We start from the raw sequence: 56,027 nt of genomic DNA on the forward strand, positions 1-56,027 counted from the left end.
ACCGTCTCCACGACCACTGCCTCCACCCGCCGCTGCACCTCGCCCGCCACCCACAGAAGCTCCATCTTCTCCACATCGTTCAGCCCCGCCACCACGTCAGTACGCAGCACCGCATCCAGGTCGGCGACGACCTGACCAAGCAGTTCCACGGGGCTGTTCATACCCGCAAGTCAACACGGGGCCACCGACATTCAGGCCCTCAAGAACCCCAGATCAGAGCAATATTCCAGAACACTCTCAAAACCCATATATCCTCCACGATGACGGCGAATCACGACCTGTCCACACCACTCGCGAATCAGGGTACGACCCTCACGTGAGCAATCGAGAAGCGTGCACACTCGCCTCCAGGCAACGACTCCGCACACACAGACCGCAATGAAGGAACGCTCACGGCCCCTCGGTAGCCCCGCTCCCAGCCGCTGGCCGGGAACGTCATTCACTGAATGTCCATGCCCCGGACACTCGAGTTCTCTACGGTCTCGACGGACCACGCATTCGAAAGGACATCTCCGCCATGACCTCCCCTTCCCGACCGAGGCGAGGGCTGCTCGCCCTGCTCGGAGCCGGTGTCGCCTTCGCCGGGCTCCTCGTCGCCCCCACAGCTCATGCCGCTGACGGTGATGGGTCGCTCACGAGCGACGCCGCGAGCATCGCCATCGACGAGACGATCACGTTCAGCTTCGACGTCGGTGCGTCGGTGCACGACCGCAACTGGATCGGCATCTACCGCGACGGCGTGGTGCCAGGGGGTCCTGCGTCCCTCGACTGGCGATATGTTCCCGACAAGACCGGCGAAGTCACGTGGAACCCTTCGACGCGCGACGGCTGGACCCGTAACACCGCGGTGATGGGGGCGGGGGAGTACGACGTCTACCTACTCGAAGACGACGGCTACAACGTGCTGGCCGGTCCGATCGACATCACGGTCACCGATGCGGAACCCGAACCGCCGCTTCCGCCCGCCGAGCCGAAGCCCGAGGTCGACGGGAAAAGTGGACTGAATGTGCTGACGTTCAATGTGTGGCACGGCGGAACCCAGGTGGAGAACGGAGCGCAGCAGATCGCCGACATCATCAGGGAGACAGACGCCGATGTGACGTTCCTGCCGGAGGTCGGTCAGGCGCCCGCCCAGGTCGCTTCGCTGCTCGGCTACCAGCACCTCACCGCGACCGACACCGGCATCGTCTCGCGCTATCCGATCGTCTCCACCGACACGATCGGCCGCTGGTGGTCGAAAGCCGTGCTCGATGTGAACGGCTCGGAGGTGGTGGTCTACGGCGGTCACCTGGAGTACCGCTGGTACACGACCTATCTCCCCCGAGGCTATGGCGGTGAGATCCGTGGCGACTGGCCGGCGGGATGGAACACCTGGAACAAGCTCGACGCACCGGTGACCGACGTCGAGGCGATCCTCCAGGCGAACGAGCAGTCCGGTCGTCCGGCGACTGCAGCGGAGCTGGTCGCCGACATCGACGCCGAGCGTGCGGCCGGACGCCTCGCCATCGTGGGCGGCGACTTCAACGAGCCGCCCTCGCAGGACTGGACGGCCGCGACCGCCGACCTCTTCGACCACAACGGTGTCGTCGCGCCGTGGCAGACGACGCAGACGCTCCTCGACGGCGGCTTGGTAGACGCCTTCCGCACCGTGTATCCCGACCCGGTGGCGAACCCCGGCTTCACCTGGCCGGCGGACAACGTGCTGTTCCCGACGTCATCGCTCACCTGGGCTCCGGAAGCGGACGAGCGCGACCGCATCGACTACATCTTCGCTGCGCCGGATGAGCGACTCTCGATCGACGGCGCGACCGTGGTCGGTCCGCAGTCGACGATTGTGCGAAACCAACGAGTCGTGGACGACAGTGCCGATGAAATCCTCACGCCGGATGCCGTCTGGCCTTCCGATCACAAGGCCGTCCTGGCGAGCTTCACGGTCTGCGGCGGCGGATGTGTGACGCCGGAGCCCGGACAGCCGAGCCTGGAGATCGGATCTGTCGCGGTCGCCGCGGGGGCAAGCGTGGCGGTCGAGGGTACGAACTTCCCTGCAGCGGCTGTGCTGCGCATCGAGCTGCGTTCGACTCCAGTGCTGCTCGGGACCGCGACGACGGATGCTGTCGGCGCCTTCCGCACCACGGTGAGCGTTCCGGCAGGGACCACGCCGGGCGCCCACAGCCTCGTCGTGATCGATCCGGACGGCGTGGAGACGACAGCTGCGATCACGGTGACGGCACCCACCGACGGCACCACTCCGGGTGGAATCCCCGGAGGCACACCGGGGAGCGGGGGAGCAGCGGCGCCCGGATCCGGTAATGCGCGCGACGGCAGCCTCGCCACGACCGGTGCCGACAGCACCCCGTTCGTCCTCGGGGCGGTGCTGCTGCTCGGCGTCGGGCTCGGTCTGGTCGTGATGCATCGGCGACGTCGCCTCGGCTGAATGACGCGATGGTGTCGGTGCGGTCCTGTGCTCGCGCCGACACCAGCGCGTCACGCATGCCGCGTCACGAGTTCACGCGGATGATCTCCTGCTGATACGGAGCGATCACGTCGCCCGAGATGCGCAAGTCGAGCAGCAGGAAGCGTCGGGATGCCGCGTCCTCCTCGGCCCAGGTCGCCAGGCGATCGAGGTCTGCGAGCGTGCGCACCACCACGCCCTCCGCGCCTACAGCTGCGCCGAACGCGGCGAAGTCCACCTCGGGGATGCGCATCGGTCCCTCGGCCAGGCCCTTGAGGCCGTAGAGGTTGACCTCGGCTCCGTATGCGGCGTCATTCCAGACCACGGCCATGCCCCGGCCGCCGGCTGCACGGACCGCAGACTCCAGGTCAGCGATCGCCATCAGGCCGCCGCCGTCGCCGGAGGTGAGCACCACGGTCGATTCGCGCCGGGCCAGAGCCGCACCCACGACGCTCGGCCACCCCTGTCCGATCGACTGGAACGCGGTGCCGATCATCATCATGCGGTCGGGGGCGGCGACCGGCCAGTACATGTTCGCCCAGCCGATGAAGTGTCCGCCGTCCGACACCACGACGCGGTCCTCCGGCAGCAGCTCGGCGATGCGGCGGGCGGCAGAGCGCGGGTCGAGGCGCCCGTCTGGGGCGAGATCGTCACCGGCATCGTAGGCCCGTGCGGAGGCGACATCGACGCTCTCACGCCATGGGGTCGTCGGGCTGGCGTCGGATGCGGGCTGTGCTGCATCGGTCCCGATCCGTGCCACGAGTGCCTCCGCGGCCAGACGGGCGTCAGCGCGCACGAACCCGCCGACGTGGGCATGGCTTGCAGCGGGCGCGATGTCGATCTGGAAGACCCGGGTTCCCGGAGCGAAGAGCTCGCCGAACCGCATCGTGAACTGGTTCAGGGCGGCACCGAAGACAACGGCGACGTCGGCGGTGCGAATGAGCTCCATCGCTCCGTCCGCCCCGAAACCTCCGGTCACGCCGAGGTCGTACCGCGAATCGGGGAAGACACCTCGACCGAGCGCCGACGAGGCCGTGAGGGCGCCGGTCGCGGCCGCGAGCTCGCCCAGAGCGGCACTCGCGCCCGACAGCCAGGCCCCTCGACCGGCGAGCAGGAACGGACGCTCGGCTCCGGCCAGCGCCGCGGCGATCTCGTCGAGCATCCCCTCGGCGAATTCGCCGCGCGGGGCGAGCGGGGCCGGGATGCGCGGCGACGGAGCCTCCGGCACCTCGCCGGCTTCGAGTGCCGCGACGTCGTAGGGGATGGCGAGGACGACGGGAACCCGGTAGGTGAGGGCGTGCTCGATCGCGATGACCGTGGTGGCAGCGGCATCGGCGCGTCCGACCGTATAGGTGCGGGCGCCGACGGCCGAGGCGAGTGCGATCTGGTCGACGTCCCACGGGCGCGGGCCGGACGTGGGCTCGTCGCCGACGACGAGCACGAGAGGCACGCGCGCCTGCACGGCCTCGGCCAGTGCGGTCAGGGTGTTCGTGAAGCCCGCGCCGTACGTCGACGTGCCGGCGGCGATGCGACCGGAAGCGCGGAAGTGGGCGTCGGCGGCGACCACGGCACCCTGCTCGTGACGGACGGCGGTGAACACGGCATCCGTCTGGGTTTCGATCGCATCGAGGAAGTAGGCGTTGCCGTTGCCCATCACTCCGAAGACCGCATCGATGTGCTGGGCGAGTGTGAGTGCGACGTGCGCGGAGACGGTGGGCATGCGAAAGCCTTTCGAGACAGGGACGGAGGAACTGCGATTTCCGTATGTGTCTCGCCTCCGCGTCTTCGCGAAGTGCTTCGTGCCTCTTTTTCAGGCACCGGCCGGGCCGGACCCGCTCAGTCTATCGGGGGAGGAGCGCCGGCGGATGCGAGAGAATGAGCGAATGACTGATGCAGAGATCGAGCGCGAGACACTCACCTGGGACGGCTTCGGAGGGGCGACGCGCGATCTGGCACGGAACATCCTCGACAGCGGCTTCATGCCGGAGGTCGTCGTGGCCATCGCCCGCGGCGGGCTGCTTCCGGCCGGAGCGATCGCCTACGCTCTCGGCGCCAAGAACTGCGGCGCGATCAACGTCGAGTTCTACACCGGCATCGGCACCGTGCTCGATGCTCCGGAGGTTCTTCCGCCCGAGCTCGACATGGCGTACCTCGACGGACGCCGCGTGCTGCTCGTCGACGACGTCGCCGACTCCGGCCGCACTCTTGCCCTCGCCGTGCAGCTGCTGAAAGACAAGGGTGCCGATGTGCGCTCGGTCACCATCTACACCAAGCCGTCCACGATCATCCAGCCCGACTACGCCTGGAAGGACACCGACCTCTGGATCAACTTCCCGTGGTCGTTCCAGGGCACCGTCCGTGAAGAGGATCTGGGGCTCGCGCCCTCCGCCTGATCGGGCGGTTCAGCCTCTCAGCAGCGCACGCAACGCCGAGATCGTGTCGGCCTCGGCGGGCGATTTGTCCTGTCGGTAACCCTTCACTCGGGCGAATCTCAGCGCGATGCCGCCCGGATACCGGGGTGAGCGCTGCACGCCGTCTATCGCGATCTCCACGACGATCTCGGGCCGTAGGAACACGGTGGATGCCGTGCGGTGCGACTCGTGCTCGGGGAACTCCGCGGTCTGCCAGCGCAGCAGCTCGTCGGTGAGTCCCTTGAAGGTCTTTCCGACCATGACGTAGCCGTCGGAGTCGCCGAACTCGCCAGCGGGATCACGTGCGCCCAGGTGCAGGTTCGAGAGCCAGCCGCGACGACGGCCGGAGCCCCACTCCGCGCCGAGGACCACCAGGTCGAACGTGAGGACGGGCTTGACCTTGATCCAGGACTTGCCGCGGCGACCGGCGGCGTAGGGCGCGTCGATCGCCTTGACGACCACGCCCTCGTGCCCGGCGGCGAGGGCATCGCGCGACAACTGCTCGGTGGCATCGGCATCGTCGGTCACGATCCCGGGGATGCGCCAGGCCCCGGCCACCCGTTCGAGCTCAGCCAGGCGTACGGAGAGCGGCTCGTCGATCAGGTCGCGCCCGTCCACGTGCAGCACGTCGAAGAACCAGGGCCGCAGCACGAGCTCGCGCGACACATCGGCGCCGAACCGCGACATCGTCTCCTGGAACGGGCGCGGGCCGCCGTCTTCGTCGAGCGAGAGCGTCTCGCCGTCGAGGATGACATCGTTCACGGGAAGCGTGCGCACGATCTCGACGAGTTCCGGCACGCGGTGCGTGATGTCGGCCAGGCTCCGCGTGTAGACGCCCACCTCGTCTCCATGCCGGTGCACCTGGATGCGAGCGCCGTCGAGCTTGTACTCGACCGACGCCATGCCTGTGAGCTCGAGCGCGGCGGTTGGGGTCGCCGCCGTGGCCGCCAGCATCGGCAGCACCGGGCGCCCGACTTGCAGTCCGATGGCCTCGAGATCGCCTTCTGACCCGGTCAGCGCCACCCGAGCCGTCTCGCCCAGGTCGCCGGACAGCATCGCCGCGCGTCGGACGGTTGCGGGCGGCCGATCAGCTGCGCGGGCGATGGCGTCGAGGAGCACGCCTGAGAGTGCGCCGGTGCGCAACTCGCCGAGCATGGCTCTGACGAGGAAATCCCATTCGGCCGCCGTGGCGCGAGAGGCGAGTCCGCCGAGGATGCTGCTGCGGGCGGCCGCGGAGCCGGAACCGGAGGTCGTGGCGAGCGTGTCGAGCGCGGCATCCACATCGCCCACGGTCAGCGTCGGATCGTCGGCGTGCGCGATCTCGATGGCCGTGAGGCCGCGCCACCCGACGCCCAACCTGCCTTGGCGAGGGGACGCGAGCAGGAGTCCCACGAGCGACGCGAGCTCATCCGGCTCCGATCGCGCCAGCAGTCGCGCCAGAGCGTCGACTTTCGCGAGCCGAGACGACGTGGCGGAGACCTCTTCTGTCGTGGTGACGACCTCGGAGAGCATCATCTCGACATTGTGGCATCGGCCACCGACGCCGGACAGGGCTCGTCAACAGGCTGGGGCCCGGGATCAGGCCCTTGCTGTCCGAGTCGCCTGATGCGGCGCGAATGCCTGATGCGGTAAGCGGCCTGCGCGCACGAGCGGTCTCAGCGCCCGCGGAACTCCGGCTTGCGCTTCTCCTGGAACGCGGCGAACCCTTCGCGGTAGTCGTCGGTGTCGCAGAGCGCGGCCTGTGCCGCGTTCTCGATGCCGACGGCATCCCACAGCGTGAGCCGCTCGTCGCGGATGCGGGCGATGAGTTCCTTGCTCGCGAGGAACGCCGCCGTGGCTCCGCGAGCGGCCGTGGCAGCGGCATCCGCCGTCGCCTGCGCGACCTCGTCATCGGGGAACACGCGCGAGAAGAGGCCCGAGGTCACGGCCTCCGCGCCGCTCATGAGCCGTCCCGTGTAGATCAGGTCGAGCGTCTTGTGCGCGCCGAGTCGATCGAGGAAAAGGGCATGTCCGCCGGAGTCGAGCGTCGCGCCGAGCGCCGCGAACGGGGAGCCGACCTTCGCAGACTCGGCGACGTACACGACATCGGTCGCGATCAGGAGTCCGAGGCCCACACCGAGACAGGCGCCGTGCGCGACCGCGAACGTCGGCGCGGGGAAGAGCGACATCCGCTGCAGCAGCGGAGTGACCAGGCCGCCCAGGTAGCCCATCACGTCGTCGTCCCGCGGGTCGACGCCGGAGATGTCGCGCCCGGCGCAGAAAGCGCGCCCCTCTCCGCGGAGCACGAGCGCCCGCACGCCCGCAGCCTCCGCCTTGACATATGCCGCATCCAGTTCCGCCAGCGCCTGCTCGTCGAGGGCGTTCAACTTCGCGGGCGCGTTCAGCACGATCGTGGCGACGTCGTCGGCGAGGGTGAGGTCGATCATGAAGGCTCCTGGTCAGACGTCGTAGTCCACGACCACACGGTCGCTGGTCGGATGGGACTGGCAGGTGAGCACGAACCCGCGCTCGAGCTCGTCGGGTTCCAAGGCGTAGTTCTCGGTCATGGTGACGCTGCCCTCGATCACCCGGGCCCTGCACGTTCCGCAGACGCCGCCCGCGCACGCGAACGGGGCATCCGGCCGCACGCGCAATGCCGCGTTGAGTACCGACTCGTGCGCATCGACCGGGCTCTCCACGGTCGAGGAGACACCGTCGAGGGTGACCTCGATGCGTACGGTCTTCTCGCCGGCGCGCACCTGCACCGGCCGCGCGGCACGCACCGGCTCGTCACCCGTCGTGAACAGCTCGAAGCGGATGTGGGAACGGTCGACGCCCACGTCTGCCAGCACCTCGCGACAGAGGTCGACGAGCGAGAGAGGTCCGCACAGGAACCACTCGTCCACTGTCGATGGCGGGATCAGCGTGCCGAGGATCGTGCGCAGCTTCTCTTCGTCGATCCGTCCGGAGAGCACCGGAGCCGCCCGCTGCTCACGCGACAGCACGTGGTGCAGCACGAGTCGCGTCGGATACCGGTCCTTGAGGTCGGCGAGATCCTCCAGGAACATCACGTCGAGCGTCGCCCGGTTCGTGTAGAGCAGAGTGAATCGTGACGTGCCCGAACGGGTCAGGATGGTGTGGGCGAGCGCCATCAGCGGCGTGATGCCGGAGCCCGCGGCGATTCCGACCACGTGGCGGTGGTCGAGGTCGTCGAGCGCCGACGTGAACGTGCCCTGCGGACTCATCACGTCGATCTCGAAACCCGCGTGGAGTCCTGTCTGCGCCCAGGTGGAGAAGAGTCCGCCCTCGTCGCGCTTCACGGCGACGCTCAGACGAGTGTCCTGCCCGTCGTCTCGATGCTCCGGCGCGCGGCACAGCGAATACGAGCGTCGCACCTCGACCCCATCGAGGGTCGTACGCAGGGCGACGTACTGGCCGGGGAGGTGGTCGTACTCATCGGTGAGTGCGGCCGGCACCGTGAAGGTGACTTCGACCGAGTCGTCGGTCAGCGGCCGCACGTCTTCGACCACGAGTGTGTGGAAGCGGGCGCGCTTGCGTGGTGCGACAGTGCGCGGTTCCATCGCACGAGGCCTGGGCGCGGGCGCAGAGGTGAACAGCGACATATCAATGCACCTTGAAGTGGTCGAAGGGTTCGAGACAGGCGCGGCACTCGAACAGTGCTTTGCACGAGGTCGAACCGAAGTGGGAGACCTCGCGGGTGTCGAGGGAGCCGCAGCGGGGGCAGCGCACACTCAGCATCAGCCGGATCGGACCGGTCGACAGAGCCGCGCGGCCGGAGGGCGGTGCGATGCCGTACTTCGTGAGCTTGGTCTTTCCGGCCTCCGACATCCAGTCCGTCGTCCACGCGGGGGAGAGGACCAGGCGCACCTCGACCTCGTCGTATCCGGCGGCGGTGAGGGCGAGGATAACGTCGTCGCGGATGGTGTCCATAGCGGGGCAGCCGCTGTACGTCGGGGTGATGTCGACATGGACACGCGCGCCGTCGACCTCGACCGCACGGAGCACGCCGAGGTCTTCGATCGTGAGCACGGGCACCTCGGGGTCGGGTACGGACGCGGCGATGCGCCAGGCTGCCTGCGTCGGAGTGAGCGTCACCATGATGCCCCCGGATGCCTGCGAGCGAGCACCTGCATCTCCGCGAGGATGTGGCCGAGGGGCGACGCGTGGGCGCCACGTCGACCGCCGGCCGAAGAGGCGGCGACCGCCGGAACCGTCAACTCGGCTTCGAGGAAGACCATGGTCACCACGCCGTCGAAACCTTCGCGCAGACTCGACGGCCGCACTGCCGCGTCGCCGAGCCGCTCGATCAGGTCGTCGTCGCGGAACAGCTCGTCGACGTAGGGCCAGACGTCGCCGATGGCGCGGATGATCCGACCGCGAGACTCCTCGGTGCCACCTGCCAGACGCAGGATCCACTGCACCGCATGATCGCGGTGGTAGTCGACCTCTTTGAGAGACTTCTCGGCGATCGCGGCGAAGGTCTCATCGCTGCTGCCGCGCAGGGCGGCGTACAGCTCGAACATGTACGTGGCGACCACGAACTGTCGCGCGATGGTCTGAGCGAAGTCGCCGTTGGGCTGCTGCACGATCCAGGCGCAGCGGAACTCGGGTTCGTCGCGGAAGAAGGCGAGGTCGTCTTCGCTGCGGCCGTCGAAAGAGCCTGCGTAGTGAAGGAACGAGCGCGCATGGCCGAGGAGATCGAGGGCGATGTTGCCCAGCGCCACGTCCTCCTCAAGCTCCGGGGCGTTGGAGATCCAGGCACCCAGCTGCTGCGAGAGGATGAGCGCGTCGTCGCCGAGGCGCAGCGAGTATTCGGCGATGTCGGCGGATGCGGCGACCGCGCCCGTGCCCGAGAGCTCCTGCGAGAGGCGGAGCTGGTCGACCGAGACGTCACCGTGGATGTCGACGTCGTCATGTCCTGCGCTCACAGGTGCGGCACCCCCTCGGAGGCCGTGTAGTACACGGCGTGGCGGTAGTTCTTGCCGGCCGGGCTCTCGAAGTACGCGCCTTTTGCGTCGGGGTCGCTCGTGGTGATGGCATCGGCCGGAGCGACCCAGATCGAGACACCCTCGCCCCGGCGCGTGTAGAGATCGCGGGCGTTGCGGATCGCCATCTCGGCATCCGGTGCGTGCAGTGAGCCGACGTGCACGTGGCTGAGCCCGCGATTCGCGCGGACGAAGACCTCCCACAGCGGCCAGGGTTCGCGCTCATCTGCGCCCGGCGTCGCCATCAGGCCACCGCCTTCGTCTTGAGGGACTGCTTGCGGGCGTACTCGGCCGCAGCCTCGCGCACCCAGGCGCCTTCTTCGTGTGCGGTGCGTCGACGCTCGAGCCGCTCGGCGTTGCAGGGGCCGTTGCCGCGCAGCACCTCGAAGAACTCGTCCCAGTCGATCTCGCCGATCACGTACTGCCCGGTCTTCTCGTCGAGGCGCAGCTCGGGGTCTGGGAGCGTGATGCCGAGGATCTCGGCCTGGGGCACGAGCATGCCGACGAAGCGCTGACGCAGGTCGTCGTTCGAGAAGCGCTTGATCTTCCACTTCATCGACTGCGCGGAGTTGGGCGACTGGTCGTCGGGCGGCCCGAACATCGCCAGGCTCGGCCAGTACCAGCGGTTCACGGCATCCTGCGCCATCTGACGCTGCTCCTCGGTGCCCTGCGTCAGGGCGAGCAGGATCTCGAACCCCTGCCGCTGGTGGAAGGATTCCTCCTTGCACACGCGCACCATCGCGCGCCCGTATGGTCCGTATGACGCGCGGCACAGCGGCACCTGGTTGACGATCGCCGCGCCGTCGACGAGCCAGCCGATCGCGCCCATGTCGGCCCAGGTGGGGGTGGGGTAGTTGAAGATCGAGGAGTACTTGGCCTTGCCGCTGATGAGCTGATCCATCATCTCGTCGCGGGTGGTGCCGAGCGTCTGCGCGGCGGAGTAGAGGTAGAGGCCGTGCCCGGCTTCGTCCTGCACCTTCGCCATCAGGATCGACTTGCGCTTGAGGCTCGGTGCGCGCGTGATCCAGTTGCCTTCCGGCTGCATGCCGATGATCTCGGAGTGCGCGTGCTGGGAGATCTGCCGGACGAGGGTCTTGCGGTACGCGTCGGGCATCCAGTCGCGCGGTTCGATGCGCTGCTCGTTGGCGATGAGCTCGTCGAAGAGGCGTTCCTCATCGGAGAGCTCGCCCACGAGGGACAGATCTGCAGGACTGGTCATCATCGACTCCTCGATATCAGGTCATGTTTACTGACCGATCGTTAGGTAATTCTGACACAGAAGAGGAGCGTCTTCAAGACGACGCTCAGTGCGAGCGGGAGATCAGCTCCAGGAGCGCGCGGCCATAGGCCTCAGAGGGGTTCGGATGCTCGAAGGCGAGAGGGACCCCCGCGATCTCGATCTCGACGCGGAAGGTGTCGTCCAGTCGCTTCAGGGCCCGGAAGGTCCCCCGCAGAAGGTCGCGCAACTGGTCCTCGCGCGGCAGCCACACCGCGTCAGCGAGGGTCACCGCGTCGAGCGCCCACTCGGTGGTCCCGTTGAACGCCAGGTCGGTTCCGCTCGGTGTCTGGCGGGCCTCGATCGTCATCTCGCTGACCGTGAAGGTCTCGGCCTCCGCCTCGAGCTCCACCTCCTCAGGCAGATCGAGCTGGAACCGGTCGCCCTCGGCCGGGTGCCACACCAATCCGGCGTCTCGCAGGGTGACGGCCAGCTCACGCGTGATCATCCCCTCACGCTAGACGACGGGACTCGCCGCGGGGCCGACGAACCTGGGGGAAGAGGGCATCGCGGTGTCGGCGGTGTGGGGCAGAGTGGGGGCATGACTTCCGCAGCCCCCGCCGATACCCGTGAGGCCGCGCGAGCGGCGTTGCGCGAGCTCGTCGGACGCCCAGACGCCGACTTCCACGACGGGCAGTACGAGGCGATCGCGGCGCTGGTCGAAGGGCGTCGCCGCGCGCTCGTCGTGCAGCGCACCGGCTGGGGCAAGTCGGCGGTGTACTTCGTCGCGACCCTGCTGCTGAGGAGACAGGGGGCGGGGCCGACCGTGCTCGTGTCACCGCTGTTGGCACTCATGCGCGACCAGATCGCCGCGGCCGAACGAGCAGGGGTACGCGCCGTCGCGATCAACTCCACCAATGCGCACGAGTGGTCCGACGTGCTCGGGCAGCTCGATCGCGACGAGGTCGATGTGCTGCTGGTCTCGCCGGAGCGCCTCAACAACCCCGCCTTCCGCGAGCAACAGCTGCCGGCCCTCGTGCGTCGGATCGGCATGCTCGTGGTCGACGAAGCGCACTGCATCAGCGACTGGGGGCATGACTTCCGTCCCGATTATCGGCGGCTGCGAGACCTGATCGCGCAGATGCCGGCCGACGTGCCGGTGCTCGCGACCACCGCGACCGCCAACAGCCGTGTCGTGGCGGATGTCGCCGAGCAGCTGGGTAGCCTCCAGGCGGGCGGCGAGGCGGCGGGTGACGCGGGGGCGGAGCCGGTGCTCACGATCCGCGGGCCGCTGGCGCGCACCTCGTTGCGGCTGGGCGTGCTGCGCCTACGCGACTCGGCGAGTCGCCTCGCGTGGCTCCTGAGCCACATCGACGACCTGCCGGGCTCCGGCATCATCTATACGCTGACGGTCGCTGCCGCCGTCGACACTGCCCGGCTGCTGCGCGACCACGGTCACGACGTGCGCGCGTACACCGGGCAGACCGATACCGAGGAGCGCACCGAGTCGGAGGGGATGCTCAAGCGCAACGAGGTGAAGGCCCTCGTCGCCACGAGCGCGCTGGGCATGGGGTTCGACAAGCCCGACCTGGGGTTCGTCCTGCACCTGGGCGCGCCCTCGTCGCCCGTGGCGTATTACCAGCAGGTCGGTCGTGCCGGTCGCGCCAGCGAGAGCGCCGACGTGCTGCTGCTCCCGGGCGTCGAAGATCGAGACATCTGGCACTACTTCGCGACGGCCTCGATGCCGGATCGTGAACGGGCGGAGCGGGTGATCGGCGCGCTCGGCGATGCACCCATCTCGACACCGGCGCTCGAGGCGATGGTCGACATCCGCCGCACGCCGCTCGAACTGCTGCTCAAAGTGCTCGACGTCGACGGTGCGGTGCGGCGGGTGCAGGGCGGATGGGTCGCGACCGGTGAGCCGTGGACCTACGACGCCGAGCGCTACGAGCGCATCGCCGCCGAACGTCTCGCCGAGCAGCAGCACATGATCGAGTACGAGCAGACCGACGGATGCCGGATGGAGTTCCTGCAGCGTTCTCTCGACGACGACACGGCTGCGCCCTGCGGGAGGTGCGACAACTGCGCGGGCGGATGGTTCCCGCGCGAGATCGGGGAGTCTGCGAGCACGCAGGCTGCCCAGTCGCTCGACCGCGTCGGCATTCCGATCGAGCCTCGGCGTGCCTGGCCGACCGGCGCGGATCGGCTCGACGTGCCGGTGAAGGGCCGTATCCCCGCCGACGAGCAGGCGGGCGAGGGGCGTGCGCTGGCGCGCCTCACCGACCTGGGCTGGGGTGGGGCGCTGCGCGAGCTGTTCGCCGCCGGTGCGTCGGACGTGGTCGTGACGCCGCAGCTGCTCCAGGCCTGCATCAGGGTGCTCGCCGGATGGGGATGGGATGAGAGGCCGGTGGCCGTGGTGGCCATGCCCTCGCGTTCGCACCCGCTGCTGGTCGACTCCCTCGCGCGCGGCCTCGCCGACGTCGGGCGCCTGCCGTACCTCGGCGCGCTCGAACCGATCGGAGGCGGCCCGACGGGTCAGCCTGGCGGCAACAGTGTTTTCCGGCTCGCCGGGCTCTGGGATCGCTTCAGCGCTCAGCACCTCGACGTGCCACCGGGGCCGGTGCTTCTCGTCGACGACCTGGTCGACAGTCGGTGGACGATGACGGTCGCGGCCCGCGTGCTCCGTCAGGCCGGGGCGACCCAGGTCTTGCCCTTCGCCCTCGCGTTGCGCGGCTGACCGCGGGTCGCACTCGGCCCGAGGGCCTCAGTCCTCTGCGGGCGCGACGCGCGGCGGCCACGTGGTGGAGCCGAGTTCTCGCGAGATGTTTCGGGCGGTCTCGCGCAGGGCATTGAAGATCGCATCGGAGGCCGGTGTCTGCGAGGTCGGCATCACGACGGCGACCGCGGCGACGATGTCGTTCGACGCGTCGGCGATGGGGGCGGCGATCGAGGATTCACCGAGCACCGCTTCGTCGAACTCGCCGGCGGTTCCGCGCTCGGCGATCGCCGGGAGCTCGAGGGTGAGCCGGGCGGTGTCGATCACCGTGTCGCCGGTGAGACTGCGCAGTGGCTGCTCGAAGACGCGTTGCTGGAAGCCGAGATCGTAGGCGAGCAGCACCTTGCCCATCGCCGAGGCATGCGCGGGGATCGCGACGCCGGTCTCCAGCATCTGCTGACTGTCGTCCGGCCGCAGGTTGTGGTGGATCACGAGCACGTCCGTGAAGTGCGGGGCGCCCAGACGCACGGAGAGGTTGGTGCGGCGGGCGAGCTCCTGCGTCCACCGCATCGCCCTCGCGCGTACGTCGAGCGTGTCGAGGTACACGTTGCTCAGGCGCAGCAGGGTCGGGCCGAGCATGTAGCGCTGCCCCCCGCGTTCCTTCGCGACGAGTCCGTGCGAGCGCAGCGACTTCACGATCCCGTGCACGGTCGACGGCGGCAGGCTGAGCGCTGCGGCGAGGTCGGTGATGCCGAGGTGGCGTGCTCCCTGGAGCAGTTCGAGGATCTTCGCCGCGCGGTCGATCGACTGGATCACGGTGGCCTCTCTCCTTCCGGTTCGTCGTCGAGCCGGATCGTCATGCCGGGCTTCAGGATTGATCTTGACAACCCGGCAGGCTCCGAGCATATTCGACATTAACGAATTGCTTTCCGATTTTTGCGAAAATCACGAAGGATCAAAGGAGATCGAACGATGAAGAAGCTCATCAACGCCCCTGAGGACGTTCTCGTCGAATCGCTGAGGGGCGTGGCGCTCGCTCATCCCGAGCTCTCCGTCGACCTCGAGAACCACGTCATCACGCGTGCCACACCCAAGGCGCAGGGCAAGGTCGCGATCCTCTCCGGTGGCGGCTCCGGCCATGAGCCTCTGCACGGCGGCTTCGTCGGAACCGGGATGCTCGACGCCGCGGTCGCCGGCGAGGTCTTCACCTCCCCGACACCCGACCGCGTGCAGGTCGCCACGAAGGCCGTGGACCGCGGGGCCGGCGTGCTCCACATCGTCAAGAACTACACCGGCGACGTCCTGAACTTCGAGATGGCTGCCGAACTCGCCGCCATGGAGGGAATCGAGGTCGGCAGCATCACCGTAGACGACGATGTCGCCGTGCAGGACTCGCTCTACACAGCGGGACGCCGCGGCGTGGGCCTCACCGTTCTGCTCGAGAAGATCGTCGGCGCGGCCGCGGAGGAGGGACGCGACCTCGCCGCCGTCGTCGAACTCGCCAAGAAGGTGAATGGGCAGGGCCGCTCGATGGGCATGGCTCTCACCAGTTGCACAGTGCCGGCGGCGGGCAAGCCCACGTTCGACCTTCCGGACGACCAGATGGAGATCGGCATCGGCATCCACGGCGAACCGGGGCGTCACCGTGAACCCCTCGCTCCCGCCTCAGAGATCGCCAGGCAACTGGTCGAGCCGATCCTCGCCGACATCGATGCCGCAGGACCCGCGATCGTGATGCTGAACGGCATGGGGGCGACGCCGCTCATCGAGCTGTACCTCATGTACGGCGAGGTCGCGGCGATCCTGGAGAAGTCCGGAGTGCAGATCGCACGGAACCTGGTCGGCAACTACATCACCTCGCTCGACATGGCCGGGTGCTCGGTCACCCTGCTCAAGGCCGATGACGAGCTGTTGCGGTTGTGGGACGCCCCGGTGAACACGCCAGGTCTGCGGTGGGGCGCCTGATGGCCGCGGTCGACACCGTTGTCCTCGCCGACTGGGTGACTCGCTTCGGCACGGCCGTGACCGAGAAACGCGACTGGCTCACCGAACTCGACTCGGCCATCGGCGACGCCGACCATGGTGCGAACATGGCCCGGGGCATGAGCGCCGTCGGCGAGAAGCTCGCGGCCGGGACACCCGCCACGGTCGACGAGCTCCTGAAGACGGTCGGCATGACCCTGGTGAGCTCTGTCGGTGGAGCGAGCGGTCCTCTCTACGGCACGTTCTTCCTGCGGATGGGGATGGCAGCGGGCCCGGTGGCAGAGCTCGACGGCCCCGGTCTCGCCGCCGCACTGCGCGCCGGACTCGAGGGCATTGTGGCACGCGGCAAGGCGGAGGCCGGAGACAAGACGATGTTCGATGCGATGGCTCCTGCCGTGGACGCGATGGACACTGCGCTCGCCGGTGGTTCATCGGTCGCGGAGGCCGCCAGGGCCGCAGCGGACGCGGCTGCGGCCGGCCGCGACGCCACGCTGCCCCTGGTCGCCCGCAAGGGCAGAGCGAGCTATCTCGGGGAGCGAAGCGCCGGCCATCTCGATCCGGGAGCCGCGTCGACGGCCATCCTCTTCGACACGCTCGCTGCGACGATCGCGGACAGCGCCTGATGATCGGCATCGTCGCCGTCTCCCACAGCGCACGGCTCGGGGAGGCGGCGCTGGAACTCGCCCTGCAGATGGTCCAGGGCGGGGGAGCGCACGTCCTGGTCGCGGCCGGTGCCGGCGTCGACAGCGATGGCGCACCGATCCTCGGTACGGACGCAGTGGCCGTGGCAGCCGCGATCGATGAGCTCGCCGCAGACTGCGACGGCGTGCTGGTCCTCATGGATCTCGGGTCGGCCGTACTCAGCGCCGAGCTCGCGCTCGAGCTGCGCGCGAGCGACGTGCCTGTGCGACTGGCTCCTGCGCCGTTCGTCGAGGGATTGCTCTCTGCGGTGGTGTCTGCCGCGGCCGGTGGCTCGCTCGACACGGTGGCCGCGGAGGCCGTGGCTGCACTCGGGGCGAAGACCGGGGCGCTCGGCGTCGAGGAGGAGCACGCAGCGGAGGCGACTGTCGCCCCGGGGACGGACGGCGACGTGCTGGTCCGTCGGGTGCGCGTGCGCAATCCACTCGGGATCCATGCGCGCCCAGCCGCCCTGATCGCCAAGGCCTCGGCAGGAGCAGACGTACGCCTGCGTCGCCTTCCCGACGGCCCCGATGCGGCAGCGGCGAGCCTGACGCGTCTCCTCGTCCTCGGCGCACGGCAGGGCGACGATCTGGAGCTGACTGCACGTGGTGACGACGCGGCGGAGGCGCTGGATCGTCTGGTCGCGCTGTTCGACGACGGATTCGGTGAGGGGACGGAACCGGCGGAACCCGCGCACGACACCGCACCGACCGCGATCGCTTCCTCGGCTGAGGTGCCGGCCTCCCCAGCGAAAACCGACCTGGCGCACGCGGTCACGCCCGGTTCCGTCCTTCGCGGGCGCGGAGTGAGTTCCGGTCGGGTCGCCGCACCCGTCGTCCACCTCGCGCCGCCGCTTCCCGAGCCCGACCCGGCCGTGGTCATCCCCGAAGCCGATCGGGATTCCGAGGTCTCCGCGATCGAGTGGGCATCCGTCGCCGTCGCCGATCAGCTCCGTTCGCGCACCGCGCAGGCGACGGGGGAGACCAGAGCCATCCTCGATGCCTCTCGCCTCCTGGCGTCCGATCCCGAGCTCGTATCCGAGGCCACGGCGCTCGTGCGGGCGAAGGGGCGCAGCGCCGCCCGCGCGGTCTGGGAGACGGCCGTCGTTCATGAGAAGGCCCTCGCCGCGTTGGGGGGCCGAATGGCCGAGCGCATCGCGGACATCCGCGATGTGCGCGACCGGATCATCGCCGAGATCCTCGAGGTCGACATGCCGGGAGTTCCCGAGCGCGACGAGTCCTTCGTGCTGGTCGCCACCGATCTCGCTCCGGCAGACACCGCGCTGCTCGCCGGCGGCGCATGTGTCGCGCTCGTCACGGTGCAGGGCGGACCGACCTCGCACACGGCCATCATCGCGCGCTCTCTCGGTCTGCCTGCGGTGGTCGGTCTCGCCGAAGCCGGAGCGATCCCTTCGGGAGCGATGGTGCTCGTCGACGGTGACCGCGGCACTGTCGAGGTCGAGCCTGCGCAGTCCCGTGTCGACGAAGCACACGCGTCGGCCGTCGTCGTCGACTTCGATGGCATCGGCGCCCTTGCCGACGGGCACAGCGTCCCCCTCCTCGCGAACGTCGGGGGAGCGGCAGACGCGACGAGCGCGGCCGCTGCCCACTCGGAGGGCGTCGGGCTCTTCCGCACAGAGTTCTGCTTCCTCGACCGCACCGACGCTCCGAGCATCGACGAGCAGATCGCCGCGTATCGCGGTGTGCTCGCCGCGTTCCCCGGGCGCAAGGTCGTCGTGCGCACGCTCGATGCGGGCAGTGACAAACCGCTGCCGTTCGCCAACTCCGACAGCGAGGACAACCCCGCCCTCGGCGTGCGCGGGCTGCGTATCGCCAGACGTCGGCCGCAGCTCCTCGATGATCAGCTGACCGCTCTCGCGCGGGCGGCTGCCGAAGAGCACGCGCAGGTCGAGGTGATGGCGCCGATGGTCGCGACCGTCGACGAGGCAAGAGGCTTCGCCGAACGGTGTCGGGCGGCGGGGCTGGACAGGGTCGGCATCATGATCGAGACGCCGTCGGCCGCTCTGCTCGCCGCCGAGCTGTTCGAGGTCGTCGACTTCGTGAGCCTCGGCACCAACGACCTCGCCCAGTACACGATGGCGGCTGACCGGCTGCTCAGCGAGCTGGGCGACCTCAACGATCCGTGGCAGCCCGCGGTGCTGCGACTCATCGCGGCCGTCGGCGATGCGGGTCGCGCTGCAGGCAAGCCGGTGGGGGTGTGCGGCGAGGCGGGTGGCGACCCCGAGCTCGCACCGGTTCTGGTCGGACTGGGGGTGACATCGCTGTCGATGGCTCCGCGCTCGCTCGGGCGAGTGGCCGCGAAGCTGAGTGAGCTGTCGTCGGACGATTGCCGAAGAGCTGCTGCTGCGGCGATCGGAGCGTCCTCCGCCGGGGCCGCCAGAACGGCGGCGTCGGCAGCGCTAGCCCGCGCCTGAAGGGCATCCGGCACTCCTATATGCGTGCAATGACATGTGTCTCATTCCATTCTGATATCGACATGTGGGCTCCCGAAGAGCCCCGCGTGCTTCGCACCTATGCTCGTCGCAAGGGGGCTTCGAGTACGGCGCCACGATGAATCGGAGGGCACATGTCCACACAGCGGTCATTTTCGCGAGGCGCGCTCGGGCTGTTCGCCGCCGGTGTCCTCGTCGCCCTGTCCGGGTGCACTCCTGCACCCCAGACCACACCGAAGCCGACCCCGTCGCCGGAGAGTTCGGCGCCGGCTCCCTACGACGGCCCGGCGGTATTCGTCGGAGACGAGCTCGACTGGTTCCTGCCGGATGCCGAAGAGATCTCGGGTCTGCTCCCCGACGTCGGGGAGGTCGCCGCGCCGACCCCGTCGCTCATTCAGGTCTCAGACGGAGGCGGGCCCGATCCCGTGCCGGCGATCTGCGGCGCATTCGCCTATGAGCCGTCCCTGAGATCGATCGGTGCCCGCTCGGTCACCTGGGCAAGCTCCCTCCCTGACGGACGGGACGGGTGGCTGCACGTCCTCCAGTTCGCCGATGAGGCTACGGCGCAGGCCCTGATGGATCAGTACGTCGGTGCCGCGCAGCAGTGCGCCGAGTTCACCTACGGCGGTCCTTCGACGTTCGAGTCGACGGTGCGGGAATCCGATGACGGAGTGAGGGCTGTCGCCGGCTCACTGGTCATCGACAACGGCTTCGGCGGCGGGAACAGCCTCTACCGGGGCTACGCCGCGGTCGGAAACGTCGTCGTGGACTTCTGGCAGCCGTTCTCGGGAGATGCCGCTTTCGACAGTGAGCAGGCCGCGGAGTTCCTCCGCGACCAAGCGTCCGACGCCAGGAAGAAGCTGGTCGAGGAGCTGACGGCGAATCCGCCGGAGCAGCCCGAGACCCCACCTGCGGCAGACCCGGCTGCGGCGTGGAGTACGTGGGAGGTGACCGACCGCGGTGTCGGTCCGATCCTTCTCGGCTCCGAGCTCGAAGACGCCATCGCGGTGGTGCCGGGAGCGAAGGTGATCAGGCCGGAGTGGGACGGCGGGCAGACGCGACTCGTCAGTCCGGACGGGGCTGCCTCTCTGCTGCTCTGGACGGGCGACGGGGGCACCGTCGTCGCCGCCGTCTCGGTCGGCTTCGCCAACGTTTCGGATGAGCCCCGCGAAGACCCTGCTGCGCTGCCAGCTGCGGGTGATGTACGGATCGGCGACACGGTTGCCGAGGCCATGAGCGCTTTTCCTGGGGGGACGTCGGTCAGGATCGTGTCGTCCGGCGAGTACTTCTACGACTGGACGACCCGGGAGGGCGCGGTGATCCGATTCCGTGTCGACCGTGACGCGATGGACCCTGCGGCCGTGATCACCGGAATCCTGACGGAAGACGCCACGCTGCGCCAGATTCCCGATTTCGGCTGAGTCCTCTTCGTCGGGCGGCATACCTCGGGGCCTCGACCCATCGACTCTTCCGACTAACTGAACGATCGGTCGGTTAGTATGGGCGGATCGGATGACGCGACTGCGGCATCCGACCCGCTCGACGAGGAGGTCGACGATGACAGAAGCGACGACGCAGACGACGGAGTCGGTGCGCCCGAATCGCGCCATGATGGAGCGCGACCGCGCATCGGCCGCACTGGGCCTCGTCGTCGAACGCGACGATCCAGGCCATGCGGTCGTGTCTATGCGAGTGCGCGACGACATGACGAACGGCTTCCACATCACCCACGGCGGATTCGTGTTCGCCCTGGCCGACACTGCTTTCGCGATCGCGTGCAACGAGGACGACCGGGTCACGGTGGCTGCCGGAGCGGACATCTCCTTCCTCAAGTCGACCGTCTCCGGCCAAACGCTCACGGCGACGGCCATCCGACGCTCGCGCACCGGCCGCTCCGGCATCTACGACGTGACGGTCATCGATGAGCTCGGCGACCCCGTCGCCGAGTTCCGCGGGCGCTCCCGCACCACCAACCAGACCTTCTGATCCCCACTCCCGGAGTATCCCGTGTCGACGACGACCGCAACAGCCTCCCGTGTCCGCCCTCCCGCAGCATCCGAGCTCGATGCCGAAGAACGCATGAGCCGCGATGAGATCGCCGCTCTCCAGCTCGAACGGCTTCAGCAGACCGTGCGCCATGCGTACGCGAACGTTCCCCTCTACACGCGCAAACTCGATGACGCCGGTGTGCGTCCGGAAGACATCCGCACCCTCGAGGATGTGCAGCTGCTGCCGTTCACGACCAAGGAGGACCTGCGCGAGACCTACCCGTTCGGGATGTTCGCGGTGCCCATGTCCGACGTCGCCCGTATCCACGCGTCGAGCGGCACCACCGGCCGCCCGACGGTCGTCGGCTATACCAGGGGCGACCTCGAACGTTGGGGGTCGCTGGTGGCGCGATCGCTGCGCGCGAGCGGGATCCGCCCCGGCATGAAGGTGCACAACGCCTACGGCTACGGGCTGTTCACGGGCGGGCTCGGCGCGCACGCGGGTATCGAAGCGCTCGGAGCGACCGTCATCCCGATGTCCGGCGGCCAGACCGCACGCCAGGTACAGCTCATCCTCGACTTCGAGCCTGATGCGATCCTCTGCACACCGAGCTATCTGCTCACGATCGCCGACGCGATGGCGGCGCAGGGGGTCGACCCGCGCTCCACCTCATTGAAGGTCGCGGTGCTGGGTGCCGAGCCGTGGTCGAACGAGATGCGGCACGAGCTCGAACAGCGCCTCGGAATCGACGCCCTCGACATCTACGGACTCAGCGAGGTCATGGGACCTGGCGTGGGCAACGAATGCCTCGAGACGAAGGATGGACCACATCTGTGGGAGGACCACTTCCTGCCGGAGGTCATCGACGGCGAGAGCGGGGCGGTGCTTCCCGACGGCGAACTCGGCGAACTCGTCTTCACCTCCCTCACCAAAGAGGCGTTCCCCGTGATCCGCTATCGCACCCGCGACCTCACCCGGCTGCTTCCGGGGACCGCGCGCCCGGGCATGCGGCGGATGGAGAAGATCACCGGCCGCAACGACGACATGATCATCCTGCGCGGGGTGAACCTGTTCCCCACGCAGATCGAGGAGCTGGTCCTGGGGATCGAGCAACTGACTCCGCACTTCATCCTCGAACTGTCGAAGGACGCACGGATGGACACGCTGAAAGTGCGGATCGAACGCCACCCCGACCTGTCTGTCGAGACCTGCCTGAGTGCCGCGGAGGTGCTCGCGCAGCGCATCAAGATCTTCGTGGGATCGACGGTCGCCGTGCAGCTGGAGGAGCCGGGGACGCTGCCCCGGAGCGAGGGGAAGTACAAGCGCGTGTACGACCTGCGATGACGATGAGCGACCCCCGGGGCCACACCGCATTCGCCTCGCGGTCTGCGCTCCGGGCCGCGCGCGTCATCGGATGCGAGACTGTGGGGTGATGTCCGAGATGCAGAGCACACGACGAGGCCGCCCCGGTTACGACCAGCAGGGGATCCTCGGGGTCGCCGTCGCCGCCTTCAACGAGTACGGGTACGACGCCACATCCATCGGCATGCTCGCCGAGCGGCTCGGGCTGTCGAAGTCGGCCATCTACCATCACTTCGGTTCGAAAGACGAGATCCTCGACCTCGCGCTCGACGCGGCACTGAGCGGTCTGGAGGCCGTGGTGGAGGATCCGCTTCCCGAGTCGGGCGACAGGGCGGAGGCATCGAGCGCGGTCGACCGGCTCGAGCTCGTGCTGCGCGGCGCCGTCCGGGTGCTCGTGGAACAGTTGCCGGCCGTGACGCTGCTTCTGCGTGTGCGAGGTAACACCGACGTGGAGCGCAAGGCACTGATCCGCCGTCGGGCGTTCGACCGTCGGATCACCGCGCTGGTGTCGGAGGCGCAGAGCGAGGGTGCGCTGCGAGCCGACATCGACGCGAGCGTGGTCGCCCGTCTCGTGTTCGGGATGATCAACTCGATCGTCGAGTGGTACCGGCCAGGCGGGCGTGAGGGCGCTGGCCGTCTCGCCGACGATGTGGTCGCGATCGCTCTCGACGGGCTGCGCACGAACGACGAGGCCGGAGCCGCGGCCGTCTGACCGGGGCTCCAGCGCCCGCCGCTATGCCGCCGCCTGTTCCTTCGCGACCAGCGTGAGCACGTCGTATGTGGCCACGATGTCGTCATGCTGGTTCTTCAGCACGGCATCCCATCGCACCTCTCCGTATTCGTCGGTCTCTCGCGGAGTGATCTGCTTCGCGGTGAGCTCGACGCGGATGTCGTCGCCCGGGGAGACCGGAGTCACGAACCGCAGGTTCTCCAGCCCCGAGTTCGCGAGCACGGGCCCGGGCGCCGGGTCGACGAAGAGCCCCGCAGCCCACGACACCAGCAGGTATCCGTGCGCGACGCGTCCGGGGAAGAACGGGTTCGCGGAGGCTGCCGTCTCATCCATGTGCGCGTAGAAGGTGTCGCCGGTGAACGCCGCGAACGTCTCGATGTCGTCGAGCGTGACGGTGCGGGAGCCGCTGGCCACCTGATCGCCCACGTGGAGCTCGGCCAGCGACTTGCGGAAGGGATGCACGCCGCCGTTCTGCTCGTACGGACGCGAGGCCGCACCCTGATGCCAGACACCGGTGAGGGCGGTCATCATCTCCGGGGAACCCTGCACGGCTGTGCGCTGCATGTGGTGCAGCACCGCGCGGATGCCGCCGAGCTCCTCGCCTCCGCCCGCACGGCCGGGACCACCGTGCACGAGGTTCGGAAGCGGGGAGCCGTGCCCGGTCGAGCTGCGGGCGTCGTCGCGGTCGAGGAAGAGCACGCGGCCGTTGTACGCGGCCATGCCGGTGGCGAGGGCGACGGCGACCTCGGGGTCGTGCGTGGCCACGCTCGTCACGAGCGACCCTCCGCCCCGGGCGACGAGCGCACTCGCCTCGTCGAGCGTGCGATAGCCGACGATGCTCGACACCGGGCCGAATGCCTCGATCTCGTTCACGGCCGCGCTCTCCGCGTCGTCGAAGCGCAGCAGCATCGGCGCCACGAACGCGCCATCGGGGGCGGGCCCTTCGCTGCCGTCGCTGTGACGCACGGTCGGGGCATCCGTCGTGCCGATCACGAGCTCTCCGCCGCCGGCCTGCAGGCGGTCGACCTGGCGCAGCACCTCTCCGCGCTGCGCGATCGAGGCGAGCGGGCCCATCGTGACGCCTTCGGCGCGTGGGTCGCCGAGGACCACGCGCGTCGACAGTCGCTCGCGGACCGCGGTGATGACGTCGTCGATGGCATCCGTCGGCACGATCGCCCGACGGATGGCCGTGCACTTCTGACCGGCCTTGGTCGTCATCTCGGCGACGAGCTGCTTGACGTACGCGTCGAACTCGGGTGTGCCGGCCACGGCATCCGTCCCGAGAACCGAGGCGTTGATGGAGTCGGTCTCGCTCGTGAAGCGCACGCCTCCCGTCTGCACCGAGTCATGAGAGCGCAGGTGCTCGGCGGTGGACGCCGAACCGGTGAAGGCGACGAGGTCTCCGAGCCGCAGCTCGTCGAAGAGCCCGGGCACACTGCCGGAGACGAGCTGCAGCGAGCCGTCGGGGAGGAGGCCTGATTCGACCATCACGCGCACCATGGCCTCGGCGAGATATCCGGTCGGGGTGGCGGGCTTGACCACGGTCGGCACGCCGGCGAGGAACGCGGGGGCGAACTTCTCGAGCGACCCCCACACCGGGAAGTTGAAGGCGTTGATCTGCACCGCGACGCCGCGGAGCCGGGTGTAGATGTGGCGGCCGAGGAAGGAGCCGTCCTTGGAGAGGTTCTCGACGCCTCCGTCGACGTACACCTTCGCGTTGGGCAGCTCGCGCCGGCCCTTGCTGGAGTATGCGAACAGCACGCCGATCCCGCCGTCGATGTCCACCCAGGAGTCCTGTGCGGTGGCGCCGGTGCGGCTGGAGAGCTCGTACAGCTCGGCCTTGCGCGCGGTGAGGGCGAGGGCGAGCTGCTTGAGCCGGACAGCGCGCTGATGGAAGGTGAGCTCTCCCAGCGATGCCTGACCGACGGTGCGGGCGTGATCCAGCGCGGCGCCCAGGTCGAGCCCGTCGGTCGAGACGCGGGCCACGACCTCGCCCGTCGATGCATCGCGGACGTCGGTGGCCGGCGCGTCGGACGACGGCGTCCACCACGCTCCCTCGACGTAGCTGGGGAGGATCTCGGTCATCTGCGTTCCTTTCACGAGTGTTCCTTTCATGAGGGTTCCCTTCATGAGGCGTCCCATTCGTAGAAACCGCGTCCGCTCTTGCGGCCGAGGTCGCCCTCGGCGACGAGGCGGCGCAGCAGGGCCGGAGGTTCGAAGCGTGCGCCCAGATGGGCAGCAAGGTACTCGGCGATGCCGAGCCGCACGTCGAGCCCGACGATGTCGGTGAGCCGGAGCGGGCCGACCGGGTGCTTGTATCCGAGCGTCATCGCGGCGTCGATGTCTTCGGCGGAGGCGACGCCCTCCTCGAGCATGCGGATCGCCTCGAGCCCGATCGCGACACCGAGGCGCGACGACGCGAATCCGGGGGCGTCTGCCACGACGATCGGTGTCTTGCCCAGCGCCGAGACCCATCCGCGCGCGGAGTCGACGAGCGAGGGAGCAGTGCTCGCACCCCGCACGATCTCGACGAGCGTGGAGGCGGGCACGGGGTTGAAGAAGTGCATGCCGACGAAGCGCGACGGATCGTCGAGCACCGCGGCCAGCTCATCGATCGAGATGGAGGAGGTGTTCGAGGCGATCGCTGCCTCAGGGGCGATGTGCTCTTCCACGCGTCGGAGCGCATCTACCTTGAGGGCGAGGTCCTCCGGCACGGCCTCGACCACGAGCGCGCACGGGGCGAACAGTGCGGCATCCGTGCCCGTGGTGAGGCGTTCCCGATACTCCTCGACGGATTCGAGCGCCGTGCCTCGGGCGATCGAGGCATCGACCGATTCGAGCACGCGGGCGGCCGCCGCATCTGCCGCGTCGGTGTCGCGTTCGACGACGGCGACCCGGGCTCCTGCGAGCAGGAAGGCGTGTGCGATGCCGGCGCCCATGCGTCCACCGCCGAGCACCCCGACCTGTCCGGGGGCGTGGAAACTGCTCTCGGTCATCGGTCTCTCCGCTCCAGGAAGTCGGTCATCCGCCGGAACTTCTCCGGGCTCTCGAACAGCTCGGCCTGAGCTTCCAGATCGACGGCGGGGTGGCGATCGCGAGGTGCGCGGAACACGCGCTTGGTGGCGATGGTGGCTGCTCGGTCGTTTCGGGCGATGCGATCGACGATGGCGTGCGCGGCCGGCAGCAGCTCGGCGACGTCGTGGATCGCCGATACGAGCCCGATGCGCAGCGCTTCATCGGCCTTCACGGTGCGACCGGTGAGCAGCAGCTCGATCGCCCTGGCGTCGCCGATGATCTCCTTCAGGCGCCATCCGGCCCCGGCCGCGGCGAGGATGCCCAGCCCGGTCTCGGGGTTGCCGATGGCGAGCGTCGGCGTGGCGATGCGGATGTCCGCGGAGTAGGCGAGTTCGGCTCCTCCGCCGAGGGCATAGCCGTCGATCGCGGCGATGACCGGCATCGGCAACTCGGCCAGTCGGATGAACGCATGGGCGTTGATCCCACGCAGCGCGTCGGCGGCACGTCGCTCGCGCAGCTCGGCGATGTCGGCGCCCGCCGCGAAGACGCCGTCGGCGCCGGTGAGGATCAGTGGGCGCGGTATGGCCTCGAGCTCGGCGCACAGCACGTGCAGCGCATCGATCGTGGCCTGGTCGATCGCGTTGCGCTTGTGCGGACGATTGAGCGTCGCGACCACGCGGTCGTCGTGTCTTTCGATGAGGAGGGGCTCGTCGCCGAGGAGTCTTTCGGACATCACACCTTCTCCACGATCAGGGCCGCGCCCTGTCCGACGCCGACGCACATGGTGGCGAGGCCGTATCGAGAACCCTCGCGCTCCATGCGTCCGAGGAGAGTGACCAGCAGACGGGAACCGGAGGAGCCGAGCGGGTGGCCGAGGGCGATGGCTCCGCCGTCGGCGTTCACGCGCGACTCGTCGAGGTCGAGTCTTCTGATGCAGGCGATGGACTGCGTGGCGAACGCCTCGTTGAGCTCGATCGAGCCGATGTCATCGATGGAGAGCCCGGCCCGACGCAGCGCTTTCTGCGTCGCTGGAACCGGGCCGAGGCCCATGACCTCGGGAGCCAGGCCCGCACTGGTACCAGCCACGATGCGTGCCCGCGGCACCAGCCCGTAGCGCTCGACCGCTTCCGCGCTCGCCACGATGATCGCGGAGGCGCCGTCGTTGAGTGCACTGGAGTTGCCTGCCGTGACGACCTGACCGCCGGCCACGACGGGCCGCAGTCGTGCGAGGCCTTCGAGAGTCGTCTCCGGCCGCGGGCCCTCATCGATGAGGACCTCGCCGCCTGGGTTGACGGTTGTATTGACGGGGACGCCGACGATCTCCGCATCGAAGCGCCCACCGGCGATCGCCGACGCGGCGCGCTGCTGTGATCTCACGGCGAACGCATCCGCCTCGTCACGGCTGATGCCGTCGATGCGGGCGACCTCCTCCGCCGTCTCCGGCATCGTGAACGTCGCCTTCTCGCGCGCCGAAAGGCGCGGGTTCGGGAATCGCCAGCCGATCGAGGTGTCGAACGCGGCGCCGGGCTTCGCCCAGGCCTTCTCAGGTTTGGCCTGCACCCAGGGGGCGCGCGTCATCGACTCCACCCCTCCGGCGATGATGATGTCGGCGTCACCGGCGCGGATCGCCTGCGCCGCCATCGTGACGGCAGACATCCCCGATGCGCACAGCCGATTGACCGTGATGCCCGGGACGCTGTCGGGCAGGCCCGCGAGCAGTACGGCCATCCTGGCGACGTTGCGATTGTCCTCGCCGGCCTGGTTGGCCGCGCCCAGGATGACCTCGTCGATCTCCGCCTGCAGCGGATCGATTCCCGCACGCCGCACGGCTTCGCGAACGACGATCGATGCGAGGTCATCCGGGCGCACGGAGGCGAGGGCGCCGCCATAGCGTCCGACCGGGGTGCGTACGCCTCCGACGAGGTAAGCCTCGGTCATGCGGAACTCCTGACTGCATCGTCTCGACGGTTTCCCGTTGTCCGGACGATCGATCCCGAATTACTGACCGATCGTCCGGTAATTATGTCACAGACGTGGGTGTGGCTGCGATCCCGGGGCGCTGATCTATTCCTCACGTGAGCAGGTCGACGCCCTTCGTCTCCTTGACGAGGGAGACCCCGATGAGTGAGATCACGGCGGCCACGGCGATGTAGACGCCGATCGTCCAGGCCGCGTGGAACTGATTCATCAGGGCCTCGGCGATCATCGGCGCGAACGCTCCGCCGAGGATCGCGCCGAGGGCGTATCCGATCGAGACACCCGAATAACGCACGTTCGCGGGGAACATCTCCGCGTAGAGGGCAGCCTGGGGGCCGTAGGAGAGCCCGAGCGCGAACGTCATCACGAACAGTGCCACGAAGTACCAGAGGATGTTCGCGGTGTCGATCAGGAACCACATCGGCACCGCCCAGAGCGCGAGCGCGACGTAGCCGATCTGGAACGTGCGGATGCGGCCGAGTCGATCGGAGAGATGTCCGCCCCAGAGGGTGAAGATGAGCCAGCCGAACGAGGCGAGTGTCGTCGCCAGCAGCACCGGCGGACGCTCCATGCCCAGCGTCGTGACGGCGTAGGTCGCGAAGAACGCGATGAGCAGGTATCCCGCCGCGTTGTTCGCGATGAAGATGATGGCGGTCAGGACGACCTGCTTGGTGTTCTGGCGGAACAGGCGGGTCAGTGGCGCGGAGGCCTCTTTGCGACGGCGGCGCAGATCCTCGAAGACCGGGCTCTCGTCGACGGCACGGCGGATCACGTAGCCGACTGCGATGAGCACGATCGAGAACAGGAACGGGATGCGCCAGCCCCACTCGAGGAAGGCCTCAGGCGACATCGAGCTGGTGAGCACCCACAGTGTCGATGTGGCGAGGATCATGCCGACGGGGACGCCGATCTGCGGGAACGCCCCGAAGAGTCCTCGTCGGTTGCTCGGTGCATGCTCGACCGCCATCAGCGCGGCTCCGCCCCACTCTCCGCCGGCGGAGAACCCCTGCACGATGCGGAGCAGGATGAGGAGGATGGGCGCCGCGACGCCGATCGCCGCATACGTCGGCAGGAGGCCGATCAGCGACGTGGACAGCCCCATCATGATGAGCGTGAGAACGAGCATCTTCTTGCGCCCGAGCTTGTCGCCGAGATGCCCGGCGACGATCGCGCCGAGTGGGCGGAAGAGGAAGGAGATGCCGATCGTCGCGAACGACAGCACCTGGGCGAAGCCCGGACTCTCTTCGGCGATCGGGGCCAGGAACAGCGGTGCGAGCACCAATCCTGCAGCCTGGGCGTAGATGAAGAAGTCGTACCACTCGATCGAGGTGCCGACGAGGGTGCCGGCGAGCACGCGCCGTTCTTCGGCGGGCATCCGTGCGGTCGGGGTGCGGTCAGAGACTGCTGACGTCATTGCGAACTCCGTTGTTCTGCGATACCGAGGGGGAGAGGGCGGTGAAGCGCTCCGGGTCATTCATGACCGAATGGTCGGTCAGTAATTGCCGAGCGTAGCGCATAGGCATCCTCGGAATCGAGAACTCCGGACTTCCGGTCAGACCCTCCCGAACGCACGCAGCGGATGCTCGATGAGCTCGGTCACCCGCCTCAGGAAGCCCGCGGCGTAGCCGCCGTCGCACACCCGGTGGTCGAACGCGAGCGAGAGCTGGACTATCCGGCGCGCCACGATCGCGCCCTCCGCGACCCATGGGCGCTCGATGATCCGGCCGATGCCGAGGATCGCCACATCGGGGTGGTTGATGATCGCGGCTGAGCCGTCGACGCCGAGGCCCCCGTAGTTGTTGAGCGTGAACGTCGATCCCCGCAGGCGCTCCGGCGGCATCGTCCCGGAGCGGGCCGTGGTGGTGAGCTCGCGCAGCGCCGTGTCGAGCTGCGCGACGGTGAGCGCGTGTGCGCGGGGGACCACCGGAACCAGGAGCCCGCGTTCGGTGTCTGCCGCGACCCCGAGGTTCACGCCCTCGAAGGAGATGATCTCGTCTCCGCTCTCGCTCAGGCGCGAGGCCAGAATGGGGTAGTCCTCGAGGGCCAGGAGCACGAAGCGGGCGAGGAGCGCGGTCACCGACGGTGCCTTCTCTCCCTCCGGAGCCATCTGCGAACGCAGATCCCACAGCGCGGTGGCGTCGACGTCGACCCAGACGGTCGCTTCGGGGATCTCGGATCGGCTGCGGGTGAGCTTGGCGCTGACGGCTCTGCGCAGCGGCGACATCCGTTCGCGCGCGAGCACGGCGAGGCCGTCGACCGTCTCGCCGGATCGGGCTTCCTGTGCATCGTGGTGGGCGCTGACGCCGTCGACGGCGTTCTCGACGGCGGCTTGGAGAACGTCGGCGCGGGTGATGGCACCGTCGGCGCCGGTCGCGGTGATCGCGTGCACGTCGAGGCCGAGATCCCGAGCGAGTCGACGAACGAGCGGGGAGCGGACAGCCACGGGGCGGCGGTCGGACGATCCCGGCGACGGAGGAGTCGCGGAGGTGCTCGGGGTGGAACGGATCGCTGTCGGCGCGGGCACCGGCGGCGTCGCGGACACCCGAGGCGCGGTCACCGAGGCTGCGGCCGGGCGGCGTCGCCCCTTCGACGTGCGTGCGGCGGTGCCGTAGCCGATGAGGACGTTCCCCGAGCCGGCGCGCTCCTCTTCGCGGTACGCCTCGTGCTCAGGCTGAACCGGTGCGGTGCTGGGCGGCGCCGTCGAGGTCAGGGAGTCCGCCACTTCCAGCACCGGAGCGCCGACGTCGATCGTGTCGCCGGCGGTGCCGTGCAATGCGGTGACGATGCCGGCGAACGGCGACGGTAGCTCGACGATGCTCTTCGCGGTCTCGACTTCGGCGATCGGCTGATCGGTGGTGATGGTGTCGCCCACGGCCACGAGCCACTGCACGAGTCCTGCCTCGGTCAGTCCCTCGCCGAGGTCGGGCAGGAGGAACACCTGTGCGCCGGCATGCGGCTTCAGGGGAGTGCTCATACGTCGTCCTCCCAGTGCAGCGTGTCGATCGCGTCGAGCACGCGGTCGACGTCGGGCAGATACCAGTGCTCGAGTTTCGGGGGCGCGTACGGGGTGTCGAAGCCGGTCACCCGTCGCACAGGGGCGGCGAGGTACTCGAAGCAGCGCTCGAACACCCGTGCCTGGATCTCGGACGCGACGCTCACATATCCCGGGGCTTCGGCGATGACGACGGCGCGGCCGGTCGACTTCACGGCGGCCGTCACGGTCGCGTCGTCGAATGGCGAGAGCGAACGTACGTCGACGACCTGCACGCTGCGTCCCTCCGCGGCGGCCACCTCTGCGACCTCCAACGCGAGCGGCACCGAGGCGCCATAGGCGAGGAGTGTCACGTCCGTGCCCTCGCGGGCGATGCGGGCCGTTCCGAGCTCGGCGGTGATCGAGGTGTCGACCTCGCCCTTGGCCCAGTACAGCTTCTTCGGTTCGAGGAAGATCACCGGATCGGGGGAGGCGATCGCCGCACGCAGCAGCGAGTAAGCATCCTGCGGGGTGGACGGGCTGACGACCGTGAGGCCGGGCGTGTGCGCGTAGTAGGCCTCGGATGAGTCGCAGTGGTGCTCGACGCCGCCGATGCCGCCACCGAACGGGATGCGGATCACCAGCGGCATCCGCATACCTCCGCGGGTGCGGTTGCCGAGCTTCGCGACATGGCTGACGACCTGCTCGAAGGCGGGGAGCGCGAATGCGTCGAACTGCATCTCGACCACGGGGCGCAGACCGTTCATGGCCATGCCGACGGCCGTGCCGACGATGCCGGACTCCGCAAGCGGGGTGTCGAAGCAGCGCTCTTCGCCGAAGCGTGCGGTGAGACCGTCGGTGATGCGGAAGACGCCGCCCAGCGCGCCCACGTCCTCGCCGAAGACCACCACGTCAGGATCGGACTCGATGGCATCGGCCAGCGCTCTGTTCAACGCGGCGGCCATGGTCATGGTCGTCTTCGTGTCGACGGCACTCTCGGTTCGCATGTCGTCCTGTGCGATCGTCATCGCTGGCCTCCGTTCGGCGTGGTTCCGGCATCGGCGAGATGCGACCTGTCGATCTCGTCTCGCAGCAGGTGCCATTGCTCATCGAGCTGGGGGGATCGGGTCGCCGTCACGAAGCGGAACAGGTCTTCGGGATCGAGGTCTGCGTCGGTGTTCAGAGCGGCGCGCATCGCTGTCGCGATCTCCTCCGCTCCGGCGGCGAAGCGCTCTTCGGCGTCGGCATCGAGCGCGCCGGTGGAGGTGAGGTATGTGCGCAGGCGCTGCAGCGGGTCGCGCGCGATCCAGGACTGCACCTCCTCGCGCTCGCGGTAGCGGGTGTCGTCGTCGGCGTTGGTGTGCGCCTGCATCCGATAGGTGTGCGCCTCGATGAGGCTCGGTCCGCCGCCGGCGCGGGCACGGGATACGGCCTCGCCGAGCACTGTCAGGACGGCGGCGACGTCGTTGCCGTCGACGCGCTGTCCGGGCATTCCGTAGCCGATGGCCTTGTGGGCGAGCGAGGGCGCCGCCGTCTGGCGGCAGAGAGGGACGGAGATCGCGAACTCGTTGTTCTGCACGAAGAAGACGACCGGCACGTGGAAGACCGCGGCGAAGTTCATGGCTTCGTGGAAGTCGCCCTCGCTGGTGGCGCCATCACCGCAGAGTGCGAGCACCACGGTGTCCTCGCCGCGGTGCTTGGCCGCCTGGGCGAAGCCGACCGCATGCAGCAGTTGGGTGGCGAGTGGGGTCGCCTGCGGTGCGACGCGGTGCGCACGGACGTCGTAACCCGAATGCCAGTCGCCCTTGAGGAGCACCATCGCGTCAGCGGGCTCCACTCCTCGAGCTATCACGGCGACCGAGTCACGGTAGGTCGGGAACAGCCAGTCCGCGGCTTCGAGCACCATCGCGGCGCCGACCTGACATGCTTCCTGCCCGTGCGATGACGGGTAGACGGCGAGGCGGCCCTGGCGCACGAGGGCTCCGGCCTGATCGTTGATCCGCCGGCCTTCGACCAGACCGCGGTAGGCGGCCAGCAGCGTGTCGGGATCCGGGAGCACGTACTGCTCGTCCGTGACCGGGGCTCCGGTTTCGTCGATCAGTTGCACCGCGGTGTCTCGCGGGAGCAGGTCGGTGTGCAGCATGCGTTCGCCCTCCTTGCCGAACTCGATGAGGACAGCATGCCTCGGACGCGACATTCATCCAAGATCTTTCGTTGGATCCTGGATGAAAGTGCGGCTAGTGGTGCATTCTTGATCGAAGTGTCAGAAATTCTGCACCGATGGAGGGGGCTCATGGTCGCGCTGGATGAGACGGATCACGCGATCCTCGAAGAGCTGCGCCGCGATGCGCGGGCGTCTATGACGGCGATCGCCGATGCCGTGCATATCTCCCGTGCCGGCGCGCACGCGAGGATCAAACGACTCACCGATGCCGGCGTCATCACCGGCTACGGCGTGCGCACAGACCCGGTTCTCCTGGGGCACCACGCCAGCGCCTATGTGACCCTCGCCATCGAGCAGGCGACCTGGCAGTCAGTGAGCGAACGGCTTCGAGCGATTCCCGAGATCGAGCACATGGCCCTGGTCGGGGGAGACTTCGACGTGATCCTGCTGGTGCGGGCGAACGATGCCCGCGATCTGCGTCGCATCGTGTTGGAGGACATCCAGGCGATCCCGTCGATCCGCTCGACCAGAACGACCCTGATCTTCGAGGACTACCCGCGGAACTGAGCCGGTGCGTCGCCAGCTGCCTGAGCTCTCGGTCAACCCGCGTTGGCGAGCAGAGACGATACGAGGACGATCCCGATGCACAGGATTCCGAACGCCGTCGCGAGCACCGTCAGGGCGAGCAGCATCCCGCCGCCGGGTGGGTCCTGCGGCGTCGTCGGGCCGGCGGGCATCGCACCAGGCAACGTCGAATGCAGCCACGCGGTCATCCGCAGCTGACGTCGCCGTGCGGCCGACCAGAGCGCGCAGGCCGCGACGAGGCCTACTGCTCCAGGGACGAACCCCCAAGCCGCGAATGCCGAGGGCAGCATCAGAGGGAAGATCCGCAGCGACACGAGGGAGCCGATCGCGATCGCGAGAGCCGTGCGGCGCCACGCGAGCTCGGTGCGCTCGGGCTGCAGACCCGGATCGAACGGCCCCTGAACGCTCGGCCCCTGACCCGTCACCGCCAGAGCACCCCGGCCACGACGAGCAGACCGACGACGGTGACGACGACGGCGAGCACGACCGCAGAGAACGCGCCGGGCAGCGGACGCGACTGGCGCAATGCACGTTCGGCGCGCATCCATTCCCACCAGGCGAGCGGTGCGACGGCAGTGCCGGTGATGATCAGCAGCAGCGAGGCGGCGAGGCGGAATCCGGCGTGCAGGTCGAGTCCGAGCACCTCCAGGGCGACGCCACCGGCGATCAGCGCGAGCCCGGTGCGCGTCCAGGCGAGAAACGTCCGCTCGTTCGCGAGGGAGAAACGCGGATCGGGTTCCTCTCCGATGGCGTACACCGAGGCAGGGAAACGTCGCATCGCCTCATCGTAGCGGCGCCGTGTTCTCGGCGAGTCAACGGGCGAGATGGGTCATACGTCAGTCGATCGTGAGCTCGAACCCGTCGGGTGTGGCAGCGACCGAAACCTGCGACAGGTCGGTGACCAGAACGGTGGGGTGGTGCGCTGCCGCGTGCTTCCCGACGCCGATGACGCGCATGCCCGCGGCGAGACCCGCCTGGATGCCGGCACCGGAGTCTTCGAACACGACGCAGTCCGCCGGATCGATCCCCAGGATCTCTGCCGCACGGAGGAAGCCTTCGGGGTCGGGCTTGGACGCGGAGACGTCTTCCGCTGTGACCTTCCGTTCGGGGACGCTGAGCCCCGCCGCGCGCATTCGTGCGGTCATCAGGGCGACGTTTGCGGAGGTGACGATCGCGTGCGGGAACGGGTGCAGAGCATCGAGCAGCGCGCGTGCTCCGGGGATCTCGATCACGCCGTCGACGTCGCCCGCCTCATTCGCGAGCATGATGTCGTTCTCGTGGAGATTGATCGCGTGATCGCGCTCGGGAAGCATGATCGCCATGCTCTGATGCCCCTGTCGGCCGTGCACGGTGCGCAGCACGGTCTCGGGATCGATGCCATGCGGTTCGGCCCATGCGAGCCACAGCCTTTCCACGACGGCGGTCGAGTCGACGAGGGTGCCGTCCATGTCGAGGAGGGCGGCGCGGGCGGCGATGGTCTGGGTCACCCGTCCAGGCTACCGCCGACGAAGGGCGACATCGGGGGAGCCCCGCACGCGACCCGCGGGGCTGAGCCGCCACGGCGACCGGGCTGCTTGGCTTCTAGGATGTGGACCGGGAAGGACGAGGATGAACGCACTCGCGAGCAGGGTCATGCAGGTGCTGCGGCAGGTGCGGGGTCCGGAGACAGCAGAAGCCGTCTTCGAGGCGACCGCGCTGATCGTCGGCGCCGGCTTCTTCGTCGCGGGCTTCGTCATCGGTCTCCCGGTGTTCTGGGGACACGATCTGGCGATCAGCGGCAGCGGTTCGATCGGCGTCTTCGCCGCGTGGGGTGGTGCGGCTACCGCGATCATCGCCTTCACCCTCGGTCGTCTCGCCGTCCGCCCGGAGAAGCAGGATCCGGATGCCGCACGAGACGGGTTCAGCGTCCCCGGCGACCGGCTCCGGTGGTACGACCTCACCGCGATCGCGTTCGCCCATGCGGCGATCGCGTGCCTCGGCTGGCTCGGCATCGCGGCGCTCCTCGAGCGGAGCTTCACCGACGCCCCGGTGTTCCCGTTCCCCGGCGCGATTCTCGTGGCCGTCGCCTTCGCGCTGACCGGCTACGTCTCGTTCCTCAGCGCCGTGGCGCTGACGCCGATGGTGCTGTCGCTCGTGCTCGCGGTGTTCCTCGTGGTCGGGGCGTTCGCCAGCATGCTCGCCTCCAGCGACGTGCACTGGTGGCGCGACAACCTTTCCGCGTTGGGGATGAGCACCAACAGCTCCTCCGTCGCATTCAACGTGACGCTGGTCATCGCCGGCGTCATGATCACGACGATCTCCCGCTATGCGACTGCGGGCCTTCCCGCGGAGAGCCCCGAAGACCGTCGTGGGCGGTTCATGGTGCGCGGCGGACTGATCCTGATGGGGATCTTCCTCGCGTGCGTCGGACTCTTCCCCGTGGACGAGTTCTTCCTCCTGCACAACACCGTCGCGACCGGCATGACCGTGGTGTTCGGGATCGTCGTGGTCGGGCTGCCGTGGTTCCTGCCGACCATCCCTCGCGTGTTCGTCGCCTTCGGGTGGGTGTACGTGCTGGTCATCATCCTGCTCGCGGCGTTCTTCGCCGTCGGGTACTACAACCTCACCGCGGTCGAGCTGATCGCCGCCGTGCTGATCTTCAGCTGGATCATCGTGTTCCTGCGCACAGCGGGGTCGGTCACCGCGCCGGCGGTGACGGCCAGTGCTTCCGCGGAGGCGAACTAGTCCCAGATCGGGTCGTCGGGGTCGGGGGAGTCCGTGCCGTCGGCGTCGGTCATGATGCGCGCTTCGGCGATCCACGACGACAGAGAACCGTCGTGGAGCATGTGAGGTCGCGGTGAGCCGAGAAGGTCAGGGTTCGCCACGATGTCCAGCGGCTCATCGCTCGCGAAGATGACGACGTTGCCGAGCGGTCCTTCATCGTCTTCCGGTTCTGCGTCGAGGACGACGGCGACGTGGTCGAACACGGAGCTCAGGGTGGCCGCCTGTCGCCGTGAGTACTCGAACGGGTGCCCGTCGAGCAGGTTCACTGCCACGACTCCACCTGCTGCGGAGCGCGCGGCGACGCGGCGGTAGAACTCCTGGCTGGCCACACGATGCCGGATGACCGCGGCATCCCACAGGTCGACGACGGTGAAGCGCGCATCCACCCAATCGGTGTCGACCGCGGTGCTGCCGGACGCGGTGCCACCAGACGCTGCGGCGCCGAGCGCGGGGAAAGGGGGTGACGGCACCGACGATCGCTTCTCATCCGGAAGATCCGCGTCTGCGACCGCTCGCGCATCGCCGAAGATGACCCGCAGATCAGCGCCGGGGGGCAGGGGCAGGGCGGCGATCACTGCTGCATAGAGAGCGGGCTCGAACTCGACCGCGAGTTGAGGGGAGCCAGCACGCGTGGCCTCGACGTAGCGTGCCAGTGTGAGCGCTCCGGCCCCCAGATGCACGGTGAAAAGCGGTGTACCGGGCCTAGCTGCGGCATCCATTGCTCTGGCGATGTGCTGCGTGTAGGCGTATTCGAGTTCGGTGGGATCGGTCATCGAGACGACGGACTGCGCAATCCCGTCGACGCTGAGCTCGTAGCGCCCGGCTCGCCTTCTCGATTCCACCAGCTTCGCCTTGCGATTGTCGAGCATGAGCGAGAACACCCGGCGTTTCCTTGGCACCCGTCGATCTTAGGTCGGGTGAACTCGGTCGGAGACCGCCCTGCCCTGCAACGGAGGGGCATCCAGAAGGCCTCGCCTTCACGTGCGGCCATGGCGTCGCCCGCGCGCGGCTACCCTGGAAGCAACATGGCACATCTTCTCGGGGCCGAAAGCCTCCACCTCGAATATCCGACCAGGGTCGTCTTCGACTCCGTGACCCTCGGCATCGAGGAGGGCGATCGCATCGGCATCGTCGGCCGCAACGGCGACGGCAAGTCGAGTCTCCTCGGGATGCTGGCCGGCATCAAGGAACCGAACTCCGGACGCGTCACGGTGCGCGGCGGCACCCGCATCGGCGTGCTCGATCAGGCGGACAACCTGCCGGACGACCTCACGATCAGCGCCGCGGTCGTCGGCGACACCCCGGAGTACGAGTGGGCGGGCGATGCGCGCGTCCGCGACGTGATCGACGGGCTCCTCACCGACCTGCCGTGGGATGCGGAGATCGGTTCCCTCAGCGGTGGCCAGCGGCGCCGGGTCTCGCTCGCGAAGCTGCTCACCGGCGACTGGGACGTCATCGCTCTCGACGAGCCGACCAACCACCTCGACGTCGAGGCGATCACCTGGCTCGCCGGGCACCTCAAGAAGCGCTGGTCCGGGAACTCCGGAGCGCTCCTGGTCGTGACGCACGACCGGTGGTTCCTCGACGAGATCTGCACCGAGACGTGGGAGGTGCACGACCGCATCGTCGAGCCCTTCGAGGGCGGCTACGCCGCGTACATCCTGCAGCGCGTCGAGCGTGACCGGATGGCCTCGGCGACCGAGGCGAAGCGTCAGAACCTCGCCAAGAAGGAGCTCGCCTGGCTCCGGCGCGGCGCCCCTGCCCGCACGGCGAAGCCGAAGTTCCGCATCGACGCGGCCAACGAGCTCATCGCCGACGTGCCCGAGATCCGCGACAAGGTGTCGCTGCAGTCGCTCGCCGTCTCGCGCCTCGGCAAAGACGTCGTAGATCTGCTCGACGTCGGCGTGACCTACCCGACCGCGGACGGCGGCGAGAAGGTCGTGCTGCGCGACATCGAGTGGCGCATCGCACCGGGGGAGCGCACCGGCATCCTCGGTGTGAACGGTGCCGGCAAGTCGACGTTGCTCGGACTCATCTCCGGCACCGTCGAACCGACCGTCGGTCGCGTCAAGCGCGGGTCGACCGTGAAGGTGAAGACGCTGACCCAACGGCTCGACGAGCTCACGCAGCACTGGAAAGACCCGGTGCGCGTGATCATCTCGGGCCTTCGCACCTCCTACTCGATGGGTGCGGGTTCCAAGGCGCAGGACCTCACGCCGGGACAGCTTCTCGAACGGCTCGGGTTCGACTCCGCCCAGCTCTCCACTCCGGTCAAGGACCTCTCCGGTGGTCAGCAGCGCCGTCTCCAGCTGCTCCTCGTGCTTCTCGACCAGCCCAACGTGCTGATCCTCGACGAGCCGACCAACGACCTCGACACCGACATGCTCGCCGCGATCGAAGACCTGCTCGATTCCTGGTCGGGCACGCTTCTCGTGGTCAGTCACGACCGGTACTTCCTGGAGCGCGTCACCGACCAGCAGTACGCGGTCCTCGACGGGCATCTGCGTCATCTTCCCGGTGGCGTGGACGAGTACCTGCGCCTTCGCCACCTGCAGGCCGTCGCTGGTTCGAAGCAGACCGCGACGTCAGCAGCCACGGCGACGGCTACGGCAGCCGCCAAGGGACTGGACGGAGCGGCGCTGCGCACCGCTCAGAAGGAGATCTCCGCCCTCGAGCGGCGCATCCAGAAGCTCACCCAGCAGGTGAACACCGCCAAGACCGCGCTCGCCGACCACGACCAGGCCGACTACGACGGGCTCGGCGACCGGATGAAGAAGATCAGCGAGCAGCAGACCGAGATCGAGGAGTTGGAGCTGCGCTGGTTCGAACTCACCGAGGAGATCGGCTGACGGAGGAATATCCTTCTCTCAACGCTGTTGGGAGGTAGGGATGGAAGGCCTCGAAGTAACAGTCCTGCTCGGACTCACGATTCTTGTCGGAACCCTTATCGCCCCGCGCGTGCGTCTCGCGCTCCCACTCGTCCTGGTCATCTTCGGACTGCTGCTCGGCTTCGTGCCGCAGTTGCGAGAAGTGCAGCTGCCACCGGAGACCGTGCTGCTGCTTTTCCTCCCGGTGATGCTCTTCTGGGAGAGTCTCACCACATCGCTTCGGTCGATCCGTCGCGACTTCCGCTACATCCTCCCGATGAGCACGGTGCTGGTCGTCGCCTCGGCCTTCGCCGTCGCCGGCATCGGTGTGCTGTTCGGGATGCCGTGGGAGATCGCTCTCATCCTCGGAGCTGCGGTCGCTCCGCCAGACGCGACTGCCGTCGCAGCCCTCGGGCGCTTGCTGCCGCGCCGCATGTTCATGAAGCTCAAGGCCGAGAGCCTGACGAACGACGGTACGGCCCTCGTGCTCTATGCGATCGCGGTGTCGCTGGCGCTGGGTGGCCAGATCACCCCGCTGTCGGTCACGCTTGACGTACTGATCTCCTACATCGGCGGCATCGCAGCCGGTGTCGTGGTCGCCGCTCTCGGCTACCTGCTGCTGCGGCGCACGTCTTCGACGATCGTCATCAACGTGGCGCTGCTGCTGATCCCGTTCACGGCGTTCCTCGCAGCCGAGATGGTGCACGCCTCCGGAGTGCTCGCGGTCGTGGTGGCCGGGCTCATCGTCGCCTACGTGTCACCGCGGGTCACGACCGCCGCCTCGCGCCGGCAGGCCGATGCGGCGTGGCCGTTCGGCGTGTTCCTGCTCAACGGCGCCCTGTTCGTGCTGATCGGACTCGAGGTGCAGTACGTCGTGCACGAGATCTCGGCTCCGGCGATCGGACGCCTCGTGCTGATCACGCTCGCCGTGTGGGCGACGCTCCTGGCGGTGCGCTACCTGTTCCAGCTGCTCAACGTGCCCTTCCAACGACAGACCGGCCCGCGGCCCGCACCGGGAGCGCGGGCGCGCGCCAGAGCGGTGTCCACCGTGGCCGGTATGCGAGGTGCCGTCTCCCTCGCGATCGCGCTGTCGGTGCCGGCGACCATCACCGATGGGGGCACGGTTTCCGGGCGTGACGAGATCGTGTTCGTCACGGCGGGTGTGATCATGCTGAGCCTGCTCGTGCAGGGGCCGCTCCTGCCCGCCGTCGTGCGGTGGGCGAGGTTCCCGGTCGATCATGTCGAAGACGAGGAGTACGAGCTCGCCGAGCGTGCGATCTCCGGCGCGGCGCTCGCCGCTCTCGACGACCTCGCCTCAGAGCACGGCGTGGGGCAGGAGGTCCTGGATCGCGTGCGCTCCGAGGGCTACCAGATGCTCGAGTTCGCGAACGCCCGAACCCTGGCGCGTGAACAGGCGCTGGTCGATGCAGAGGCTGAGGCTCTGGACGAGATGCTCGGCGAGCCCGACCCGCTGAGCGCCGGAACGGCCGCAGAGACGCGCGACCCCGAGCGTGTGGCGGACCCGGCGCCGAGCGGGGGCACGCAGCAGATCGCTGAAGCGGATGCCACCGACGGTACGATCCTGCAGATAATCGCCACCTCGACCGACGTCGACCTCGCTCAGCGCTCCCCGCTGATCCGGCACGAGGAGCACACGCGTCTCAAGCTCGCGCTCATCGACCGCAAGCGCGAGGTGCTGCTGGGTCTACGCGGCGCCGGCACCGTTGACGACATCGTCGTTCGCCGCATCTCGGCCCGCCTCGATCTCGAGCAGGTGCGCCTGCAGGGGATCGAGGAGTTCGACTGAGGCCGCAGGCGACGCGTCCATTCAAGTGAAACCAGGAGTTCGATGTCCACGATGATGAAGGCGATCGTCCTCGATAGGTTCGGCGACGAGAGCGAACTGCACGAGCGGACTGTTGCCGTGCCGACGGTCGGCGAACGAGATGTGCTCATCCGGGTCGAGGTCGCCGGCATCGGGTCATGGGACCGCTTCGAACGCGAGGGCGAATTCGAAGGAGCCTTCCGCTTCCCCTCGGTGTTCCCTTACATCCTCGGGTGGGAGGGCGCGGGGATCGTCGAGGCGGTCGGCGCCGAGGTCACGCGCTTCACTCGCGGAGACCGTGTCTACGCGGCATCGAGGCCTGTGCCGCGAGGCGGGTTCTATGCCGAATATGCGGTGGTCGACGAGGAACACGTCGCTCCGGTGCCGGAGCGACTGACGAACGAGCAGGCGGGGGTCCTCGCCTGGGATGCGCTGACCGCTGCCAGCGGACTCGACGTGATCGATGCGAGTCCCGGTGACACCGTGATGATCTTCGGCGCGAGCGGGGGGATCGGGCATCTCGCCGTCCAGCTGGCGAAGCAGCGGGGTCTCCGGGTTCTCGCGGTGGCCTCAGGGGAGGACGGCGTCGAACTCGCGCGCAGCCTCGGGGCCGACGCGGCTGTCGACGGTCGGCGGGGCGACGTGACGGCGGCTATCGAGAGCTTCGCGCCGGGAGGACTCGACGCCGCACTCGTGACCGTCGGCGGTCCGGCCGCAGAGAGCGCACTGCGCGGCCTCAAGCCGTCAGGGCGGATCGCCTGGCCACACGGCGTGAATCCGGCGCCGACGAGCGATCTTGTCGAACGCGTGTCGTTCTACGACGGCGACCGGAGCCGAGCGGCCCTGGACCGTCTGAACGAGGTCATCGAGTCGAGTCCCATCGCCGCACATGTGGCGCGGGTGTTCGACGCCGACGAAGTCGTCCAGGCACATCACACCCTGCGAAGCCACTACGTGGGAAAGCTGGCGTTGCGCGCACCGCGCTCCACGAACCCGCTGTGACGCACGATTCCACTTTCGCGACGAGAGCGAAGGGTCCGAGCGCGGAACTCTACTCGGACCCTTCTCTCGACGGTGGGGATCAGATGCCAGAGAGGTCGACCCAGTGGGTCAGCTTCAACCACGCACTGCCCGTTCCCGAGAGCTGGTACTTCACTTCAGCCAGCACCCGCGGGGAGGTGAGAGAGTTCTGCGGCGGTTTCGTCTGGAAACCCCAGCCGGTGCTGTAGCTGTAGCTGTTCGTCGTGGGTGCCTTCTTGATAATCGAAGGCAGTCCGCCGCCGCTGTAGATCTCCACCTTCCGATCTTTGAGTCCGAACCCGGGATCGGGCGTCCAACTCCCCGTGACCTTCTCGGTCCGGATCTGATCGCCCTTCGTGTTCAAGCTGTACTGGATTGTGATCGATGACTTGACAGAACCGTTGTCGTGGTTCCCGCCCACAGAGGAGCGCGGGGCAACGACACCCGGCTTCGTGGAATCAGCCGGTAATTCAGGGGAAGGGATCCGCGTTTCGATCGTGGCCGATGTGCTCCTCGCATCCAGAGGTATTTCCTCCGACTGCTGATACACGATCGCCCCGGTCCTCACATCGGTGACGACGACTGTCGATGTTGCGTAGAGCTCCTCGTCTGTCGCTGCATGGGCGGCAGCAGGCAGTGAGAAGGACAGAAGCACGGCCGTTGCAGCGGCGAGTGCGGCTTTCTTGCTTGATTTCATGACGTCTCCGGTCGTTGTATCGGTGCTGGACCGCACCGATGCTCTTTCGAGCGTGTCGAGCAAAACACGCGGGCCGATTCGCTGTCACTGAATGTTTCGCTCTCTTACCGGGGCGTCCTCGACGAAAAGGCGCGAGTCGAGTGCTTCCGAGATGGGGAAGGCCGCACCCCGCTGTGACGGCGTGTGACACACGATTCCGTGTGCGAGGAGCGGCCTGCCTAACGTATTCGAGTCCCCCAAGAGAGGAACCTCTTCACATGTCACGCCGCACCACCTCCATCATCGCCACGCTCGCCGTGGTCCCACTTTTCGTCGCACTCGCAGGCTGCGCCACCGCGTCCTCCGACACCGGTTCCGGCAGCGGCGGCTCGAACGAAGACGAGGTCGTCAAGATCGGCGTCGTCGGTGAGAGCGACCCGCAGTGGCCGGCGTTCGTCGATGCTGCAGCCGAAGAGGGCATCACCGTCGAGCTCGTCGACTTCGGGTCGTACGAGCTTCCCAACCCGGCGCTGAGTGAGGGAGAGGTCGACCTCAACCAGTTCCAGCACATCGTCTATCTGGCTCAGTACAACGAGGCATCGGGCGACGATCTCGCTGCGATCGGCTCGACGCAGATCTACCCGCTGGGCCTCTACTCGACGAAGTACGACTCCGTGAAGGACATCCCGGAAGGAGAGACGGTCGCCGTGCCCGATGACGCCTCGAACCAGGCCCGCGCACTGCTGGTGCTGCGGGCCGCCGGACTCGTGGAGCTGAAGGACGGCGGCACGGCGTTCTCGGACCTCGCTGACGTTGATGAGGGCAAATCCAAGGTCAAAGTCACCGCGCTGGAGGCGGCGCTCACTCCCGAAGCCCTGCCCGACGTGGCAGCGGCCATCATCAACAACGACTTCGTGGAGGACGCAGGGCTTTCGTTCGATGACGCACTGTTCACTGACGACCCGAAGGACCCGAGTGCGCTCCAGTACGTGAACATCTTCGCGTCCCGTGCCGAAGACGTCGACAACGAGACCTACCTCAAGCTGGTCGAGATCTTCCAGACCGACAAGAACGTGCAGGAAGGCCTAGCGAAGTCGTCTGGCGGCACCGGTGTCACGCTGCAGACCCCGGCTGACGAGCTCGCCTCGCTGCTCAAGGACGTCCAGAAGGACGTCGCAGCGAACGGTTGATCAGCTCGACCTGAGAGAATCGGGCGACGCGCGAGCGTCGCCCGATTCGTCGTCTTCAGGTCGACCGAGCCCTTTCCGCCCTCAAGACCGGAGCACTCCATGCCCATCGTGTCCCTCGAGAACGTGTCGAAGAGATACCCGTCCCCGGCCGCGGCCGACGAGCAGATCACGGCGGTCGACGGCGTCACATTGCAGATCGATCAGGGAGATGTCTACGGCATCATCGGATACTCCGGTGCCGGCAAGTCGACGCTCGTGCGTCTCATCAATGCTCTGGAGCCTGCCTCCGAGGGCCGTATCACTGTCGATGGCGTGGAGATCACCGCCCTCGCCGAGCGCGAGCTGCGCCGGGTGCGCAGCGGAATCGGAATGATCTTCCAGCAGTTCAATCTCTTTTCCTCGAAGAGCGTGCGGGCGAACGTCGCGTATCCGCTCAAGCTCGCCGGGTGGTCGAAGCCCGACATCGAGGCGCGAGTCACCGAGCTGCTCAGCTTCGTTGGCCTGAGCGACAAGGCGCGCTCATACCCCGAGCAGCTCTCCGGCGGTCAGAAGCAGCGAGTGGGCATCGCCAGAGCGCTCGCCACGAGGCCGGCCATCCTTCTCGCCGACGAGGCGACCAGCGCGCTCGACCCGGAGACCACGCACGAGGTGCTGGCACTGCTGAAGAAGGTCAACGAGGAACAGGGCGTGACGATCGTCGTGATCACGCATGAGATGGATGTCATCCAGACCATTGCGACGAAGGTCGCCGTCATGGACCGCGGTCGCGTCATCGAGCAAGGTGACGTGTTCGAGGTCTTCTCCAATCCGCAGCATGCCGCTTCGCAGCGGTTCGTCGGCACGGTCGTGAAGGGCGTGCCCTCTCCGTCCGAACGGGCAGTCCTCCGAGAACGTCACGATGGTCGCCTCGTGACGTTCTCGTTCCGTGACGGCGGTCCGTCCCAGGCGCAGGTCTTCCTCCAGCTCGCCGACGCGGGACTGGAATTCGAGCTCGTGTTCGGGGGAATCAACGACATCCGCGGGCGCGCCTTCGGGCACCTCACTCTCGCGATCCGCGGCGAGGACGGAGTCATCGAGCGGACGCTCGCGAGCATCGCTCAACATGTCGAGGTGTCCGACATCGACAGCGAGGAGGTGCGCTGATGGATCGTCTCATCGAACTGGGGCCGGAGTTCTGGACGGCTGCCGTCGAGACCCTCTACATGGTGTCTCTCACACTCGTGCTGGGCGGCCTGCTGGGCGGTCTGATCGGCGTCGGTCTGTACCTGACGAGGCCCGGAGGGATGCTGCAGAATCGCGCTGTGTCCGCGGTGCTGAACCTCTTCATCAACTTCTTCCGTCCCATCCCTTTCGTGATCCTGATCACGGTGCTGATTCCGTTCTCACGTTTCATCGTGGGCAGCGGCATCGGCACGAACGCCGCGATCGTGGCGCTCGTCGTGGCATCGATGTTCGCGATCGGCCGTATCGTCGAACAGCATCTCGTCGGGGTCTCACCCGGAGTGATCGAAGCCGCGCGCGCCATGGGGGCCGGTCCCTGGCGGACGCTTTTCACCGTCGTGATCCCGGAGGCGTTGGGCCCGCTCATCCTCGGGTACACGTTCGTTATCGTGGCGCTCATCGACATGACCGCAATGGCCGGATACATCGGCGCCGGCGGACTCGGCAACTTCGCGTTGACTTACGGACGCCGTCAGTTTGAGCCCGTGGTCATGTGGGCGGCCGTGCTGCTCATCGTCGTCCTCGTTCACGTGGCGCAGACGTTCGGCACGCGCCTCGCGCGCAAGGTCATGCGCCGCTGACAGGGTCCTCGCTGACGGGTGCTTCCTGCAGGGTGCGCCGCGTGGTGAACATGCGCTCTTCGCCGCTCACTGGATCGACGAAGCGCAGTTCCCGCGCGAGCAACTGCAGCGGGCGGTAGAAGTCGTCGGGCAGGTCGTCGAGCAGCTCGGGGTAGAACCGGTCGTTCAGGATGCCGATGCCGAGGGCGGCGAGGTGCACGCGCAGCTGGTGCATCTTGCCGCTGTGGGGTCGGAGCAGCGTGTGCACGACGTGATCGTCGCCGCCGATCAGCTCGACGAGCGTCTCGGAGTTCGGCTCCTTGGCGTCGTCGACCTGCACGCGTACCTGACCGCGGGGCTTCTCGATGTTGTTGCGGTAGACCACGGGGAATGTGGGCAGCACCCCGCTCTCGGGGAGCGCGGACACCGCCTCGTACACCTTCTGAACCTGACGCTTCTCGAACATCAGCTGGTACGCACCCCTGGTCGCGGGACGGGTCGAGAACATCAGCAGCCCGGCCGTTGCGCGATCGAGGCGGTGGATCGGGGCGAGGTCGGCGTTGTCGAGGAGGCGGCGCAGCCGCACCAGTGCCGAGTTCTGGAGGAACTTGCCACCGGGGGTGGTGGGCAGGAAGTGGGGCTTGTCCACGACGACGAGATGCTCGTCCTGGTGCAGGATCTCGACCTCGAACGGGATCCGGGTCTCGACTGCGGGCTCGCGGTAGTACCAGACGAACTCGACGCTGCCGAGGGTGGCGTCGCGGGCGACGGGCGAGCCGTCGGCCCGCACGATGTCGCCGCGGTCGAACCGTTCGAGCAGCCGCTCCGGCTCGAGGTGGAAGAAGCGCTCGACCATGTATGCCGAGACGGTCGGCCACGCGCCGGTGAGTGGCACATGCAGACGCGTGGCTCCCACGCCGTCGCGCACCGGGAGAGGTGAGGGCATGCCCATCAGCGGGTGCCGCTCACTTGTCGAAGCTCAGGCTCAGCTTGCGCAGCAGCCCGGCGAGGCGATCGCGGTCCGAGCGCGAGAGTGCCTGCAGCAGGTCGGCCTCGACGTCGACGAGCCGTGTGATGGCGGCATCCACGCGGATGCGACCGTCATCGGTCAGGATCACCAGCACGCTGCGTCCGTCGCCGGGGTCTGCCTCGCGACGCACGAAGCGGCGGCTGACGAGCCGGTCGATCCGGTTGGTCATCGTCCCGCTCGAGACCAGGGTCTGCTGCAGAAGCTGCTTGGGGGAGAGCTGGAAGGGTGCACCGGCGCGGCGCAGAGCCGACAGCACATCCCACTCCCAGTGCTCCAGGTCGCTGCGGCGGAAGACATCGCGGCGGGCCCGGTCGAGGTGCCGTGACAGGCGGTCCATCCGCGACAGGACCTCAAGGGGTGAGAAGTCGAGGTCGGGGCGCTGGGTGTTCCACGCGCCGACGATCCGGTCGACCTCATCCACCTCGCTCATCCGCCCATTATCGCGTGTGCGCGCCCGGTGCGATGGATGTCGCGGACAGGTCGAGCGTCATGAACGTGCTGTAGGGGTCGGCGATGTAGCTGCCGAACGGGCCGCATTCACGAAAACCCGCTGCGGCGTACATCGTGCGGGCGGGGATGAAGAACTCCGCACTCCCGGTCTCGAGTGAGAGCCGACGGATGCCTCGCACCTCGGCATCGGCGAGGAGGAAGGTCAGCATCGACCGGCCGAGACCTCTTCCGCGCAGGGCAGGATCTGTCCGCATCGACTTGAGTTCTTCATGCCCGTCCTCGACCGTCACGAGGGCGCCGGTGGCGACCGGGCGTCCGTCGACGGAGCCGGCGAAGAGCCTGACACCGGGGGCGAGCAGGCGTTCGAACACCAGCGCGTGACGGCTCTCGGCCGGCGCGGTGTGCTCCAACTCGGCGTGGTGGGCGACCAGGAACTCGGCCAGGGCGGGGCTTGCGGCCTTCACCCGTTCGATCACGATGCTCATGTCGTCAGCATTGCAGATCGGTATTTCACGCGGATGACGGGCCGCGGTGTCAGCGGAACCGGGGCCGGAGCATGGCAGACTTGTCCCCGCGGCGTCCTCGTGGGCGCTGCGGTCCGCCGTGGTGTAATGGCAGCACGACAGCCTTTGGAGCTGTTAGGTCTAGGTTCGAGTCCTGGCGGCGGAGCATGACTGGGAACAATCTCGCGATCATCGTCCTCGCCGCAGGCCAGGGCACGCGCATGAAGTCGCGTCTGCCGAAGGTGCTGCACCCGATCAGCGGGCGTCCACTGGTCGGACACGTGCTCACGACAGCGGGGCGGCTGCAGGCCGCGCACGTCGAGGTGGTCGTCCGGCACGAGCGCGACCAGGTCGTCGCTGCCCTCTCCGAGGATTATCCCGATGCGGTGTTCGTCGACCAGGACGACATCCCGGGTACGGGCCGCGCGGTGCAGGTGGCCGTCGAGGCTCTGCCCGGCGACTTCGACGGTGACGTGCTCGTGCTCTCGGGGGACTGCCCGCTCGCCGATGTCGACACCCTCGCAGCCTTCGTCGCTGAGCACCGTGCCTCCGGCGCGCCGGCCACGCTGATGACGGCCCTGGTCGACGATCCGGCCGGCTACGGACGCGTCGTGCGCGATGCCGATGGCGGCGTGGACCGCATCGTCGAGCAGAAGGACGCGAGTGCCGAGGAGGCCGCCGTCCGCGAGATCAACGCCGGGATGTACGTGTTCAGCGCCGCGACGCTGCGCACCTACCTGCCGCAGCTGAGCCTGGACAACGCGCAGCGCGAGATGTATCTGACCGATGTTCCAGGGATGCTCCGTCGTGACGGCGACCGGGTGGCGGCCTCCGTCGTCTCCGATGTCACGGTGACCTACGGTGTCAACGACCGTGCTCAGCTGGTCGAGGTCGGCCGGCTGCTCAACCAGCGCATCGTGCGTCGTTGGCAGCTCGAGGGCGTCACGGTCATCGACCCGGCGACGACCTGGATCGACGACGACGCGAAGCTCTCAGCCGACGTCACAGTGCTCCCGAACACGCAGATCCTGCGCGCCACCGTCATCGCCTCCGGCGCCGTCATCGGCCCCGACACCACGCTCGTGGACTGCGAGGTCGGCGAAGACGCGATCGTCCGCCGCACCGATGCGAACCTGGCCGTGATCGGTGCAGAAGCCACCGTCGGCCCGTTCTCGTTCCTCCGCCCCGGCACGGTCCTCGGCGCCAGGGGCAAGATCGGCGCCTACGTCGAGACCAAGAACACCGAGATCGGCGAGGGCAGCAAGGTGCCGCACCTCTCGTACGTCGGCGATGCGACGATCGGCCGCGGCGTGAACCTCGGCGCGAGCACGATCACCGCCAACTATGACGATGTGCACAAGCACCGCACCGAGATCGGTGACGAGGTGCACACGGGTTCGCACACGGTGCTCGTCGCGCCCGTTAGGCTTGGGGCAGGTGCGAAGACCGGCGCCGGCGCGGTCGTCCGCAAAGACGTCCCGGCCGGAGCGCTGGCCATGACCGTCGCCCCTCAGCGCAACATCGAGGGGTGGGTCGAGAAGAACAGAGCAGGCACGGGCGCAGCGGATGCTGCGTCCCGCGAGAATTCGGCGGAATAGGCGGAGCATGGCGCGCAAGAAGAAGACGGTCGACCTGGATCGCGACAACGGCGTGGCTCCCGGGATCATCGCCAAGACCAAGAAGCGACTCGTCGTCGCAGGAGGTCGCTCGCATCCTGCGCTCACGGCGGCCGTCGCCGAGTCTCTCGGTACAGAGATCGCGCCCGTCGAGCACCGCACGTTCGCGTCCGGTGAGATCTACGCCCGCTTCGAGGTCTCGATCCGCGGTGTCGATCTCTTCCTGATCCAGACCTTCGGCGAGCCGGTGAACGAATGGCTCATGGAGACGCTGATCATGATCGACGCCGCCAAGCGCGCGTCGGCCAAGCGCATCACCGTCGTCGCGCCGTACTATCCGTATTCGCGTCAGGACAAGAAGGGCCGCGGTCGTGAGCCGATCAGCGCCCGTCTCGTCGCCGATCTGCTGAAGACCGCCGGCGCCGACCGCGTCATGAGCGTCGACCTGCACGCGGCGCAGATCCAGGGCTTCTTCGACGGCCCAGTCGATCACCTGTTCGCCAAGCCCGTCCTGCTGGAGTACTTCCAGCGCACGCTGTCACCTGCGGACCGCGAGATCCTCACGGTCGTCTCGCCGGACATGGGTCGCGTGCGCGTCGCGGACACCTGGTCGGACAGCCTCGGTGCCCCGCTCGCGATCATCCACAAGCGTCGTGACCCGAAGGTCGCCAACCAGGTCTCGGTGCACGAGATCGTGGGAACGGTCGAGGGGCGCACCTGCCTCCTCGTCGACGACATGATCGACACCGGTGGCACGATCGTCAAGGCCGCCCAGGCGCTCAAGGCGGCCGGCGCCCACCGCGTGATCGTGGCGGCGACGCACGCGATCTTCAGCGACCCGGCATCCGATCGGCTGCAGGACTCCTCGATCGACGAGGTCGTCATCACCGACACGATCCCGCTCACGGAATCGCGGCGCTGGGACAAGCTGACCATCCTCCCGATCGCCCCGTTGCTGGCCCGCGCCATCCACGAGGTGTTCGAGGACGGCTCCGTGACGAGCATGTTCGGCGGCGACGCGTAACGCATCGTCACGGCACAGCCCGCGCATAGCCGTGGTGCTTACGGTCGAATGGTCGACGAGCGAGTCGACCGACACCGAGCCGGGAGGGCCACCATGATCCGCACGACCGTACCGACCTCTGTCCGCAAGGGATCCGCACTCCTCGGGATCGCAGGACTCTTCGTCCTCGCCGGATGCTCCGGAAACGCCGACGCCGAGAGCTCGACCGACGGCGGAAACACGCCAGACGCCGGCTCGTCGTCCTCGTCCTCCGGTGGCGACTCCACAGCGACCTACGCCGATGGCACCTACACCGCCGATGGCTCGTACCAGACGCCCGAGACCGTCGAGAAGATCTCCGTCACCCTGACCCTCGAAGGTGGCCTCGTGACCGACGTCAAGGTCACGGGCGACCCGCAGGCCCCCGAGACCGAGCAGTACCAGGGGCAGTTCATCGACGGCATCGCCGAAGAGGTCGACGGAAAGTCGCTGGACGAGGTGAAGGTCAGTCGTGTCGCTGGGTCATCGCTCACCAGCGGCGGCTTCAACGAAGCCGTGGAGTCGATCAAGGAGCAGGCCGCCGCCTAGGCGCCTGAGCCGCATGCCGAGCTGGCGCTTCGAGGCGATCGGAACGCACTGGGAGATCGAATCGTCGGAGTCGTTGACCGATGGGATGCGTGCAGCGGTCGCCGCTGAGATCGAGCGTTTCGACCGCGAATGGTCGAGGTTCCGGGCTGACTCGGATGTCTCCCGCCTCGGACGTGAGCGTGGCACCTTCGTCTCGCGGGATGCCGGGCCGATGCTCGACGCCTACCGAGAGCTCTCTGCCGCCACCGGCGGTGCGGTCAACCCGCTCGTGGCCGACAGCCTCGCAGCGCTCGGATACGACGCCGAGTACTCGCTGGTGGCCGGTGAGCCGGTGCGCGCACCGGGTGCCTGGGAGGAGCGGTTGTCATGGACGGCGGCTGGAGTCGCCACGTCGGAGCCGGCGCTGCTCGACGTCGGAGCGCTCGGCAAGGGGCGCCTCGTCGACCTCGTGATGGTTGTCCTGGCGAGCGTGCCGGGCGATCTCGTGGTGGATGCGGGTGGTGACATCCGGGTGCGCGGAGCCGGAGTGCGCATCGGTCTCGAGCATCCGTACGATTCCCAGAAGGTCATCGGCGTCGTCGAGGTGCAGGACCAGGCTCTGTGCGCCTCGGCCGTCAACCGGAGGGCGTGGGGGAGCGGTCTGCACCATGTCCTGGATGCCCGCACCGGACTGCCGGTACGCACGTGGGCTGCGACCTGGGCCCTGGCCCCGGAGGCGATGGTGGCGGATGCCGTCGCGACGGCGCTCTTCTTCGACGGCGGGGGCGAGCTCGCGCAGACCTGGGGCGTGGAGTGGGTTCGGATGAGCACCGACGGGCGGGTGCAGCGTTCGCCCGGGTGGCCGGGTGAACTGTTCCTCGCCACGAGCAGCGAGCCCCCTGCGGCTCGGAATTAGGGAAGAGTGGAGACCGTGATCACCTCATTCGCCGCCGCGCGGCAGCGCGTTCTCGCAGTGCTGGGCTCGTTGTCGATGTACCGCCTGGTGCTGTTCGCGCTGATCGCCCTCGGGGTCATCGCATTCGTGCTGTCGCTGTTCGGCGTGATCGTGTCCCCGACCCCACTCGAGCTGGTGGCCTCGTTCCTCGTGCTCGCGGTCGTGATATCGGCCGTCGACGCGGCAGCGCAGCGCATCCTGCGGCTCCCGTGGCGCATTGAGTCGTCTCTGGTCACCGCGCTCATCCTGCTGTTCGTGCTTCGACCGGGCGTCGAGTTGGGCGCCCTTCTCGGACTCGCCCTCGCGGGGGCGGTGGCGAGTGTCTCGAAGTATCTGATCGCGTGGCGTGGACGCCATATCTTTAACCCGGCGGCGTTCGGTGCCGCCGTGGTCTCGATTCTCGGCGCCTTCGGGGCCTTCGAGTGGTTGGGCACCTCGTCGTCGTGGTGGGTCGGCACGCCGGTTCTCACCATCCCCGTGGCCGTGCTCGGCCTCGCGGTGCTGTGGCGTACCGAGAAGGTGCGCGTCGTACTGGTGTTCCTGCTCGTCGCGTTCGCCACCTCGGTGGTGCGACAGGCGGTGCAGGCTGCGCAGTTCGACATCGCCTTCGACGCGGCGACGGCTCTGCAGTTCGCGGTGCTGCAGTCGCCGTTCCTGTTCCTCGGCGCGTTCATGCTCTCCGAGCCCCTCACCCTTCCGCCGCGTCGACGGCAGCAGTTCGTGGTCGCCGTGGTGGTGGGGCTTCTGGCCGGATGGCCGATCTCGGTCGCCGGCCTCTTCACCCTCGGTCAGGAGCGCGCGCTGCTGATCGGAAACCTGGTCGCCTTCGCTTTCGCCTTGCGCGGATCGGTGCGGCTCGTGCTCGAGCGGCGCGAGTTCGTGACCCCGACCGCCCAGGAGCTGACCTTCCGGGCGAAGGGGCGCGTGCGCTTCCTCCCTGGGCAGTACCTCGAGCTCGACGTTCCGCATCACCGGCCCGACGCGCGCGGCACCCGCCGGGAGTTCAGCATCGTGTCGGCGCCGGCCGACCTGCCAACGCTCCGCATCGCGTACAAGAACGGCGACCAGAAGCATCCGTCGAGCTACAAGCGTGCGCTGGCGGCAGCAGAGCCGGGGGCGACCTTCGCCGTGACCGGCACCTGGGGTGACTTCATCCTGCCGCGGGGCGAACAGCCGGTGCTCATGGTCGCGGCGGGCATCGGCGTGACGCCTTTCGTGTCGCAGCTGCGGCAGCTGCAGGCGACGGGGCAGCAGCGCGACGTGGTGCTCGTGTACGTGGCATCCGACGCATCGGAGCTTGCCTTCCTCGACGAGCTCGCGGCGACGGGCGCGCGCACCGTCGTGTTCACACGCGACGAGCCGGTCGGGCTGCCGGCGCACTGGAGCTGGGCGCAGGGAGCACGCCTGGATGCGGAGACGCTCGAGCATGCCGTCGCCGACCTCGCCACGCGTCACGCCTACATCTCCGGTCCGCCGCGACTGATCGCCGACCTCGCCCCTGCGCTGCAGAAGGCTCGCAGTCTCACGACCGACGCGTTCGCCGGGTACTGATCCGGTCAGGCTTCCGGGGCGGTGTCGCTGGACGCCGCCGGGTTCTTCGGGATGCGGACGGTGAAGGTCGTGTCGCCGGGTTCACTGGACACGGTGATGAAGCCGTGGTGGCCCTCGACGATGGCTTTGGCGATCGCGAGCCCGAGTCCGGTACCGCCGGTCTGGCGCGCCCGTGAGGTGTCAGCCCTGGCGAAGCGGGCGAACAGTTCGTCCCGGATGGCGGGATCGATGCCCGGACCATCGTCGTGCACGCGCAGCACTGCTTCGTCGCCTTCCTGGGCGACGCTGAGGGTGATGGTCGTCCCGGCCGGCGTGTGCGTGCGCGCATTCGCCAGCAGGTTCGCGACGACCTGGTGCATTCGCCCGGCGTCGCCCACGATGGTGACGGGCTCGTCCGGCACCTCGATGTTCCAGTGGTGATCGACTGCGGTGGGGCGCGCATCCGAGAGGCCTTCGAGCGCCAGCTGTGCGAGGTCGACCGTGCTGTAGACCAGCTCGCGTCCCTCGTCGAGTCGGGCTAGCAGCAGCAGGTCCTCCACGAGTCGGGTCATCCGCAACGACTGGGCCTGGATGCGCTCCAGTGACGTCGTCGTGCTCTCGATGACCTCCGGACGCTGATCCTGGGTGCTCGTCTGATGGAGGGCACGCAGCGACAGCTCCGAGTAGCCCCGGATGGAGGCGAGTGGGGTGCGCAGTTCGTGACTGGCATCGGCGACGAAGCGGCGCATCCGCTCCTCGTTCTCCTGACGTGACGCGAGCGAGGCGTTCACATGGTCGAGCAGCTTGTTGAGTGAGGCCCCGACGATTCCGGTCTCGGTGCGCGGATCTGCTTCGGATGCCGGTACACGCTCGGTGATGGTCACCTCACCGCGGTCGAGTTGTTGGTTGGCCACCCTGGTCGCCGTCATGGCGACGGCGCGAAGCGGTCGCAGGCTCACCCGGATGGTGATCGCTGTGGTCAGAGCAAGCAGGATCAGACCGCCGATCGTCGCGAGCGCGATCACGGTGAGCAGCTGCGTGAGCTGGCTCTGGATCTCGTCGCGGGGGAGTCCGGTGACCACCACGACGCCTGTGTTCGTGGGCAGAGCCATGACCCGATATGAGCCGAGGTCCGTGAGCTCCACTGTCGCGACGGAGGTGTCTTTCAACGCAACGATGATCTCTGCCAATTGCGCTCTGCTGAGCGCCTGCAGGGTTCCGGTGAGTTCATCTCCGGGTGTGTTCGCTACGACAGCGCCGCTGTAGCCGGTCACCGGACTCGAGACGAAGAGCAGCATTCCGGCCGATGGCTCGATGGGGGTCTTCAGGATGTTCTGCGCGGTGGCGGATGACGGAGCGATGGCTGTGGTCATGTTCGCCACCTTGTGCGCGGCCGTGTTCAGCTTCTGATCGAGCTGGTCCTCCATGGTCTTGCCCAGCGTCGCACTGGTGATCACGGCGACGATGATGAGGATCAGCGATACGAACCCGATCACGGCGGTCATCAGCCGTGTCTGCAGGCTCATCGGTCGCCTCTTCATCGTCGCAGAGCTCACTGCGGGGCCTTGATCATGTAGCCGACGCCGCGGACGGTGTGCAGGAGCGGCGTGCGTCCGGCATCGATCTTCTTGCGCAGGTACGAGATGTACAGCTCGACGACGGAGGACTTGCCGCCGAAGTCGTAGCTCCACACGCGGTCGAGGATCTGCGCCTTCGACAGCACGCGACGCTCGTTGCGCATGAGGTAGCGCAGCAGTTCGAACTCGGTCGCGGTGAGCTCGATCTCGGTGCCGTCGCGCACGACCTCGTGGCTGTCCTCGTTGAGGGTCAGGTCGGCGACGCGCAGGATCGACTGGCCGTCGTCGGCGGTGGCGTGACCGGTGCGGCGGATGATCGCCCGCAGCCGGGCGATCACCTCTTCGAGGCTGAAGGGTTTGGTGACGTAGTCGTCGCCGCCCGCGGTGAGGCCGGCGACGCGATCGCCCACGGCATCCTTCGCGGTGAGGAACAGGACCGGAACCAGGTTGCCGGCCTCGCGGAGCCGCTTGAGCACCGACATCCCATCGAGGTCGGGCATCATGATGTCGAGCACGAGCGCATCGGGCTCGAACTCGCGTGCGACCTGGAGAGCCTCCATTCCGGAGGATGCGGTTCGCACCTCCCAGCCCTCCATGCGCAGTGCCATCGCGAGCAGGTCGGTCAGCATCTGCTCGTCATCGACGGCGAGGATGCGCAGGGGGGAGCCGTCGGGACGGCGCAGTTCGGGCAGGTCGCTGGTCATGCCTCTATTCTGCGGAATCTCCTATGCGATTTCTATGGAGATCGCTATGCGTTGTCTGAGAGTCGCTCAAGAGAGGCGTTCGTCGGGCAGCGCGAGGAAGTCGATGCCGTCCTGGAGCGCGAGCCGATCCGACTGCTCTCCGATCGGACCTGCCAGGTGCCCGTTGGCGCGCACGCCGAGACGTCGCGGGCCGGTCAGGGCGTGATAGACCGCGAACTGCCCGCGAGGATCGACGGCGGGGTCGAGCACGGCGGCGCTGACGTGCACAGGAAGACGCAGGC

At 68.1% G+C, this 56,027-nt stretch carries 52 protein-coding genes and 1 tRNA gene (1 of these 53 running past the window's edge); 24 read left to right on the forward strand and 29 right to left on the reverse strand.

Features of this window, described 5'->3' with window-relative positions; all coding sequences use genetic code 11:
- The first annotated feature begins 517 nt into the window (after nt 1–517).
- Nucleotides 518–2,434, forward strand: coding sequence for an endonuclease/exonuclease/phosphatase family protein (locus CQ040_RS12740; RefSeq protein ID WP_258131329.1), 1,917 nt, complete (start codon nt 518–520; stop codon nt 2,432–2,434).
- A 64-nt stretch (nt 2,435–2,498) separates the two neighbouring features.
- Here the strand turns inward: CQ040_RS12740 and CQ040_RS12745 are convergent, their stop codons facing one another.
- Nucleotides 2,499–4,172, reverse strand: a complete 1,674-nt coding sequence (locus CQ040_RS12745; protein WP_105526745.1) for a thiamine pyrophosphate-binding protein — start codon at nt 4,170–4,172, stop codon at nt 2,499–2,501.
- Nucleotides 4,173–4,335: 163 nt separating this feature from the next.
- Between CQ040_RS12745 and CQ040_RS12750 the strand changes: the two genes are divergently transcribed.
- Entirely contained in the window at nt 4,336–4,845 is a 510-nt protein-coding gene (locus CQ040_RS12750) for a phosphoribosyltransferase (protein WP_028503424.1), read from the forward strand.
- A gap of 9 nt (nt 4,846–4,854) precedes the next feature.
- Here CQ040_RS12750 and CQ040_RS12755 read toward each other — a convergent pair whose 3' ends face one another.
- The 8 genes from CQ040_RS12755 to CQ040_RS12790 all read right to left on the reverse strand — a co-directional run bounded on the left by CQ040_RS12755 (nt 4,855) and on the right by CQ040_RS12790 (nt 11,572).
- Nucleotides 4,855–6,378: an ATP-dependent DNA ligase gene (locus CQ040_RS12755; protein ID WP_105526746.1), complete on the reverse strand. Its 1,524-nt coding sequence runs from the start codon at nt 6,376–6,378 to the stop codon at nt 4,855–4,857.
- A 140-nt stretch (nt 6,379–6,518) separates the two neighbouring features.
- Nucleotides 6,519–7,289: an enoyl-CoA hydratase/isomerase family protein gene (locus CQ040_RS12760; RefSeq protein ID WP_105526747.1), complete on the reverse strand. Its 771-nt coding sequence runs from the start codon at nt 7,287–7,289 to the stop codon at nt 6,519–6,521.
- 12 nt (nt 7,290–7,301) lie between these two features.
- Nucleotides 7,302–8,423 carry a 1,2-phenylacetyl-CoA epoxidase subunit PaaE gene (paaE, locus tag CQ040_RS12765; RefSeq protein WP_181156915.1) on the reverse strand — a complete coding sequence of 374 codons (1,122 nt, stop codon included), beginning with the start codon at nt 8,421–8,423 and terminating at the stop codon, nt 7,302–7,304.
- A 43-nt stretch (nt 8,424–8,466) separates the two neighbouring features.
- Entirely contained in the window at nt 8,467–8,961 is a 495-nt protein-coding gene (gene paaD / locus CQ040_RS12770) for a 1,2-phenylacetyl-CoA epoxidase subunit PaaD (RefSeq protein WP_105526749.1), read from the reverse strand.
- Nucleotides 8,955–9,791, reverse strand: coding sequence for a 1,2-phenylacetyl-CoA epoxidase subunit PaaC (gene paaC, locus CQ040_RS12775; RefSeq protein WP_105526750.1), 837 nt, complete (start codon nt 9,789–9,791; stop codon nt 8,955–8,957). The genes paaD and paaC overlap by 7 nt, the downstream gene beginning before the upstream one ends.
- Nucleotides 9,788–10,093, reverse strand: coding sequence for a 1,2-phenylacetyl-CoA epoxidase subunit PaaB (paaB, locus tag CQ040_RS12780; protein ID WP_017828375.1), 306 nt, complete (start codon nt 10,091–10,093; stop codon nt 9,788–9,790). Before paaB ends, paaC begins: the two co-directional genes overlap by 4 nt.
- Nucleotides 10,093–11,067, reverse strand: a complete 975-nt coding sequence (gene paaA, locus CQ040_RS12785; RefSeq protein WP_105526840.1) for a 1,2-phenylacetyl-CoA epoxidase subunit PaaA — start codon at nt 11,065–11,067, stop codon at nt 10,093–10,095. The genes paaB and paaA overlap by 1 nt, the downstream gene beginning before the upstream one ends.
- 85 nt (nt 11,068–11,152) lie before the next feature.
- Nucleotides 11,153–11,572: a pilus assembly protein CpaE gene (locus CQ040_RS12790; protein WP_105526751.1), complete on the reverse strand. Its 420-nt coding sequence runs from the start codon at nt 11,570–11,572 to the stop codon at nt 11,153–11,155.
- Nucleotides 11,573–11,665: 93 nt separating this feature from the next.
- On the opposite strand from CQ040_RS12790, the gene CQ040_RS12795 reads away from it, so the two are divergent.
- Complete coding sequence (locus tag CQ040_RS12795; RefSeq protein ID WP_105526752.1) at nt 11,666–13,801, forward strand: RecQ family ATP-dependent DNA helicase; 2,136 nt, start codon at nt 11,666–11,668, stop codon at nt 13,799–13,801.
- A 27-nt stretch (nt 13,802–13,828) separates the two neighbouring features.
- On the opposite strand, the gene CQ040_RS12800 is transcribed toward CQ040_RS12795, so the two are convergent.
- Entirely contained in the window at nt 13,829–14,596 is a 768-nt protein-coding gene (locus CQ040_RS12800) for an IclR family transcriptional regulator (RefSeq protein WP_105526753.1), read from the reverse strand.
- 156 nt (nt 14,597–14,752) lie between these two features.
- Between CQ040_RS12800 and dhaK the strand changes: the two genes are divergently transcribed.
- The 7 genes from dhaK to CQ040_RS12835 all read left to right on the forward strand — a co-directional run bounded on the left by dhaK (nt 14,753) and on the right by CQ040_RS12835 (nt 22,959).
- Nucleotides 14,753–15,745, forward strand: coding sequence for a dihydroxyacetone kinase subunit DhaK (gene dhaK / locus CQ040_RS12805; protein WP_105526754.1), 993 nt, complete (start codon nt 14,753–14,755; stop codon nt 15,743–15,745).
- Complete coding sequence (dhaL, locus tag CQ040_RS12810) at nt 15,745–16,386, forward strand: dihydroxyacetone kinase subunit DhaL (RefSeq protein ID WP_105526755.1); 642 nt, start codon at nt 15,745–15,747, stop codon at nt 16,384–16,386. The genes dhaK and dhaL overlap by 1 nt, the downstream gene beginning before the upstream one ends.
- Nucleotides 16,386–18,878 carry a phosphoenolpyruvate--protein phosphotransferase gene (gene ptsP, locus CQ040_RS12815; RefSeq protein ID WP_105526756.1) on the forward strand — a complete coding sequence of 831 codons (2,493 nt, stop codon included), beginning with the start codon at nt 16,386–16,388 and terminating at the stop codon, nt 18,876–18,878. The genes dhaL and ptsP overlap by 1 nt, the downstream gene beginning before the upstream one ends.
- Nucleotides 18,879–19,030: 152 nt before the next feature.
- On the forward strand, nt 19,031–20,317 hold the full coding sequence (locus tag CQ040_RS12820) for a sensor domain-containing protein (protein ID WP_105526757.1): 1,287 nt from the start codon (nt 19,031–19,033) through the stop codon (nt 20,315–20,317).
- A gap of 136 nt (nt 20,318–20,453) precedes the next feature.
- Entirely contained in the window at nt 20,454–20,882 is a 429-nt protein-coding gene (gene paaI, locus CQ040_RS12825) for a hydroxyphenylacetyl-CoA thioesterase PaaI (protein WP_105526758.1), read from the forward strand.
- Nucleotides 20,883–20,903: 21 nt separating this feature from the next.
- Nucleotides 20,904–22,229 (forward strand): phenylacetate--CoA ligase PaaK, encoded by a 1,326-nt coding sequence (paaK, locus tag CQ040_RS12830; protein ID WP_105526759.1) that lies wholly within the window; start codon nt 20,904–20,906, stop codon nt 22,227–22,229.
- 88 nt (nt 22,230–22,317) lie between these two features.
- A complete protein-coding gene (locus tag CQ040_RS12835; protein WP_105526760.1) occupies nt 22,318–22,959 on the forward strand; it encodes a TetR/AcrR family transcriptional regulator in 642 nt (213 codons plus the stop codon).
- Nucleotides 22,960–22,980: 21 nt separating this feature from the next.
- On the opposite strand, the gene paaZ is transcribed toward CQ040_RS12835, so the two are convergent.
- The 8 genes from paaZ to pdhA all read right to left on the reverse strand — a co-directional run bounded on the left by paaZ (nt 22,981) and on the right by pdhA (nt 33,083).
- Entirely contained in the window at nt 22,981–25,062 is a 2,082-nt protein-coding gene (paaZ, locus tag CQ040_RS12840) for a phenylacetic acid degradation bifunctional protein PaaZ (RefSeq protein WP_105526841.1), read from the reverse strand.
- A 41-nt stretch (nt 25,063–25,103) separates the two neighbouring features.
- Nucleotides 25,104–25,973, reverse strand: coding sequence for a 3-hydroxyacyl-CoA dehydrogenase family protein (locus tag CQ040_RS12845; protein ID WP_105526761.1), 870 nt, complete (start codon nt 25,971–25,973; stop codon nt 25,104–25,106).
- Nucleotides 25,970–26,725 carry an enoyl-CoA hydratase/isomerase family protein gene (locus tag CQ040_RS12850; RefSeq protein ID WP_105526762.1) on the reverse strand — a complete coding sequence of 252 codons (756 nt, stop codon included), beginning with the start codon at nt 26,723–26,725 and terminating at the stop codon, nt 25,970–25,972. Before CQ040_RS12850 ends, CQ040_RS12845 begins: the two co-directional genes overlap by 4 nt.
- Nucleotides 26,725–27,930 (reverse strand): acetyl-CoA C-acyltransferase, encoded by a 1,206-nt coding sequence (locus tag CQ040_RS12855; protein WP_105526763.1) that lies wholly within the window; start codon nt 27,928–27,930, stop codon nt 26,725–26,727. The genes CQ040_RS12850 and CQ040_RS12855 overlap by 1 nt, the downstream gene beginning before the upstream one ends.
- A gap of 133 nt (nt 27,931–28,063) precedes the next feature.
- A complete protein-coding gene (locus CQ040_RS12860; protein WP_105526764.1) occupies nt 28,064–29,383 on the reverse strand; it encodes an MFS transporter in 1,320 nt (439 codons plus the stop codon).
- Nucleotides 29,384–29,521: 138 nt separating this feature from the next.
- Nucleotides 29,522–30,943 (reverse strand): dihydrolipoamide acetyltransferase family protein, encoded by a 1,422-nt coding sequence (locus CQ040_RS12865; RefSeq protein ID WP_105526765.1) that lies wholly within the window; start codon nt 30,941–30,943, stop codon nt 29,522–29,524.
- Nucleotides 30,940–31,968, reverse strand: coding sequence for an alpha-ketoacid dehydrogenase subunit beta (locus CQ040_RS12870; RefSeq protein ID WP_181156917.1), 1,029 nt, complete (start codon nt 31,966–31,968; stop codon nt 30,940–30,942). The genes CQ040_RS12865 and CQ040_RS12870 overlap by 4 nt, the downstream gene beginning before the upstream one ends.
- Nucleotides 31,965–33,083, reverse strand: a complete 1,119-nt coding sequence (pdhA, locus tag CQ040_RS12875; protein ID WP_105526843.1) for a pyruvate dehydrogenase (acetyl-transferring) E1 component subunit alpha — start codon at nt 33,081–33,083, stop codon at nt 31,965–31,967. Before pdhA ends, CQ040_RS12870 begins: the two co-directional genes overlap by 4 nt.
- 150 nt (nt 33,084–33,233) lie before the next feature.
- Between pdhA and CQ040_RS12880 the strand changes: the two genes are divergently transcribed.
- Entirely contained in the window at nt 33,234–33,671 is a 438-nt protein-coding gene (locus CQ040_RS12880; RefSeq protein WP_181156918.1) for an Lrp/AsnC family transcriptional regulator, read from the forward strand.
- A gap of 32 nt (nt 33,672–33,703) precedes the next feature.
- On the opposite strand, the gene CQ040_RS12885 is transcribed toward CQ040_RS12880, so the two are convergent.
- Genes CQ040_RS12885 through CQ040_RS12895 form a run of 3 tightly spaced genes read right to left on the reverse strand, consistent with a single transcriptional unit; the run spans nt 33,704 to nt 35,176 of the window.
- Nucleotides 33,704–34,114, reverse strand: coding sequence for a DUF202 domain-containing protein (locus CQ040_RS12885; RefSeq protein WP_105526766.1), 411 nt, complete (start codon nt 34,112–34,114; stop codon nt 33,704–33,706).
- The gene (locus CQ040_RS12890) at nt 34,111–34,467 is read right to left on the reverse strand and encodes a YidH family protein (RefSeq protein ID WP_028503454.1); all 357 of its coding nucleotides are present in this window, start codon (nt 34,465–34,467) and stop codon (nt 34,111–34,113) included. Before CQ040_RS12890 ends, CQ040_RS12885 begins: the two co-directional genes overlap by 4 nt.
- 58 nt (nt 34,468–34,525) lie before the next feature.
- A complete protein-coding gene (locus CQ040_RS12895) occupies nt 34,526–35,176 on the reverse strand; it encodes an HAD-IA family hydrolase (protein WP_105526767.1) in 651 nt (216 codons plus the stop codon).
- 121 nt (nt 35,177–35,297) lie between these two features.
- On the opposite strand from CQ040_RS12895, the gene CQ040_RS12900 reads away from it, so the two are divergent.
- On the forward strand, nt 35,298–36,413 hold the full coding sequence (locus CQ040_RS12900) for a DUF998 domain-containing protein (RefSeq protein WP_105526768.1): 1,116 nt from the start codon (nt 35,298–35,300) through the stop codon (nt 36,411–36,413).
- Here CQ040_RS12900 and CQ040_RS12905 read toward each other — a convergent pair.
- A complete protein-coding gene (locus tag CQ040_RS12905) occupies nt 36,410–37,351 on the reverse strand; it encodes a spermidine synthase (RefSeq protein ID WP_146113883.1) in 942 nt (313 codons plus the stop codon). The genes CQ040_RS12900 and CQ040_RS12905 overlap by 4 nt on opposite strands.
- A 126-nt stretch (nt 37,352–37,477) precedes the next feature.
- Here CQ040_RS12905 and CQ040_RS12910 point away from each other — a divergent pair, with 126 nt between their 5' ends.
- From CQ040_RS12910 to CQ040_RS12920, 3 genes are read left to right on the forward strand one after another with little or no spacing between them, the layout of a single operon-like run.
- A complete protein-coding gene (locus CQ040_RS12910; RefSeq protein ID WP_105526770.1) occupies nt 37,478–39,301 on the forward strand; it encodes an ABC-F family ATP-binding cassette domain-containing protein in 1,824 nt (607 codons plus the stop codon).
- Between the two features lie 40 nt (nt 39,302–39,341).
- Nucleotides 39,342–41,126 (forward strand): Na+/H+ antiporter, encoded by a 1,785-nt coding sequence (locus CQ040_RS12915; protein ID WP_105526771.1) that lies wholly within the window; start codon nt 39,342–39,344, stop codon nt 41,124–41,126.
- 42 nt (nt 41,127–41,168) lie between these two features.
- Entirely contained in the window at nt 41,169–42,146 is a 978-nt protein-coding gene (locus CQ040_RS12920; RefSeq protein WP_105526772.1) for an NADP-dependent oxidoreductase, read from the forward strand.
- Between the two features lie 79 nt (nt 42,147–42,225).
- Here the strand turns inward: CQ040_RS12920 and CQ040_RS20485 are convergent, their stop codons facing one another.
- Nucleotides 42,226–42,861 carry a hypothetical protein gene (locus CQ040_RS20485; RefSeq protein ID WP_146113884.1) on the reverse strand — a complete coding sequence of 212 codons (636 nt, stop codon included), beginning with the start codon at nt 42,859–42,861 and terminating at the stop codon, nt 42,226–42,228.
- Nucleotides 42,862–43,118: 257 nt separating this feature from the next.
- Here CQ040_RS20485 and CQ040_RS12930 point away from each other — a divergent pair, with 257 nt between their 5' ends.
- From CQ040_RS12930 to CQ040_RS12940, 3 genes are all read left to right on the forward strand, one after another.
- Complete coding sequence (locus tag CQ040_RS12930) at nt 43,119–44,030, forward strand: MetQ/NlpA family ABC transporter substrate-binding protein (RefSeq protein WP_105526774.1); 912 nt, start codon at nt 43,119–43,121, stop codon at nt 44,028–44,030.
- A gap of 99 nt (nt 44,031–44,129) precedes the next feature.
- Nucleotides 44,130–45,173 (forward strand): methionine ABC transporter ATP-binding protein, encoded by a 1,044-nt coding sequence (locus tag CQ040_RS12935; protein ID WP_105526775.1) that lies wholly within the window; start codon nt 44,130–44,132, stop codon nt 45,171–45,173.
- Entirely contained in the window at nt 45,173–45,832 is a 660-nt protein-coding gene (locus CQ040_RS12940; protein ID WP_105526776.1) for a methionine ABC transporter permease, read from the forward strand. Before CQ040_RS12935 ends, CQ040_RS12940 begins: the two co-directional genes overlap by 1 nt.
- Here CQ040_RS12940 and CQ040_RS12945 read toward each other — a convergent pair.
- Genes CQ040_RS12945 through CQ040_RS12955 form a run of 3 tightly spaced genes read right to left on the reverse strand, consistent with a single transcriptional unit; the run spans nt 45,819 to nt 47,776 of the window.
- On the reverse strand, nt 45,819–46,757 hold the full coding sequence (locus CQ040_RS12945) for a pseudouridine synthase (RefSeq protein ID WP_219844709.1): 939 nt from the start codon (nt 46,755–46,757) through the stop codon (nt 45,819–45,821). The two genes, CQ040_RS12940 and CQ040_RS12945, sit on opposite strands and share 14 nt — an antisense overlap.
- 19 nt (nt 46,758–46,776) lie before the next feature.
- Complete coding sequence (locus tag CQ040_RS12950) at nt 46,777–47,271, reverse strand: MarR family winged helix-turn-helix transcriptional regulator (protein WP_028503464.1); 495 nt, start codon at nt 47,269–47,271, stop codon at nt 46,777–46,779.
- Nucleotides 47,272–47,278: 7 nt separating this feature from the next.
- Nucleotides 47,279–47,776, reverse strand: coding sequence for a GNAT family N-acetyltransferase (locus CQ040_RS12955; RefSeq protein WP_105526778.1), 498 nt, complete (start codon nt 47,774–47,776; stop codon nt 47,279–47,281).
- A 112-nt stretch (nt 47,777–47,888) separates the two neighbouring features.
- On the opposite strand from CQ040_RS12955, the gene CQ040_RS12960 reads away from it, so the two are divergent.
- The 6 genes from CQ040_RS12960 to CQ040_RS12985 all read left to right on the forward strand — a co-directional run bounded on the left by CQ040_RS12960 (nt 47,889) and on the right by CQ040_RS12985 (nt 53,486).
- Nucleotides 47,889–47,960: transfer RNA gene (locus tag CQ040_RS12960), tRNA-Gln, on the forward strand.
- A gap of 1 nt (nt 47,961) precedes the next feature.
- A complete protein-coding gene (gene glmU, locus CQ040_RS12965; protein WP_105526779.1) occupies nt 47,962–49,392 on the forward strand; it encodes a bifunctional UDP-N-acetylglucosamine diphosphorylase/glucosamine-1-phosphate N-acetyltransferase GlmU in 1,431 nt (476 codons plus the stop codon).
- Between the two features lie 7 nt (nt 49,393–49,399).
- Nucleotides 49,400–50,434 carry a ribose-phosphate diphosphokinase gene (locus tag CQ040_RS12970; protein WP_105526780.1) on the forward strand — a complete coding sequence of 345 codons (1,035 nt, stop codon included), beginning with the start codon at nt 49,400–49,402 and terminating at the stop codon, nt 50,432–50,434.
- A 93-nt stretch (nt 50,435–50,527) separates the two neighbouring features.
- Nucleotides 50,528–51,001, forward strand: a complete 474-nt coding sequence (locus tag CQ040_RS12975) for an FMN-binding protein (RefSeq protein ID WP_105526781.1) — start codon at nt 50,528–50,530, stop codon at nt 50,999–51,001.
- A gap of 13 nt (nt 51,002–51,014) precedes the next feature.
- Nucleotides 51,015–51,896 carry an FAD:protein FMN transferase gene (locus CQ040_RS12980; protein ID WP_105526782.1) on the forward strand — a complete coding sequence of 294 codons (882 nt, stop codon included), beginning with the start codon at nt 51,015–51,017 and terminating at the stop codon, nt 51,894–51,896.
- A 15-nt stretch (nt 51,897–51,911) separates the two neighbouring features.
- A complete protein-coding gene (locus tag CQ040_RS12985; protein ID WP_105526845.1) occupies nt 51,912–53,486 on the forward strand; it encodes an FAD-dependent oxidoreductase in 1,575 nt (524 codons plus the stop codon).
- A gap of 5 nt (nt 53,487–53,491) precedes the next feature.
- On the opposite strand, the gene CQ040_RS12990 is transcribed toward CQ040_RS12985, so the two are convergent.
- From CQ040_RS12990 to CQ040_RS13000, 3 genes are all read right to left on the reverse strand, one after another.
- Nucleotides 53,492–54,991 (reverse strand): cell wall metabolism sensor histidine kinase WalK, encoded by a 1,500-nt coding sequence (locus CQ040_RS12990; RefSeq protein ID WP_105526783.1) that lies wholly within the window; start codon nt 54,989–54,991, stop codon nt 53,492–53,494.
- Nucleotides 54,992–55,017: 26 nt separating this feature from the next.
- Nucleotides 55,018–55,746 carry a response regulator transcription factor gene (locus CQ040_RS12995; RefSeq protein WP_028503472.1) on the reverse strand — a complete coding sequence of 243 codons (729 nt, stop codon included), beginning with the start codon at nt 55,744–55,746 and terminating at the stop codon, nt 55,018–55,020.
- 66 nt (nt 55,747–55,812) lie between these two features.
- Nucleotides 55,813–56,027, reverse strand: partial view of an acetylxylan esterase gene (locus tag CQ040_RS13000; RefSeq protein ID WP_219844710.1) — the end only. The gene runs 751 nt beyond the window's last position; 215 of the gene's 966 nt are visible here — the last part of the coding sequence; the start codon falls outside the window, past its right edge — the gene reads right to left on this strand; it ends in the stop codon at nt 55,813–55,815.

The organism is Microbacterium sp. MYb54 (assembly GCF_002979515.1).
Taxonomy (GTDB): domain Bacteria; phylum Actinomycetota; class Actinomycetes; order Actinomycetales; family Microbacteriaceae; genus Microbacterium.

What these genes read in the sequence shown, in the direction of transcription:
- CQ040_RS12740 (WP_258131329.1), top strand. Translation starts at nt 518, where the DNA reads ATGACCTCCCCTTCCCGACCGAGGCGAGGGCTGCTCGCCCTGCTCGGA.
- CQ040_RS12745 (WP_105526745.1), bottom strand. Translation starts at nt 4,172, where the DNA reads ATGCCCACCGTCTCCGCGCACGTCGCACTCACACTCGCCCAGCACATC.
- CQ040_RS12750 (WP_028503424.1), top strand. Translation starts at nt 4,336, where the DNA reads ATGACTGATGCAGAGATCGAGCGCGAGACACTCACCTGGGACGGCTTC.
- CQ040_RS12755 (WP_105526746.1), bottom strand. Translation starts at nt 6,378, where the DNA reads ATGATGCTCTCCGAGGTCGTCACCACGACAGAAGAGGTCTCCGCCACG.
- CQ040_RS12760 (WP_105526747.1), bottom strand. Translation starts at nt 7,289, where the DNA reads ATGATCGACCTCACCCTCGCCGACGACGTCGCCACGATCGTGCTGAAC.
- paaE (WP_181156915.1), bottom strand. Translation starts at nt 8,423, where the DNA reads ATGGAACCGCGCACTGTCGCACCACGCAAGCGCGCCCGCTTCCACACA.
- paaD (WP_105526749.1), bottom strand. Translation starts at nt 8,961, where the DNA reads ATGGTGACGCTCACTCCGACGCAGGCAGCCTGGCGCATCGCCGCGTCC.
- paaB (WP_017828375.1), bottom strand. Translation starts at nt 10,093, where the DNA reads ATGGCGACGCCGGGCGCAGATGAGCGCGAACCCTGGCCGCTGTGGGAG.
- paaA (WP_105526840.1), bottom strand. Translation starts at nt 11,067, where the DNA reads ATGACCAGTCCTGCAGATCTGTCCCTCGTGGGCGAGCTCTCCGATGAG.
- CQ040_RS12790 (WP_105526751.1), bottom strand. Translation starts at nt 11,572, where the DNA reads ATGATCACGCGTGAGCTGGCCGTCACCCTGCGAGACGCCGGATTGGTG.
- CQ040_RS12795 (WP_105526752.1), top strand. Translation starts at nt 11,666, where the DNA reads ATGACTTCCGCAGCCCCCGCCGATACCCGTGAGGCCGCGCGAGCGGCG.
- dhaK (WP_105526754.1), top strand. Translation starts at nt 14,753, where the DNA reads ATGAAGAAGCTCATCAACGCCCCTGAGGACGTTCTCGTCGAATCGCTG.
- dhaL (WP_105526755.1), top strand. Translation starts at nt 15,745, where the DNA reads ATGGCCGCGGTCGACACCGTTGTCCTCGCCGACTGGGTGACTCGCTTC.
- ptsP (WP_105526756.1), top strand. Translation starts at nt 16,386, where the DNA reads ATGATCGGCATCGTCGCCGTCTCCCACAGCGCACGGCTCGGGGAGGCG.
- CQ040_RS12820 (WP_105526757.1), top strand. Translation starts at nt 19,031, where the DNA reads ATGTCCACACAGCGGTCATTTTCGCGAGGCGCGCTCGGGCTGTTCGCC.
- paaI (WP_105526758.1), top strand. Translation starts at nt 20,454, where the DNA reads ATGACAGAAGCGACGACGCAGACGACGGAGTCGGTGCGCCCGAATCGC.
- CQ040_RS12835 (WP_105526760.1), top strand. Translation starts at nt 22,318, where the DNA reads ATGTCCGAGATGCAGAGCACACGACGAGGCCGCCCCGGTTACGACCAG.
- paaZ (WP_105526841.1), bottom strand. Translation starts at nt 25,062, where the DNA reads ATGACCGAGATCCTCCCCAGCTACGTCGAGGGAGCGTGGTGGACGCCG.
- CQ040_RS12845 (WP_105526761.1), bottom strand. Translation starts at nt 25,973, where the DNA reads ATGACCGAGAGCAGTTTCCACGCCCCCGGACAGGTCGGGGTGCTCGGC.
- CQ040_RS12850 (WP_105526762.1), bottom strand. Translation starts at nt 26,725, where the DNA reads ATGTCCGAAAGACTCCTCGGCGACGAGCCCCTCCTCATCGAAAGACAC.
- CQ040_RS12855 (WP_105526763.1), bottom strand. Translation starts at nt 27,930, where the DNA reads ATGACCGAGGCTTACCTCGTCGGAGGCGTACGCACCCCGGTCGGACGC.
- CQ040_RS12860 (WP_105526764.1), bottom strand. Translation starts at nt 29,383, where the DNA reads ATGACGTCAGCAGTCTCTGACCGCACCCCGACCGCACGGATGCCCGCC.
- CQ040_RS12865 (WP_105526765.1), bottom strand. Translation starts at nt 30,943, where the DNA reads ATGAGCACTCCCCTGAAGCCGCATGCCGGCGCACAGGTGTTCCTCCTG.
- CQ040_RS12870 (WP_181156917.1), bottom strand. Translation starts at nt 31,968, where the DNA reads ATGACGATCGCACAGGACGACATGCGAACCGAGAGTGCCGTCGACACG.
- pdhA (WP_105526843.1), bottom strand. Translation starts at nt 33,083, where the DNA reads ATGCTGCACACCGACCTGCTCCCGCGAGACACCGCGGTGCAACTGATC.
- CQ040_RS12880 (WP_181156918.1), top strand. Translation starts at nt 33,234, where the DNA reads ATGGTCGCGCTGGATGAGACGGATCACGCGATCCTCGAAGAGCTGCGC.
- CQ040_RS12890 (WP_028503454.1), bottom strand. Translation starts at nt 34,467, where the DNA reads ATGCGACGTTTCCCTGCCTCGGTGTACGCCATCGGAGAGGAACCCGAT.
- CQ040_RS12900 (WP_105526768.1), top strand. Translation starts at nt 35,298, where the DNA reads ATGAACGCACTCGCGAGCAGGGTCATGCAGGTGCTGCGGCAGGTGCGG.
- CQ040_RS12910 (WP_105526770.1), top strand. Translation starts at nt 37,478, where the DNA reads ATGGCACATCTTCTCGGGGCCGAAAGCCTCCACCTCGAATATCCGACC.
- CQ040_RS12915 (WP_105526771.1), top strand. Translation starts at nt 39,342, where the DNA reads ATGGAAGGCCTCGAAGTAACAGTCCTGCTCGGACTCACGATTCTTGTC.
- CQ040_RS12920 (WP_105526772.1), top strand. Translation starts at nt 41,169, where the DNA reads ATGTCCACGATGATGAAGGCGATCGTCCTCGATAGGTTCGGCGACGAG.
- CQ040_RS20485 (WP_146113884.1), bottom strand. Translation starts at nt 42,861, where the DNA reads ATGAAATCAAGCAAGAAAGCCGCACTCGCCGCTGCAACGGCCGTGCTT.
- CQ040_RS12930 (WP_105526774.1), top strand. Translation starts at nt 43,119, where the DNA reads ATGTCACGCCGCACCACCTCCATCATCGCCACGCTCGCCGTGGTCCCA.
- CQ040_RS12935 (WP_105526775.1), top strand. Translation starts at nt 44,130, where the DNA reads ATGCCCATCGTGTCCCTCGAGAACGTGTCGAAGAGATACCCGTCCCCG.
- CQ040_RS12940 (WP_105526776.1), top strand. Translation starts at nt 45,173, where the DNA reads ATGGATCGTCTCATCGAACTGGGGCCGGAGTTCTGGACGGCTGCCGTC.
- CQ040_RS12945 (WP_219844709.1), bottom strand. Translation starts at nt 46,757, where the DNA reads ATGCCCTCACCTCTCCCGGTGCGCGACGGCGTGGGAGCCACGCGTCTG.
- CQ040_RS12950 (WP_028503464.1), bottom strand. Translation starts at nt 47,271, where the DNA reads ATGAGCGAGGTGGATGAGGTCGACCGGATCGTCGGCGCGTGGAACACC.
- CQ040_RS12955 (WP_105526778.1), bottom strand. Translation starts at nt 47,776, where the DNA reads ATGAGCATCGTGATCGAACGGGTGAAGGCCGCAAGCCCCGCCCTGGCC.
- glmU (WP_105526779.1), top strand. Translation starts at nt 47,962, where the DNA reads ATGACTGGGAACAATCTCGCGATCATCGTCCTCGCCGCAGGCCAGGGC.
- CQ040_RS12970 (WP_105526780.1), top strand. Translation starts at nt 49,400, where the DNA reads ATGGCGCGCAAGAAGAAGACGGTCGACCTGGATCGCGACAACGGCGTG.
- CQ040_RS12975 (WP_105526781.1), top strand. Translation starts at nt 50,528, where the DNA reads ATGATCCGCACGACCGTACCGACCTCTGTCCGCAAGGGATCCGCACTC.
- CQ040_RS12980 (WP_105526782.1), top strand. Translation starts at nt 51,015, where the DNA reads ATGCCGAGCTGGCGCTTCGAGGCGATCGGAACGCACTGGGAGATCGAA.
- CQ040_RS12990 (WP_105526783.1), bottom strand. Translation starts at nt 54,991, where the DNA reads ATGAGCCTGCAGACACGGCTGATGACCGCCGTGATCGGGTTCGTATCG.
- CQ040_RS12995 (WP_028503472.1), bottom strand. Translation starts at nt 55,746, where the DNA reads ATGACCAGCGACCTGCCCGAACTGCGCCGTCCCGACGGCTCCCCCCTG.